Genomic DNA, 55,214 nt, shown 5'->3' with positions numbered 1-55,214 from the left:
GCACACGACCACCGGTGCTGATACCGGCATAGTCATCATCACAGATTTCAATAACATCGCCCGGTACATGGCGAAGCCCTTCTGCGCCGACGCTGAAATCCACGGTCTGCGTTTCCAGCAGTTCTGTTTTAATCAGCCACAGCCCGGCGCGGTGTGCCTGCCCCCGGCTGGTACAGCCAAAGGCATCCATCTTCGTGACGTTACGACCGTAACGGGCAATGGCCTGCGTGTCCTCCACAAGCTCTGTCGCCGTCTCCTGGCCGTTATCCGGGTCAATCCAGTTCACCTCAACGGCATTATGGCGGTCCTTCAGGGCGCTGAAGCTGTAGCGGAACGGCGCGCCATCATCCGGCATCACCACATTACTGCGGTTATAGGTCCACACCTTATCCGACGGTCGGTCCTGCACGAACGTCAGCGTCTGCCCGTTCCATACCGGCATACAGCGCATCGCCGAGCAGAAATCACTGAGCACATCCCAGGCCTTGCGCTGTGTGGTCAGGTACGCATTACAGGCGATGCGCGGCTCCGTGCCGCCAAAGCCGTCCGGCACCGACTGGTCGCAATTCTGGCCGATGACATACAGCGCCCATTTATCCACATCTGCCGCACCAAGACGTTTCCCCATGCCGTAGCGCGGGTGGGTCAGCATATCCCACAGACACCAGGCCATGTTGTTGCTGTATGCCGGTTTTAACGTTCCGTCCCAGATACCGCTGTATTGCCGCGTCTGCGGGTTATAATTCGACGGCACCTGCAGAATGCGCCCGCGAAGATGATAATTACGGCTCACCTGCTGGCTGCCGAACTGCTCCGAATCCACCTGCACGCCGACCAGTGCCGTGTTCGGGTAGCACTGTTTCACATCGATGATTTCGGTGTATGACGACCAGAGCGTTTTGTTCTGCAGCTGGTCTGTGGTGCTGTCCGGCGTCATTCTGCGCATCCGGATATTAAACGGGCGCGGCGGCAGGTTATCCACCACCACCGAGGCCAGATACTGCGAGGTGGTTTTGCCCTTAATGGTGATGTCTTTTTCCGTCACCCAGCCACCATTACGCTGTATCTGAACCAGCAGGCGAACTTCCGACGGATTCCGGTCCCCCTTTGAGGTGGTTTCCACCAGTGCCTGCACACCGAAGGTAAAGCGCAGTCGGTCGATGTTTGCCGACGTGATGGTGCGGGTGATCGGCGTGTCGTATTTCACTTCCGTACCCAGCACCGTCTCGGAGCCGGAGGATTCAAATCCCTCCGGCGGAGTCTGCTCCTGCTCACCAGCCCGGAACACCACCGTGACACCGACGATGTTGGTATTCCCCTCACTGTCCAGCACCGGCGTACTGTTCAGCAGCACGCTTTTTAATCCATCCACCGGACCTTCAACCGGCCCTTCACTGATGGCATCAATCACACTCAGCAACTGCGTGGATTTCAGGTTGTCCTTCGCTTCGCGCGGGGTATGCCCCTTACTGCTGCCTTTACCCATTCGTCACGCTCCATAAACGACAAAACCGCCCGCAGGCGGTTTCACATAAAATGTTTTGCATCAGCGACCAATCACCACAACCTGACCACCATCCCCTTCGTCTGCCGTGCTGATCTCCTGAGAGACCACCCGCGACCCCACGCGCATTTCACCGTACAGAACGGGCAGAACATTGCCCTGGGCAACCATGTTATCCAGTGACGAGAAATAGGTGTTCTGTTTGCCGTTATCTGTACTTGCTGCCGTGGGCGTCCTGGCTTTCGGTGCCAGCATCTGCGCCACTCCGCCCAGGATCATACTGGCCCCTGCCGCATACATGCCCGATACAGCCGCGGCACCCAGCCAGCCCACAGGGTTCCACCATGCCACCGCAATCAGCGCCGCCCCCAGCACCACCTGAAACACACCGCCACTTTTAGCTCCCGCCAGACGCGGCACGATGTGGATCACGGCACCATTTGCCAGCGGCTCATTAAGACGGGCAGACAATTCGGTTTCACCTGCATCACGCCCGGCAATGCGTACCTGGTACCAGCCGTCGCTCAGTTTCTGACGAAACGCCGGGTTCTGCATGGCCAGCGCCCGGATGGCTTCGGACCCCGTTTTCACTCGAAGGTCGATGCGGCGGCCAAATCGTTGTAAATCCCCGTAAAGGCAGATGCGTGCCATGCCCGGTGACGCCAGAGGGAGTGTGTGCGTCGCTGCCATTTGTCGGTGTACCTCTCTCGTTTGCTCAGTTGTTCAGGAATATGGTGCAGCAGCTCGCTGTCACCACAGTAAATGGCGGCATGATTCGGCACCGATGAACCAAAACAGCACAGCAGCACATCGCCCGGCTGCGCCGCTGACAACGGCACCTGATACAGCCCTGTGGCCTCCAGATTATCCAGATAGAGATTCTGACCGTTACGCCACCAGTCATCCTCGCGATGAAAATCCGGCATCTCAATCCCCGCCAGATGGTAAGCATCCCGGAACAGCGTGTAACAGTCCGTCACCCCGTGCTCAAAGCGCCGCCCGGAAAGATGTGGCACACAGCGGAACTTGTGAATCGCCCCCCGGCAGACCAGCCACCACGGCAAATCACTCTGCACCTGCAGCCGCCGGTCGGCCTCACTCAGCCAGGGCAGACCACCGGGGTGGCTGTGGACCAGCGCCACAATCTCACCCTGCATTTCTGCCTGCAGCCAGTCTTCCGGCGACATACGGAAATACGCCTCCGGCTCACCGGAGATATTCACGCAGGGGAAATATCTTTCCCCCTCCGGCGTGCTTACCACGAAGCCGCACGACTCCGCTGGCGCACATCGCCGGGCGTGCGCCAGAATCTCTGATTCTGTCTGTGTCATGGGATTTACTGCGAAAGTTTGTTAATGGAAAGGAAGCCGCCAAAGTTGCCGACGTTATTGCGGAACTTACAACCGCTCAGGCATTTGCTGCATTTATCCTTCGTGATATCGGACGTTGGCTGGTCATATTCATCCGCGACAGCCGGACCGCTATAACCGCACTCGTCACCGCGATAGGTCCAGGTGCAGGTGTTGGCCAGCATGATACGTCCCGGAAAAACAGCGCCATCCGTTTCCGTCGGCGTGGACAGTACAAAGGAGGCACTCACCGCGCTCAGTTCGCTGCACTGCTCAATGCGCCAGCGGCTGATCACCTCCTGCTCCGGATCGGCGTCACTGTTTCCGTTGACGAAGTTCACCGCATCCAGAAAACGGGCGTAAACCTTACGCCGGACCACCGTTCCGCCGACCAGACTCTGCAGGTCTTCCGCCATCCCGGTGACCATGCCGTGCAGGTTAGAAACCGTCAGTGTCGGACGGGCAGCACTGCCCTTGCCGTTCAGTTCAAATCCCGTCCCCTGAATGGGATACGCCTGATACTGTCGCCCCTGCCAGGTGACCGGCTCACCTTTTTCGTTCTGCTCATTACAGAAAAAATAACGTTCTCCACCGACCACTGTCAGATCGATTTCCCAGAGCACCACCTGGGCTGACTGAGTGAGGCGTGTCGTCTCATGATGTGTTTCCTGTGGAATATCCTGCATCAGAGACTCCTATGCCACGACCTGTTCAAAATCTGCCGTTATGGTTACCCACAACGCCCCCACGCTTGCCGACCATTTACGACAAACCACCCTGATCGGCTTCCAGTCATAAGGTGGCGTCCACTGAAATGCGCGGACGCCACCGTGCCGTTCCAGAAAGGCTTTTAAAGATGGGTGTTCACATTTACGAACACGTATCGTCACGCTGTAAGTCGACAACTGGTTATTCAGTCCCGCCGCACGACGCTGTTCATAACCATCGCCCAGCTTCACTGTCACCACTTTCGGCTCTGATACCACATTCATATCCGGGCGCACTTTCCAGTGAAACGTCTCCATTACCGATATGCTCCACTTAACCGACCACCATCACGGGCCTGCTGTTGCATAAAGTCCGCTGCCGCTTTTTTCCCAAGGTCATAAACCACCTTCAGGGCAGCCGGACCTATCTGCCCGTTCGTGCCATCGTTATTGATCTCGATGTTGTACTGCGGGGCAAACATCGCCATACCTGAACCACCAATATCCGCCACAACCCCCAGCTTACCGTCAGCACCACGACGCAGTGGCAGAATGGCTTCAGGTCCAGCTTCCCCCATCACACCCGCGCCTTTTGCAAAAGCAAAAAACGTCGGACGGTTAACCACCGTGCCACTGTAACGACTCAAATCAGCAGACTGATAAATCCCCCCATTGGCATTCAGGGAAAGGCTGCTGAGATCAAATCCCAGTACACTGCCAATCCCTTTTATCGATTTCATCATGGTTGCCTGCGCCAGGATTTTCGCCATATCTGACAGCACCGAAGAGGTGAAGGATTTGAAGTTGAGTTTGCCGGTAGTGACAAAAGTTGCCAGGCCATTTCCCATGTTGCTGAAGGCTGACGAGAACACCTGTTCTGCTGTTCCTGCCGTATTGTCTGCATCCACGGTAAAATCCTGAAATGCACGCAGGACTCCGTTTTTCCAGTTACCCTGCACAACTTCAAGCTGTTGCCAGTAACGGCGATTCTCATTCAGTTGTCGGTTCAGGCTCTCCGTCAGCGCCTGCTCGGCCTTTCTGTAGTCATCCGTGTTATATGTCCCTTTCTGCTCACTATCCCGCCTCAACTGCTCCAGCTGTTGCTGGTATTTCTGGCGAAGACTCAGTTGTACCTGATATCGCTGCCGCTGCTGATCACCCATACCCACCGTGGCGATATCCAGGTCATGTTGCTGACGCTGAGCGCGCTCTTCTTCAGCCAGTTGACTGGTCAGCTGAATTGTTTTTTTCTTCAGATCGTTGAGTGCCGTCTGTTTCTGAAGCTCCTGCTGTTTTACATCCAGCAGCGTCAGTGCCTGAATCAGTTCATCTTTACGGGCCAGCACACTCTTTTCATCTGCCGTCAGTTTTTTCCCGTCCAGATCGCTGATGCGCTGCTGCAGAGCCAGAAGCTGTTTATGCGCTTCTGTCATCTTTTCAGTGGCAATGCCTGCTGACTGTCTTGCAGCAGCAATCTGTCCTTCCACCTGTGCCTGTTGCTGACTGTACTGCAGCAATAACCGGGTGGCCTCATCATTACGGGTTTCGCGTGTTTTTTTCTTACCGGATGCCAGGGCTTTCTCGTAACGTTCATTTTCACGTTGTATCGCTGCATCCCTGACAGCCTGATCGGCGTACTGCATGGAATTAATACGCGCAATTTCACGCTGATGTCGTGCTGCTTCCGTTTCATTCATCCGGTTCAGTGCAGCATTTTCAGCATTACGTCGTTTCTGTTGCTCCTGATAATTCCGCTCTGCCTGCTCTTTTGCATCCTGCAAATCCTTCTGGCGTTTTTTCTCCTGAAGATCGTTAAGACGCTGCTGATCGTATTCAACCTGAGAAGATGATGCCGTCCAGGGGAGTCTTTTCGCCCGCGACACTTTCTCCTGTAAAGCGGCAATCTGTTCATCCAGCGAGTCTTCACGACCAATATTCATGGCCGCATCCCAGAAACGACTCCACAAATCAGACAGATACTTCAGCGTACTGCCAAGCGCATTGAGGTTATTATCAATATCCGCAGTACGCCGACCGGTTTCCTCTGCCAGTGCAGACATGGCTATCCGTGCAGCATCACTGGACCGTCCCTGATCCCCAAGGACACGTATCTGCTCAAGCTGAGTGGCAGTAAGAAAATGCAGCTCATTGTCCAGAGCCTTCGCGGCATTTACAGGATCATCCTTCAGCCGCTTAAACTGATTTATGGTATCGCTGACCGACTGGCCAACCGATCGCTCCATCTGTGCGGCAGCTCTCGCCACCATACCGATATCGTTTCCACGAAATGCACCACTCCCCACCACCTGAGCCAGCGCACCGGCTGCAGCATGTTGCGTGATACCATTCCCGGAAATAGCACGACTGAGCGTCCACAGCTGCCCGGCAGTGACTCCGGCATAATGCCCCGTCAGCGACAACTGGCGGTTAAATTCTTCCCCCTCCTTCTGACCGTCATACCAGGCTTTACCCAGACCATAGACGGACGCGGCAATACCGCCAATAACCCCGCCAAGCATCATGCCTTTCGGTGACATCAGAGTGTCTATCCATCCGGCACGGTTAGCCAGCGTTATCCCGGATCCCCTCAGCGCCCCTAAATTGCCGCGGGCCAGTTCACCTATCAGAACGCCTATCTCCTGGCGGGCCGCTGCACTTTTCAGACCCAGCGAATGCGTGGCTTTTCCTGCCTGCTCCATTTTGCGGATATACACTTCTGCAGCACTGCTTACCCCCAGCTGGGCAGCCTTAGCACGAAGCAACTCAGAAGAAGAAAGATTCTGGCGGGTTGCCTGCTCTTTAAGCTGACGGATAAACGCCACTTTCTGTCGGGTAGCCTCTTCCTCAGCCTGCGTAAGAACACGGGTTTTCGCCGTAACCTCAGAAATCAGCGCCAGATAATCCTGCTGACCAATCCCGCCACTGTTTCTGGCCTGTCGGATCTGCTGCTGAATACGCTGTAATTCCTGCAGCCCCGCACTGGCCTGTTTCACACTGTCAATCTGACGATAAAACGCAGCAGCTGCTTTATCCTGAGCCTCCGCCAGAGCCATGGCCTGCGCCTGTTCCTCGCGCATTTTCTGGCTCAGTGCCTCCATACGCTGGCGGGTTTTCTCCACCTCGCGGGCCATGCGTTCATGAGCCTGTGCGTTCTTCTCCACCGTCTGCGCATGGACGGATGCGGCTGTTGCAGCCGAAGACGCCGCCTGCGTTGTCTGCCGGGCGGCCTGAGTCTGACGCTCCATAAAACGCTGCATACGGGCAGAAGACCGTTCTGCATCGCTGGCTGCACCATTCAGAAGGTTTTTGATACGGGGAATTTCATTTTTAAACTCTGCCGCATCAATCCCCAAATCAATGACCAGGTTGGCTATCTGGTCCATAACGCACACCTCCGGAAATACCTTCCCCAAGATGCATCAGTTCTTCGTCCGTTCGCTCCGGTATCCCGTTCTCTTCCGGTAAAAGGCTGAAATCAGCCACCGCAGCATCACTGCTGCCGGACACCATTCTCACGATCAATGCCTTCAGCGAGGCAAACTGCGCATCCATCCACACATCACTGAAGCTCTGCATCCGGAAATAATCGCCCCACTCACCAAGCTCAGTGGCCGACATTTCCGACAGCATCCGCCGCCAGTCTGCCCGCCGGAACTCCCGGGCAAGCCGCATGACAAACTGCATTTCCCGCGTCAGGACTTTTCCGGCGTCAGCACCTCATGCTCCAAATCCCCGGCATTATCAATGGCCCCCATACCGCTCAGCGACAGAACCATCTCCGCCCCCGCACCCAGGGCATCATACGACCATGTTGTAATAACGGATGCGTAAAGCGTCTCAACATCCTGAGACTGTTCCGCATTCCACAGTGAGCGGGAAACCAGCCAGGCATTGATATCCATCCCCATCCGCAGAAAAGCAATCTGTCGTTCAGCCTCCGGCAGTTCTCCCTCCCCGGCATCAAACTTTGCCGTTCGCTGCTGAACAAACGTCAGATATTCAATTCTCTGCAGCCCGGACAGCTCACTGAGCACCACGGACTGTTTTTCATAATTAAACGTGTCCTGTTTCAGAAACATCATGTTCTCCACCTGCAAAAAAGCCCCGAATAACCGGGGCAAATGATGAGTATCGTCCTGTTAACCTGCTGCGCTGACAGTCACCGCAGCCACAGCCACAAAATTCCCGTCAGCGGTCATGCCCACAATGCTGACACTGCCCTGCTTCACGCCTTTTACCGTGGCCACAAGTCCGTTCAGGGTAACCGTGGCAGTCTGTGGATCTGACGAATGCACACTGATCGCTTTGTCACTGGCTCCGTCAGGTTTTACTGTAAAGGTCAGCGTGGTGGTTGCTCCCACTTTTACACTGGCAGATGCCGGTGATACTGTCAGCCCGGTAACGCTCACGGTTTCAGTGCCTTCCTCTGCCAGATACGGACGCCCCACACCGCTGATTTTCACAGTGCGGGTCATCACGTCTTTTGAGGCAATGGTTTTACCCAGTGAGCTCAGCCAGCCACGGAAAACATCAACAGTGCTGTTGGGATATTTGATACGAAACGCGCAGACTTCACCGGAGTCGAACAACTGAACCAGTTTTTTCTGCCCGCTGTCACCCGGACGCCAGGCCAGCGTCGCCGAAGTATCACCAACGGATTTCTGCCCCTGGGTTGTCGTTTTCCAGTCTGCATCTTCATCATCGAGATAAGTGTCATCTTCTGCATCAGCGGTCATTTCGCCAGGTTGCAGATCCTTCACCATCGCAAGACGCAGCCAGTCAGTGTCCGATAAAGGGTTCGCAAACGCATCGCCCTTGCCGGTATACATCCAGAACGTCGTTCCCGCACCTTTCGTTTTTGCCAGTGGATTTGGTGTGGTCATTACCACCTCCTTAATTCGTGTACGTGATCTGGTACGTGATTTCCGCCATCGCCCAGGTGGCCATCTCATTATCACGTTGATAGTTAAAACCGAGTGGGATCAGGGTGTCGATGAGTCCGGAAAGTGCTGGTACATCATTCAGGGCCGGGAAAATGGTGCTCTCCATCCACATATCCAGCTCTGAATCCGGTGCCTGTGCCCGGATGAAGACAGCAATATGCAGAACAGCCTGCCAGTCATCTTCATCCGTCATTTTTCCGGTGTACTGAGCATCACTCAGCCACACCGCCACGGCAGGCAGTTCCTGCGCATCAACAAATGCCGGAAGCCCGTCAAAAAACGTGGCGCTGTCTCCACACTGTTCTCGAAGGCGTGCCAGTACGACCTGGCGGATTTGTGTATGTCGGTTCATCGGGCCAGCCATAACCTCAGTTGTTGTTTCAGTGCATACCCCAGCTGTTTCGGCATTTCCGCAGCAATGATGCGGTCGCGGGCATCTTCAAATGCCTGTGTCAGCTGTCCGGACAGCGGGATTTTCACCACATCAATGGGGTAACGATTTTTGCCATCAATACGCCGCATCACATGCCAGCGACCATTCGCCAGTTGCTGAATAAACGCATCCCGGAAAAGATATTTACCCACCTTCAGCACACTGCCACGGTACTGCAGTTTTCCACCACGCCGGGCCAGTCTGACCCGGGCTGTCCCCAGCTTAATGGCAGGCAGATTGCCCCGGTTAACGCGGATCCTGGCCGTCATTTTTCCTGACGGACTGGCTTTAAACACCCGGACACGCTGACGTACCAGTTTCAGGGGGATCCCTTTCACCTGGTTATCTCCCGCAACGGTATTCCCGGCAACCTGCCGGGTGGTAACCGAGACCGCTTTCTGTGCCACACGGTTTATCGCCCATGCGCTGGCCTGTGGCACCATACGGGTATCAAGGCTGTTCAGATTGCGGATGGCATTCTCAAGCCCCTTCATCCCACACCTCTTTACTCAATAAAGATCATTGGCTTACCGTTAAAGCGTTCATTCCGTGTGACCGTCCATTGTTGTCCGTCATAAACAACGCGATCCCCGCGCCGTGGGCGGTATCCCGAAGAAAACACCACCAGAGAGACCGCAGGTCCGGACAGAGCATTCAGCTCTGCCAGTGTTTCTCCCGGGATCACAGTCATATCGACATCATTAATCGAGGCTGTCTTTCCCATCTTTCTAACCGTGATAGCATCCATACGCGCTGCCAGCCGGGAAAAGGGATCAGACATTGAGTTTTACCGGCACTTCTTCTGCACTGGTTCCGGCATCTGCCCAGACAACCCCGACCAGCGGATCAGAGCCGCTGTTAGTCAGCTGAACTTTTCCGGACTTCAGATAAACCTTCTTACCCGTTTTCATGTCATCCGTTTTCAGCTTAGGCAGCATAAACACACCTTCGGTCATGCCGTCGCCTGTTTCACCCTGTGGAATATCGGTCAGCGCCACCGCAAAAACATCGCCCACCTGCACCAGATCTCCGCTGCTGATGGCTGCACTGGCAACAATCGCCACCGTTTTTCCTTCTTCTACAAAATTCTTTGCCATAACTGTCTCCGCACAGCCCCGTTCAGGGGCTGATTTCAGGTACAAAAAAAGCCCTTACGGGCCATCAGAGTTGTTGTCTGCGACGTTTACGCCGTACATTTCACCAGACCGCGGTGATCAACTGGCGCGACACCGGCGTCAATACGCACTTTCGTTGTCACGCCATCCACACTGAAGCCCTCCATCTGATCAATATATAGCGTATCCACACCGTTGAGATAAGCCACTTCAATCGTATCGGAGCCTTTTGACGCAGCCAGGTAGAAGGTGGTCTGGCTGTTATCATCAAGACGAGGCTCTGCAATAACGGTCGCAAAATCTTTCACCGGGTTAATAATACCGGCGTTAATGTCAGCCCCCTTGACACTTGAGGAGCGAATGACCTGGTTAGCAACAGACTCCATCGCCGTCGGTACCAGTACGAACGCAGGACGAATATTCAGATGACGCTCCCCCTCTTTCTGAACGCGCATCAACTGGCGGGCTTTATCCAGCGATGCCACGTCCATTGCAGCGCTCTCCAGTACGTTTGCATGTTTCGCTTTATCGAACAGACTTACATTATCTGTGGAGATTTTCGGGTTAGACGTCAGAATGGCATAAACCAGATCGGCAATAGTGGATTTCGCCGCACGGCCCAGTTTCATCGGGACATCGGTCAGCATATTCAGATCATCATTGATAATGGCCTGACGGGTGATACTGAACAGCTCGCCATAGGTCGCCAGTGCAATAGTGGCCTGTTTATCTCCGGTGGTGACGTATTTATATTCCGCCCCTTCACGCACCTGACGCAGAGCACTGAAGCCCCCCATACCCACACGATGGGCAATTTTAAAATCAGACAACTGACCTTTCCGCGTCCACTGTTCATAGGTTTCAGGGGCATCTTCCCAGCCCTGCAGAATGGCTTTGTTCGCAACATCCAGCAGAATATTACCGAAGTCAGACGTACTGTGTGTGAACGCCGCACCGACCATCTGCATCGGGTTATAACCGGAAACCCCAATACCCCGTTCAGTTAGTGACATACGGGCATATTCACGCAGGGTCATCCCGTTGTAGACATTATCACGTTCGGTTTTTTCAAATCCGGCACGCGCCATCAGCGCCTGGCGAATCCCGTCCCCCACAAAATTACCGTTACCGGCATAAATATGAGCCGGGGTATTTTTATTGGATGGCGTGGACTCGCGCCCCATCTCGTTCAACAGCTTTTCACGGGCCTGCTCCAGCGAACATTCAGGATCGGCAAGACACTGGGCCTGCAGCGTCTGATAACGCCCGCCAAACATGGCAAACAGATCATTAATACCGTTTACACGCGCTTTTTGCTCTGCCAGTACCTGCGCACGGATACTGTTTTCATCCACCACGGGTGCTGCTGCCTGCACTGGCGTCCGGGAGGCTGCAGGTTCATCATCCTGTACGCGTGGAGCACTGTTGCGTGGCGGAGTAATCATGTTTCGAATGGATTCCGGCATCTTTTTAAATTCCTCTGTACGTTTTGACTGAATACATGCCATTGCCTTAACGGCTGGTGTCACCTGATCAGCAAATCCCTGTGCCAGACATTCGGCACCGGACATCCAGGTCTCATCCGCCAGCATGGCAGCAATTTCATCGGTGGTTTTCCCGGTTTTCTGTGCATAAGCGGGTAACAGAACCGCCTCAACTTTATCGAGCAGGTCGGCATAGGTGCGCATGTCCTCCGCATCACCGCCCGTAAATCCAAATGGTTTATGAATCATCATGAAGGAGTTTTCCGGCATAATGACCGGGTTTCCCACCATCGCAATGACCGACGCCATTGACGCCGCCACACCGTCGACATAAACGGTAATGGACGCACCATGTGTTTTCAGTGCATTAAAAATGGCGATGCCTTCAAAGACATCGCCACCCGGTGAATTAATATGGAGATTAATGTGGGTGATATCGCCCAGTGCATTCAGATCACTGATAAACTGCTTCGCCGTAACACCCCAGAAACCAATCTCGTCATAAATATAAATATCCGCGTCACTCTGGTGACCTGCCTGCATCCTGAACCAGGAATTATTCTTCGGACTGGTCGTCGGTGTGCTGCGGCTCCTGTCGTTTCGTTGCGGCACTGCTGCCTCCTTTATCACTGGCCGGATCGGTATCAAATACCAGATCCAGCTTGCGGTTTTCATCAATTTCGGCCTTGCGCCGACGTTTGACATCATCTGGATTACGACCACCTGCACGTACCCAGTCTGATTCTGTCGCCGCTCCACCACGAATCTGAATTTTCCAGGCCTCAGCCTCCTTAACAGGGTCAATCCACGGCATCACCGGTCTTTTCCCCACCACCCGTTCTTCCAGCTTGTCAAATACACCAATGACCAGATCGTGGTTGTTATCAAGGTAACGGGCCTGCTCACGTAACGACACGGCCCCGTACTGGCTTAACTGGTCGGCAGTTCGGTTCTCCCGTCGGGCTTTGTGTGTCCGCGTCGTTTTTACGGCCTCATAAGCCTGGATCACCGCACGGGAACGCAGCCTTGCCGCTTTCCATCCTGGTGAAAAAACGCCAATCACATCATCAAGAATTGCCATCAGAACCTCGCCAGCCGGTACCCGGGATGCCCCCGTCGTCGTGTAATCAGAGCCGCAAGGCGGCGCTCCCACTCCTGCCGCCCCTGCCGGATCTCAGATAAGTTTTCCATGGTCATCTGCTGACCATTAAAAGTGACGGATTTTCCGTCCAGCACCGCCATTTCAGCTTCCGTATAACGCTGAATCATGGCTTCGATATCATTCTGGTTCATAACCATCCTCCGGAAGTCAGCCAGGGGTTAACATCGTCAGTTACTGTTTTCTTCCGTTTTTGTTTTTTAATAGGCGTGGATACCGGTTCCGGTGAGGATGACGGTTCGGTACTGTCCTGGACACACTCCAGCCAGGTTTCCCGGCTCGCCCACTCCGGTGCATCCGGCCAGCGGATCTTTTCGTATCCATGCAGAATGACCAGAGCCTCGGCATACACCATCAGGTCAAAAGCTTCGTTGGCACCGCGACCCGGCTTACTCCATTTCCCGTCACTGCTCCGCTCTTCATACGTCAGTTCGTCGTAAAACCAGCTCCCCAGCCAGTCAGGGAAATGCACATAGCCTGGACCTGGCGAGTCACGCCATAACGCGTTATTCACCCGGTCTTTCAGGGCATCCGTCTGAAGAAGCCAGAGCGGCACATCACCTGCGGCCTGCGCCCGGCGGCCCGTTCGTCCGGTGTTATCAGGGAATGTACGGCTGATCAGTTTTGCGCGCCGGATGCTGTCACCCTTAAACAGGTAAATACGTTTACCAAGGCCATCACGACGGCAACGACGCCAGAATTTATAGGCATTATCAGTGACCCCGTCTTCACCGCCGGAGTCCACCGCCATTGCCATCAGTCGCATTTGTTGAGAAGGATCGGAGGCCAGCGGCCAGCTTTTATGAAAAACATCCGTCAGCAGGACATCCCAGTCTTCTGGATAGCTGGCCGGATCAATTCGCTGGCTCTCCCCGTCGCAGTCACTGCGCAATGACTGCGTGATGTTGTAACGATCAATAATCCAGCGTTCGCCACGACTGCCATAGCCCGTTACCTGAACCACAAAACGGCGATGACGTCCCGCCTGCACATCCACTGTCGCCACAAGGAAATTAATGCCATCCGGCACACTGCGGGAAGGAACTGGCTCTGCCCGCTGCTCAAGCAGTTCACTTTTTCGTTGCTCCATGCTGGCACGAGGAAGATAAGGCAATCCCCAGTCGGTGTTGATAACCGCCCTGAGTGTTTCTTCGCTTCCTGTCGCTTCATACTCCTGTTCTGCAGTCAGTAATTTGTAAACCAGTTGCGCCCAGGTCTGATACGCAGCAGCTGGCCCTTCCATCCAGAAACTGGCGATACGGGAGCGGCGCGGTTCACCGGAAACGTTGCCGTTACGATCAATGACCTGACCTTCACGCAACCAGACTCCTGCACTATTGAGCTCACGCTTTTTCTCCGCAGTGATAATGCCGCTGCAGTGCGGGCAAAGTAGATACGCCGCCTCACTGGCTTTAAAGGGATCCGGTTCATTACGGTAGCCGGTCATGGCATCCATGGCTGGCTGAAAATATTCACCGCAGTGCGGACATGACCAGTACCAGCGGCGGCGGTCACCACGATTGTAAAGGGAAAGAATACCAGTCGTCGGTGGCGCTTCATGAGGCGACTTACGTCGCCATTTGCTGTCGCAGATGTCACGTCCCGGCGAGCTCTCCACCAGAGTCATCCCGGCGGACATAAATGTGGTGGTACGTTTTGAGGCCAGGGAGAAACCATCACCCTCGCTGTCGATATTCTCCGGAAAACGGTCGTAATCGGTTAAGGCGACAAACCGGTAATCCGACGACGACATAATGTTGACCGAGGGCCAACCAATTTTAAGGAACGAGCCATCCCTGAACGTCTTATCATGGACATTATTGTCGTTACGACGTGGACTCATTCTTTTCTTTACCGCCGCACTGCTTCTGAACGTTCTGTCGAGGCGCTTTTTAGAATGCTCGCGGGCCTTATCTTCGGTCATCTGCACAACGAGCATGTCCGAAGGATCGCAAACGATGGTATAGACAATCCATCCATCGATCAGACCAATGGTCTTCCCTGTTCGCGCAGGACCAACAAAAATCACCGCATCGTATTCACGCGATGCCAGGCAGTTCATGGGCTCAATGATGTAGGGTGTCAGTTCAGGATCCCATGGCACCGAGTTACCAGCCCCCTTGGGAACACGCATGAATTTTTTTACAGCCTCCGAAATCGGCATGCGACGTGGTGGGGAAAATCCTGCCGATATGTCCCTTCCCAAATTTCGGGCTGATGAAAAACCCATTATTCCTCCTAGAGACTCTCTCCTTCCTCATCAGGAATTAATTCAGCAGCACAAGCCTCGTAGGATTTTTCCTGAAGAGTGTATCGCAGGTCATCAATTGCCTGCTGTACAACGCCGACGGCCTGAGGAGTCAGGGCGCAATCGCGTTCAAGAACATCCGGAATTGTCTCCAGAACCTGGACGACAGCCTTTCTCATGGACGAATAGACGATGACTACTTCATCAACGGGGATGAGTTTTCGCTGCTCCTTTTCCAGCTTGATCCTTTCATTTTCAGACTGGTACCAGTCCTTTCTCTCTTTCGGCTCCATACGGGATGGATCATGAACAGAGTCTGCTGCCTCATGCTTCACACTAAACAGGGCTGGCCCGACATGCTGCAGGGCGTAAACGGGGTTCCCCCTGACAGTCGCAGCCACAGGAGTGTTGGCCGCGAGAAGCCGTTTTTTTACTGTGTCCCGGTGAAGCCCAAAGGCCTCAGCGATTTTAAAAACACTCCAGTAATAAGCATCACCGATCCCGCTCACATTTGACATAAGCAACTCCATCTGGCAGGTGAAAATCATGTTTATTTATATATTTCAATTAATTGTAAACTGGTCTAATGACAGGGAGAAAAAAATATTGTACAGGTGAAAAGAGAAATAACTTTTAATTATCAATAAATTACCAAACATGCTGCCGCCGCCATGGAAATGCAAAAACTAGCCTTTTTCCGCGACGCTCCCGCCCCGTGGCAGGGCCCCCCACTGGGAGGACCCGACAGCCTGACAACCGTGACGAGCATCTGTAACAGAGCTTTACATAATGGCATGGGGATAATTCAGAAGGACATCACAGCATGCCCACACAAATTAGTGTGAGTGTCCTGTTTCTTACTACGCGCAGGACTGACGAGCATGAGGGGAAAATACGAGAACCGAAATGCCTTATCTTCAGAAATGCAGCCGGCATCCGAACTGGACGATATTGTAAATTCACCTAAATACGAGGCATTGCTGTAGTTGAATTGCAGTACTGTATTAGCCTGACAGTGACAGAATACGATATTGACTCTGTCACTTGTGAAATGGTCAGAATGGTTAGCAGTTATGGTGATCAGTCAACCACCAGGGAATAATCCTTCGTATTCTTATCGTGCTTTACTAACGCGGCCTCAATTGCCCTGAATGCTTCCAGAGACACTTGATGTTCTATACATGCAATTACAACATCCGGGTAACCCATCGAAATGGTGCTATTAAGCATAGTTTTTACACGAACCTGCTCCTGGGAGGGGGCATCAGTGTATTGATCTTTATGCATTTTGTCGCTCCATGCGTTTGCTCTTCACTTGCGGCTAAAAATATAACGTCAAATCACTCAGCATGAAAGAGTGAAAGTTTCAGCGCGTTTCCCTTACATAATCTGTCGTTTGTATTCTCTTCAGGCATACCGGAAAGACTAGGTATTGTCACACAACCAATACCATCGACAATCGAGATTTATACCTATTCGGTAATGTTTAAATATAACAAAACCCCGTAAAAACGAGGTTTATGGGTAATTTGTATTGTTGAATAGCATCTGATGAGAAATTGATGCTAATACTATAAACATACTAGATTAAATCAATCTTGATATCATAGCTTTCAAGACCAGTCATTTTTTCCCGTGCAGTAAACTGGATACTGGTAACTTCTTTCCCGGTCTTTTTCTTAAGCTCAATGATTTTTTTGTTATATATTCAGAAATATCTGCTTCTGTTTTTGTTTTTAACTCTTCAATGTTCATCATTTCCTCTTTTAGTCTGTTATGACTTTCCTGGTACACAGTAGTGTCAATTATATGGAGCAAACGTATAAAAGATAAGATGAAACATCGCAATAATCAACATACGACGGTCTAAATTTCACACAAACAGATAAAGATGACTATCATTTATTATCAATGCATTAGAATCAAATCAATTCAAGAGTCTCATTGCTGCTTCCAGAATTTCTTCTGAAGTTACATGTCGATCCGCTGCTACATAAATGACTTTATGATCTCCGGTCAGAGATGGAAACCCTGCAGCCATTACAGTGAGGTGTGTTGTTTCGCCATTTGGATATTCACGCATGATGGTGTTAACTCCGGTCATCACTGGCACTACCATTGCTGGTTCAGAGTTAAAAAAAACTATTATTTTTTTCATAATGTTACCGTAATATGTGAGTATCCATCGACTAGACACTAAGCAAAAAAGCTCCCGAAGGAGCCTTCATTTTCACTTTCTTAAATCTAACGACAGACGGCTAACATTTAAGTATTGTGAAATATTATCAAATGTAATCATCATTGATTTACAAAAGATACATTTTGCCCCGAAAGGATTCCTGTCAGAAACATCAAAAGATGATGTTCTATACTGAGAACCATGGCAACACGGGCATCTAAAGTGAATATGGTTTGTAATATTTTCTACCTCAAAGTGCCACAACATGAACAGCCGCGGGGCCTTTAGGTCCGTTCTCAATACCAAATTCGACTTCCTGATTCTCAGTTAACGTTTTGAAATCGTTGCTCTGAATAGCTGAGAAATGGACAAACACATCTTTGCTACCATCTTTCGGCGTGATGAAACCAAAACCTTTTTCAGGGTTAAACCATTTCACTAAACCAGTCATTTTGTTAGACATCATTATTACCTTTTGAAGAAGTTAGCCCTTGGGCAGAATGGTCCGAAAAAAAATATCAGAGAGAAAAACCAACAAGGAAATCTCAAGAGGTACAAATAATAAAATTATAACAATGACTGCTTCAGATAATTTTGTAACAAACCAGAACACCATTAACGCATGATTAACCAACCATAGCAAGGATTACTTTTGTAAAGAAAAACACACGAATGAAACAATAGCTTTATTTATTAATAAAACGTGTCATTCTGTCTAATGACCTTTTATCTTACCCTTAAGATTTCAAGGATTTTGACTCATGGAAGAGTCCTTTTTATTTAAATTTCACATTCAGCGCTAAAAATAATCCGATTTAATATTAATCTACATCTGATATTTTTTATCTCTTAAAGATTCATAAATCCGTTGACAAGTCACTCCTGCGATGTAGCGTTTGTCAGCAATTTCAGCATAAAGCTGAGCTTCTGCTGCAATATCTCCGAGCATGTTGGTGAGCATTCCTTCGGCGGCTTTGGTTGTTTTGCCTCTGACGGCAGCGGCAAGATTTGCGGTATGCTGCGCTGCGTCAAGGCGTATGGCATATTTTGTTGCTTCGGCACGCAGCTGGTTAACACTATCAGACAGATCAGCAGCCCTGGCAGAAATTTCAGCGGCTTTCTGTTGTGCATCTTTAACAGCCTCATCACGGGATATAGTTCGCCCCTGTTCAATTATTCGAGCAGCAAATTGGACATTTACCTCTTGAGATAATTCGGCAGCATCACGCTCCGCCCATTTTTTTTGCCATCCTCTGTCGCTCCAGACATTACCTACGACAAATCCTACCAACACGAGCAAAATCACCGTGAATATCTGATTCACTGTTCTATCCCCCAGCAGGTTAATGCACTCTCCTGGTCACGACGAATAACCTGACCGTAACAATTATTTGAACGAATGCGGCAATCACGTCCACCGTCCTTTATCCACCAGCGAATCGCCTCGCATGCGCCTTTACGATCACCGGCATTAAGCCGCTTATAAAACGTCGACGGAAAACACTTACCAGGGCCAATGTTATAGGGACAGAATGACGCGATACCGGCTTTCTGTGGCTCGGTCAGTGGAACTTTTATATTGCGCTCCACCCATGCCAGCGCCTTATCCCGCTCAATGGCGTTAACCTGGGCGCATTTTTCCTTCGACAGTTTCATTCCCGGAATAACAGGTTTACCGTCCACCATCGTTGCTCCCCGACAGATGGTCCATATGCCGGAGCCATCGCGGTATGCAGTGGTGTGATTCCCCTCTTTTTCATCCAGAAACTGATCGAGAATGTCAGGGGCAGGAGCACTGGCGGCAATCAGTGCCAGAACAGCAGCCGACAGGCTGTATCTGATTTTTACGTTCATGGATATTTATCAGGATTTATCGGCTTCAAATCCCCGGATATGTTAAATCTTACCTCGCCAGTGATGGGCACTGGCGGGAGGAGGATGTCAATCTGATAAACACAGAGGTGACTATGGATTACACAAATCTACCAAAACAAACTTTTGCTGATTTAATCGCACTCAGGCAAGCAGTCGTAGCTCTAATCAACTTGTTGCCGGAGAAGGAAAAGGAATTAGTTAAAGCGCTTCTTAACAGAACTGCCGCCGATTTTTCATCATATCCACTGACAGATGACCTTGCGGACCTTCCTGAATTAATTGCAGCGTCTGCCATTAAGCTTACTGAAGAGATTTACCCTCCTCAAAAATCTTCACAAAATTCCTGCGAGTAACTTCAATGCAATAATCGTAAAACGCCGCAAACTGCTCATCGCGGCGTTTTTTTTCATCTTCAGAAGGAATCAGCACCGACAATTTTTTATTCAGATCAGCGACGCTGCCCTCCAGTTTTTCAATGGGCGATTCAATATCATCTTTTTCTGACCGCAATGCCGTCGGTGGCGTCTTCAGAGAACCAGTAATTCTTCCCGGTAGCTTTCCTTTGTAGGTTATCCACACATTCTGCGCCTCTAAAATTATGGGGCGCTTTTCCGGCGACTGCTCATCCCCTTCACATAACCCGGCAGCAACATCCAGGAAGAACTGTCTAATGCTCCTTCTCGCTGCTGCCTCATAAAACTCCAGCGCGGCACCTTCAACACGGTCCAGCGAGATGTCCAGGTCAAAAATTTCACCGTCAAAGCGTTTTTTGTCCCGTAAGGCTACAGTTACCGCCACTTTATTCTCAAAATTGCGGACTCCTTTCACAACCAGTTCATAGACTTGTGTCATTGGATTACTCTCTTCTCGCAACCTTACGCCTGTCTTCTTTAATCTTGAAATAAAGGTTTGTCAGATATGTCAGCAGGCCAAAAACCAGACTACCCAGCACACCGATTGCAGCCCACTGTGACGGAGTTACTTTATCGAGTAACTGCAATGCCCAGAAACCAGCATTACCAGCCGATGTGCCATAGGCGATACCTGTTGTTAACTTATCCATTGATTTCATATCCTCACCCCGATGTACACAGATGGTGCAATATGTTTGAAAAGATCGGAGTCTATGGGTTAGTTTTTATAGCAAACGTTGTTCTCAACGGCGCTAAAAAACAGACACATTAAAAATGTGGGTAATTATTTTAAAAGAAAATCATATATTAAATAATAATACGAGATATGTTTTCATATTTAGTGTACTGTATACGGCCATTTATACAGGAAAAGCCTATGTCAGAACGTAAAGACTCAAAATCACGCCGTAATTATCTCGTTAAATGTTCCTGCCCAAACTGCACCCAAGAGTCAGAACACAGTTTTTCAAGAGTACAAAAAGGTGCTCTTTTGATCTGCCCTCATTGCAACAAAGTATTCCAGACAAATCTTAAAGCTGTAGCTTGATTGATTTTATTCGTAACAAGTATTTTTTATATTTTAATAACATATTTAAAGCAGACAATAAAAAACCCGCCTGAGCGGGTTTAATATTGTGGTGCTTTTTGTGGGAGTCATCCACTTACGCACTTTGTTTTGCTATGCTAGCAGTTAGCTTCTGCTGTAAAACTATTCATGCAGCAAACCTGCACTTCACCACAATGGTTAGCATACTTTTCCTGATTAAGTTATTGCCAAATATGCTGGTCATTGTTTCATGTATTGGATCTCCTTACTATTTATTAAAGAGATCCAATATTCACCACTCTGTCTGTATCTCCACTCAGGCATCAGCCTTCTTCGTTATCGTATACAGACAAACTATTAATTTTAATCAGTAATTATGACATTTGCTGCTGCAGGACCTTTAGCACCACTCTCTACAGAGAAGGTAACCTTTTGACCTTCAAATAAGGTTCGAAAATTATCATTCTGAATCGCAGAAAAATGCACAAACACATCTTTACTACCATCAACAGGAGAAATAAAGCCAAAACCTTTATCAGCGTTAAACCATTTTACTAAACCAGTCATTTTATTTGACATTCTACATTCCTTAACTTGAGCCTTTCGGCATAAATGGCTTGTATAACAGAAACGACTTCGTACTTAATTGGAGAGACTCAAAGAAGGAATAAGTGAATAACACCTGAAATGAGAACTGCTTTAGTAAACTACTTCGTATATCGTCTGTTCTTCAAACCGACGCAATCATTAACGCATAGTTGAACATATGAAGCAATGTTTATTTTAGACATCCAGCCATCTTCAACCCCATCAAAAAACTATAGCTTTCTTCAGGAACGTGTGTATAGTGCGCCAAGTTATCAGTATTAAGGAATTTTTTTGTCCCGTAAAATGACAGGAATTGTCAAAACCTTTGACGGCAAAAGCGGCAAGGGTCTTATCACCCCATCCGATGGTCGTATCGATGTCCAGCTTCATGTTTCAGCGCTCAATCTCCGCGATGCAGAAGAAATTACCACCGGATTACGCGTGGAATTTTGCCGGATAAATGGTCTGCGTGGCCCTTCAGCTGCCAATGTTTACCTTTCATGAGCTATATTAAAGCTTTAATTTCAGGCCCCATCGGATCACACATGGAGAGTTTTTATGAATAACCCCGTCTGTCTTGATGACTGGTTGATTGGCTTTAAAAGCTTATGCTGTACTTTGGCCGTAATAGCTCTGCTAATAATATAATAAGCAGACTCATTGTGTTTAGGGACATTGTACTGGAAGAAAACATTTTAAACATCAGGCAAATAACCAAGTCACCAGCTAAATAATAAGTTAACAGACATGAGTCCCGGGATGAGATTCAACATTACCATTGCCCCATTTAAAGCACAAAACCCGCTCATCAGCGGGTTTTCTACTTTTTCTTAACGTCGGGTATACAAAGCCCATCGTTGAAAAAATTTTATCCATATTTTTTGAAAAATGCAAGCATCAGGTTACCATCTTCATTGAAAAACCTTTATCGTGTTACTTTTATCAATTGCACTTCAGCATAGAGTTATCCCAGACAGCACTTTAAAGACTTCTACATTACACACACCTTGTCTCCCCTTCTCGTCATATCTGCAAGACCGATATGCATGACGCAGTACATACGCTGAACTGCTTTATCCATCTGCATATTCTAGTGCTAAAGCGACTTCAGTAGCAGAAGCAAAATTCTGCTACTGTGCCAAACAGGAGTAAACGTCATTTTATGTAATGTTGATTGAGTGGTCATAGTATCACCTCAATAACAACTCTCCGCCCTATCATTGAAAGCATATCTGCTATAATTAAAAAGCCACTTAACATCAGGACTTCAAACATGACTTCAAATCAATCTGAAAACGAAATAGTTAATACTGTCAAAAAATATGCATCATGTGCTGACGATGCTTTGCAGGGAGACAAAGAAAACGTTAAAGATAAATTTAGAAATTATCCACTGACTAGCGTGGTGGTTGCTCTAAGCATAGGGTTAACGCTTGGTTTTATTATTGGCAGAAAATAATCTTAAGCCTCCCATAAGTCGTACACAATCACATCTGCCAATTAATGTTCCATTAGTAAAAAACCACCTCCTGTGGAGGTGGTTTAAGGATAGCAACAAAACACAACCTACTTTAAACGGCTATATTCTGCTATATCTAAATAATAGGATCTCTTTTATCATCCGGTGAAAAAGGGTTCAATGGTTGCCCCTCATCAGGACGCTCAACGGGCTCATCATCAGGCTTACGGTCATCAAAATCTGGATGTTCTGACATATTCCACCCTAGTATTTTTATGCAGGAAAGATTATTTACTCTTTCCGGTTGTCTTTTTTATTATCCTTACCCTTACTATCCTCATTGTTTTTATTCCTGTCATGAGATTTTTCATTTGAATCACTTACATATAATGTATTCATGGGGACTCCAGTTTTTTAACAGCACAATGCTGTATCTGTAATTATAGATGCAATTAATCATTATGATATGTATGTTTCATGCACAAATCAGAAACGCATCTAGTGCTTTAATTAATATGGATTTTATTGCTGTAGATTTACAAAAATTTTCATAATTAACCAGCAATATAAGACAAATATCTCATAACATGAGGAAAATCAAGCTCATTTAAAGCAATTTATAATTTTCATCCTACTGTTTTCCCTGCACTGCCAACACAAGTTTCATCGCAACACTCTGACAAGACACCAATAAAATCAGTTTCGTTATCACCTTAATTTTCTTCATGGGTAACAAACCGGTAATACATCGATAGCCAGATTTCCGGCGTAAGCCATTTATTTGCAGCCTGATTGATGCGCGTTACTGTTACCTCTTCCCTGCATCAGGATGGCTTCTCCAGATGATATGGTTAATCACACTGGAACATTCACGCATAACCGTTTCCTTCATATCCTGCCGTTTTAGCATGTCTTTTCCCCTTCTTGTTAATATCAATAACTAACACAAATCTAAAAAAGCCAGCAATGTAAAAAAACTGCATTCACGGCAACCATAATGGTTACCGTTCTGCACAAAGTTTATGTCCACAAAAAAACCACTCTGCGCGGCTTATTGATATTTTCCACCGGTATGCATATAAGGCTCATCATTGGAAAACTCTTTGCACGTTTCCTTAGAAAATACAATCGTTATGTCGCCATCGTTCGGTGAAAATCATTTATCTCGTCACTTTTCTTAATTGCACCTCAGCATATGCTTCTTCCTGCCAGCACTTTGTAACCAGTTTATCAATGACATCTGCATATCCTTTGTACCACTGATAATCCGTCAGGTCTGGTACCAGCTTCTGGACATGACACCGCGCCAGTGTCGTTGGTAAACGACTAAACCGGTTTCCATTGCAACGCCCACAAACCTTATAAACAGGCGTGCTATGAAGCTGGGTTCTTTTTTCATCCAGGACAATACCTTTCCCCTTACACCCTCTGCACGCTGTGCTGACTTCTCCCTTACCATGGCAATGCTGACATAGTTCCTTCACCCACTCTTCCTTGATAACAGATTCCCCACTTCTGGAGTGTTTCACCACTTCGCGCAATACATTATGAAATCCAGTACCAGCACAATACTCACAGCGAGCCTTACTTGCCGCAGACCTGGAATAATCAGCAAAGGCAAAATTCACAAGGTAAGGGATGATCTGTAACCGGATTTCTTCACTCAATTTGTTCAATGTCGGATTATCCATTGCCATCGCGTAATTGAGCAGACCTTCAATCGCAAACTGAGGATCCTGAACACCAACTTTTGCCAGGAATAAGGCAAAACCAAGCGGAGCTTTCGACTGCACCATCCCCTGCGCAGCCATCACATCTGTTATTGTTAAACCACCCGAGCCTGTCGCCGGTGCGTCATCACTCAATTTTGGAGATTTTGGGGAGTAATATTTTGGTAAAGCTTCAAGGTTCATGCTCGTTCTCCACTTACGCCAGTACGCCTATTGCCAGCGCACGATCGATAAAACGAAATATCAGCTCCAGCTGGGAGCCATACTTCTCTTCAAATGCCACGGTATTCGCATGCAGCTCGTCGTGATGCTTTCTGCACAAAGGCAACACAAAGAGATCATGTGCTTTGGTTCCCATTCCGCCCTGCCCGTGACCAATCAGATGATGCGGATCGTCGGCTGGCATACCGCAGCAAGCACACGGCTGTGTCTTAACCCAGCGTGTGTATTTCTCCTTAACCCAACGGTGACGTTTAGGCAGCTTCATGAAAGATTCCGGAGACTCTGGATCAACGGTGATGCTTACCACCGTCTTTTCCTGTGATGGGTTTTGTTGCTGGTGGGCGTGAGGCAACGGTGCAAGATTTTTTGTGCGCTGTTTCAATATGCTGGTGGCGGTCTGCTCTCCCGGTACGATGTCGCTTTCGCGGTACACCGAGCAGTTTTTTTCCGCTGGTAATCCCAGCGAGCGACGTAATACCGCTTCCGGTAGCGCGTCCGCCACCTGATTGCGGACCGCCCACCAGGATAATTCAGCCAGAGATAATTCACGCTCCTGCGTACCGCTTATTGCGTGACCGATGACGTCAATCATCCATGCTGACAGGTTTTGATGAGCAAGTTGCTCGAGTGATTCGGATGTCTGGTCACGCAGCTGGTTGTCGCAGTGCCAGCACAACACCATTGCGCCGGTACCATAACGGTGAATAACGGTTTCGCTGTGATGATAATCGCCGTGTGGCCACTGGCAGGATTTAATATGGCGCAACAGCCAGTCAGACAATGCACCAGCACCACCAGCAGCACGAATTACCCGTGCGTTACTGAAAAACGGCAGCAATGTTTTGTCTTCCACCAGCGGCTGGCGAACGGCAGGAACGACCCCGGACGGCAGATTACGCATGCTTTTCGGTTCCGGCTCCACCAGTACCCGGGTATTGTGGAATACCGGCATGGATTCACGGCCCGGCTTAACGACCACCAGCCCGAGTTCCGGTACCAGAACAGGTCGAAGTAATACCCGCACGTTACCTCCAGATGCGTTGCTGGAATGTACGGGACGGACGCGGTGGGCGTTCGGAGTAAGGCAATCTGACTGAGATTATCCAGTGACGGTAGTCGAGACTAAGGGCTTTCTTAACCTCGTATCCGCGCCTGCGGTAACACTGAATTATCCATTCAGCCTGCTCTTCAGTGCATGGAGGGTGCTGGAACCATTCAGACTTGAATGCGTGAGAATACCGCTCGTGCGTGCAGGCAAGAACGGGCGAATTATCAGAATTGTAATATTTTACGTTGCGTGCCATCGGTTTTCTCCGGTGGCACGGTGTTACTCAGCGGGAGTTCAGCCCCGCGCAAGATTGTAGATGAGTTTATTCTTCTGCAAAAGCTGAAAAGCCGTAAGCGGCTCGTCAGAACCGTATTGATATTTACTGAGAGCTCAGATCAACTTTCCAGGGCAACAGATCGCGTACCCGGTTTGCCGGCCAGTCCTGGATATGTTCAATGACGTAACGCAGCCACTTTTCTGGCTCCACATTGTTCAGACGGCATGTGCCGATCAGCGAGTACAACACCGCCGCATGTTCACCACCGCTGTCGGAACCCGCGAACATCCAGTTTTTCCGGCCTACGGCCACTCCCCGTAAGGCGTTCTCTGCGATGTTGTTGTCGATTTCCACCCAGCCATTACTGCAGTACACGTTCAGTGCATCCCACTGTTTCAGCAGGTATGCGAACGCTTTTGCCGTATCTGAGTGACGCGACAGTGTTTTCATCTGTTGCTGTATCCAGTCATACAGTGACTGCATCAGTGGCGCGGCTCTGGCTTTTCTTGCCGCCAGACGCTGTTCTGCTGAACAGCCCCGGACCTCTGCCTCGATAGCATACAGTTCACCGATACGCTGCAGGGCTTCCGTGGTGATGTCGGTGGGCGCTCTTGCATGCACATCGTGGATTTTTCTCCGGGCATGAGCCATACACGCGGCTTCCGTTATTCTGCCGGATTCGTATAACGCCCGGTAACCACCGTAAGCATCGGCCTGAAGCACACCGCTGTAACCGGCCAGGTGATTTTGTGGATGGATACCTTTCCGGTCCGGACTGTACGCGAACCAGACCGCCGGGGGCATCTGTGAACCGGCGTTGCGGTCATCACGGACGTAGACCCACAGCCGGGCTGTCCGGGTTTTACCGCTGCCCGGCTCCTGGACCGGGACGGGGATATCATCGGCATGGACTTTACCGGGCATCAGCACATACTGGCGCAGGACGTCATACAGCGGCTCCAGCAGTTCAGCAACGGCACCGGTCCAGCGCCCCAGTGTGGCACGGCTCAGCTCCACTCCCTGACGACGGTATATTTCTGACTGGCGGTATAACGGCAGATGGTCTGCATATTTCCCGGTGACAACATGGGCCAGAAGCCCCGCTCCGGCATAACTGCGTGCAATGGGTTTTGAAGGTACTGGTGCCTGCACGATATGGTCGCACCGGCAACAGGCCAGTTTCGGACGTTGTGTTTCGATAACCTTAAAGGCGCTGCTGATAAGCTCCAGTTGCTCTGACACATCACATCCCAGAGAACTGAGTTCACCACCACAGGCAGGACAGCATTCCTCTTCCGGCCGGATAACCCGGGTTTCACGGGGAAGTGAGGCCGGTAACGGTTTACGGGCTGAAGACTGGCGCAGGGCGGATGGCAGTACCGGGTCATATTGCTCACCCAGCGTTTCCGCCATTTCTTCCTGAAGTGCGCTGATTCGCTCCTGAGCTTCCTGTATCTGCCGTTCGGTTTTTGCACGAAGTTTTTCTGAGCTTTTACCGAACTGCATACGTTGCAGTTTCGCAACCAGCGCCTTCAGCCGGTTGATTTCGGAAGCATAAGCCGCCACCCGCTGTGAGAGCAGGCGGTTGTATTCAGCCATCTGGCGGATGGTGTCCTGTTGCGTCTGCAACAGTGCCCGCAGGCGGGCGTTCTCATGAGCAAGTGAGGTGTCCATATCCTCACTTTACAACGGGTTATATGCGGATTCCAGCGCGTTCCGTTCGTTTCGGGTGCTTCCAGTTGATACCTTCAGGAAGCATGGATAACTGAGCCGGAGTAAGGTGCACCTTGCCGTCACGGGTGACTGGCCAGACGAAGCGGCCCCGCTCCAGGCGTTTGGTGAAGAGGCACAGTCCGTCACTGTCAGCCCACAACACTTTTATCTGGTCACCCCGGCGTCCGCGGAAGATGAACAGGTGTCCGGAGAACGGGTCATCCTTCAGGACGTTCTGAACTTTTGATGCCAGGCCGTTAAAGCCATTTCGCATATCGGTGATACCTGCAACCAGCCAGATACGCGAACCGGCAGGGAGAGATATCATCAGTGGCTGCTCCCTTTTATTTCGCGGATAAGTGTCTGTAATAACGCCGGCGTCAGTTTACCTTTAAGCCTGAGAGTTCCGGCCGGCAGAACCAGCTCACAACACAGACTGTCGGACGGTGTATTTATCTGCTCTGGTTCCTGTGCGGGGGCCGGGATTTTATTATCCGGCTCCGGCGTTAACGTCACGGGAAGCAGTGCCGGCATATTTTTTCCGGAAGGCAGCAGGCCACCTTTCCGGTATTGATGGCGCCAGTTGAAGAGCAGGTTATCGTTGATTCCGTTTTCCCGGGCGATCTGCGCCACACAGGCTCCGGGCTGCAGTGACTGCTCCACTAAGGCGATTTTAAACTCATAAGGGAAGTTGGGCCGCCGGGGTAATGCCGATCAGTTAAGGATCAGTTGACCGATCCAGTGGCTGTGTAAGAATCCGGAAACGCTCACTCGTTTCCGGATTTTTTTATGCTCATTGGACAGGCCCTTGATTTGGTATCCCGTTACGATTCTCTGCGTAACCCACTGACTTCTCTGGGGGATTACCTCGACCCCGAACTCATCTCTCGTTGCCTTGCCGAATCAGGTACTGTAACGCTACGCAAGCGCCGTCTTCCCCTCGAAATGATGGTCTGGTGTATTGTTGGCATGGCGCTTGAGCGTAAAGAACCTCTTCACCAGATTGTGAATCGCCTGGACATCATGCTGCCGGGCAATCGCCCCTTCGTTGCCCCCAGTGCCGTTATTCAGGCCCGCCAGCGTCTGGGAAGTGAGGCTGTCCGCCGCGTGTTCACGAAAACAGCGCAGCTCTGGCATAACGCCACGCCGCATCCGCACTGGTGCGGCCTGACCCTGCTGGCCATCGATGGTGTGTTCTGGCGCACACCGGATACACCAGAGAACGATGCAGCCTTCCCCCGCCAGACACATGCCGGGAACCCGGCGCTCTACCCGCAGGTCAAAATGGTCTGCCAGATGGAACTGACCAGCCATCTGCTGACGGCTGCAGCCTTCGGCACGATGAAGAACAGCGAAAATGAGCTTGCTGAGCAACTTATAGAACAAACCGGCGATAACACCCTGACGTTAATGGATAAAGGTTATTACTCACTGGGACTGTTAAATGCCTGGAGCCAGGCGGGAGAACACCGCCACTGGATGATCCCTCTCAGAAAGGGAGCGCAATATGAAGAGATCAGAAAACTGGGTAAAGGCGATCATCTGGTGAAGCTGAAAACCAGCCCGCAGGCACGAAAAAAGTGGCCGGGGCTGGGAAATGAGGTGACAGCCCGCCTGCTGACCGTGACGCGCAAAGGAAAAGTCTGCCATCTGCTGACGTCGATGACGGACGCCATGCGCTTCCCCGGAGGAGAAATGGCGGATCTGTACAGTCATCGCTGGGAAATCGAACTGGGATACAGGGAGATAAAACAGACGATGCAACTGAGCAGGCTGACGCTGAGAAGTAAAAAGCCGGAGCTTGTGGAGCAAGAGCTGTGGGGTGTCTTACTGGCTTATAATCTGGTGAGATATCAGATGATTAAAATGGCAGAACATCTGAAAGGTTACTGGCCGAATCAACTGAGTTTCTCAGAATCATGCGGAATGGTGATGAGAATGCTGATGACATTGCAGGGCGCTTCACCGGGACGTATACCGGAGCTGATGCGCGATCTTGCAAGTATGGGACAACTTGTGAAATTACCGACAAGAAGGGAAAGGGCCTTCCCGAGAGTGGTAAAGGAGAGGCCCTGGAAATACCCCACAGCCCCGAAAAAGAGCCAGTCAGTTGCTTAACTGACTGGCATTAGGGCCGCCGGGGACGTTTTTTTACCACGGGGGCTTCGGATATAACGGTGCTTTCAGGACGTACGACTGGTACCGTGGAAAATTGTCCGTAAAGGCAGGCATCAAGTTCCTGCTCCGACATGCCTGCGGGCAAAGGCCACGAAAGGCCAGCTCTCCGAAAGCGCACGAACATACTACAAACTGTTGATTTTGGTACACCCAGGCGACGCCCGGCCACAACCCGGGGTAAATGTTCTTCAAAGTGAAGACGTAAAGCTTCAGTGATCCAGGTCCGGTGTTTCATACGATAGTGTCCATTAAAAATGATGGACATTATTTTTGTAGAGCCGGAGGAAACAGACCAGACGGTTTAAATGAGCCGGTTACGAAAAGCCTGCTTTTATTCCGATCTCTTTCAGTGCCTGTAATGAAGTGACAAACTCACCTTCGCGCAAGATAAATCCGTCTGTCACTCGACCATCCACAAAATTAATTAACGCAGCCCCATTCTTTCGCAAACACATAATGCGGTAATGACTAACAAGATTTCCATTTTCAACGCACACAGCATAGAGGCCATCTTCACAAAAAATTTTACGCAGTTCTTCGATGTTCATCATCAGAATCCTTCCGGATAATTAGCTCTCCCCTTTAAGGGACCATCCCTCTTATCCCTGCGCGCTACTTAAGTATTTTTGATTCTATTCCGGCACCGTCCAGAACTTCAAACGCGTTGAAAATAAAAACAAAAACCCGCCGAAGCGGGTTAAGTGCGGGTGCGTTGAGGATGCCTGCCACATCAGAGGTGGCGAGGGATTTCTCCCTCGCCGGGTCTCTTACTCCTCAGGTTCGTAAGCTGTGAAGACAGCGACCTCCGTCTGGCCGGTTCGGATTCGTACCTCGCAGAGGTCTTTCCTCGTTACCAGTGCCGTCACTATGACGGTTAAACAGATGACGATCAGGGCGATTAACATCGCCTTTTGCTGCTTCATAGCCTGCTTCTCCTTGCCTTTCGGCACGTAAGAGGCTAACCTACATGTGTCTAGCATGAAATTGGCCTCAGATTAATGTTAAGCGTCTTGCAGGACGCGTAATGTTAACTGGGGCTTTTCTCTATCTGCCGTTGGTGTTCATGCCCGAGGCAGATAGCCTCAAGCACCCGCAGCCATTCTACTTAACTACCGTTACCTCGCCAATATGAAATCAATCAGAAAGGTGATCCATAAGAACAATAACAAGACAATAAATTGCCATTACAGCCACAATAGCCAGCGTGCATTTGAGAACCAGCACATAAATCTCCTGCTCTTGACGTATACAGGCACTGATAAATATGTGTCTTCGTGCTCGTTACTTCAATACGTAAGCGTCAGTTGCGCGTAATCAAATCAGACAACCGACTTTAAACCAGGGACAAACAGCAGGTAAAATAATCAAACGTTATTTTAAGCCATATCATGGCTGCAAGATTTCCTCTAATTTCAACAAGATGAGCAGGTCATTGCTTGCACTGATGACCTGCTCATTAATCATGATTATTTGAAAATTAAGGTAGGCGTACTATATATAGAAACACTGCTACGCTCCGTTGGCATAATATAAAATCATTCCTGTCCTTCTTTACCGTAGTGCAGTTGACCAATTTTGATTAGAGGGCGTCCCTGAGATTTGCGGTGTAGATTGGTATCGCGCAGTGAATACACGCAGCCACAATATTCCTGCTGATAGAATTGTTCGCGCTTGCTGATTTCAATCATGCGGGAAGAGCCGCCCTGTTTTCGCCAGTTATAATCCCAGTACACCATGCCCGGATAATGCGCGACGGCTCGCCGTCCACAGTCGTTAACCTGCTGCATATTTTTCCAGCGTGAAATGCCCAGTGAGCTACTGATCACACTGAAACCATTTTCAGCGGCATACAGTGCAGTCCGCTCAAAACGCATGTCAAAACACATGGTACAACGGATCCCTCGTTCAGGCTCCCATTCCATTCCTTTGGCTCGCTCAAACCAGTTGTCTGTGTCGTAATCAGCATCAATAAATGGCACGCCGTGTTGTTTAGCAAAGCGAATATTCTCATCCTTACGAATTAAATACTCTTTCTGAGGATGAATGTTCGGGTTGTAGAAAAAGATGGTGTAGTCGATTCCCGAGGCCTGAAGCGCCTCCATCACTTCACCGGAACATGGAGCACAGCAAGAGTGCAGTAATAGTTTTTTTGCCCCGTTTGGGAGCTCCAATTTGGGGCGTTTGAAATCAGCAACAGTCATAAATGTGTTTATGAGGTTCATGAAAATAGCAAAAAGTGTAGCATCAGAACGGGCTATCGGAAACAGATGTCTAAATCTGGTAATGTCTGCTTTTGATGCAAAGCAGACAACCACGGCAGCGCACGAAAATCAGCGATAATGTCGGGATTAATAATCGGGTGACGTCCATCACATAGCGAATGTTCCTCTTTCCTGATATCGCTAAATATCGACCATTCGTCATTCTTATCGAACCAGAGCATGCGACTGCCACAGCACATGTCGAGAATGGTAGCCGATGTACTCACAGCATCACCTCCCGATAATTCCCCTGATAAAACGTCAGAACACGCTGCATAACTTCGCTCTTCCGGCACTCGCGACAGATTATGTTTAGACGACTGTCGTAGCGGCGTATTTCTCCGTCAGGTAATGACCAGATAAGGTCCGGATCAACCACAGCAGGTTTCTTCACCTTTGCCCTCGAGAGTTTTTTGCGGGCGTTTTGCCAGTCCTTACGCGCCTGTTCAGACGGGAATAACCCGTAGCCGGAGTTGTATACATCGCCACTGGCTACCAGCTCTCTGGCAAGAACGCTCATCAGATATCTAGTCGCACCTGTTTTAGCTTCCAGTTGCCGTAACGTCTCACGACCGCTCTGGCGCACGAGTTCCACCACCTGCCCTTTAATTTTTTCCCGCTCTTCTTGTGTAAAAACTTTTGCCACAAGTCCCCCTTAAAATTACCTCATGACCTGAAATCAACACTTATCCTCTGAAACCAGGCGGAATTTCTGTATCCGGTTCAGAAATATGATTAACACAACGCTGTACAGGTGAACGTCCCAGGCGGATGACCAGTTCGTCCCATTTTTCGCGGAGCTTTGACGGGCTCATGATGTTTTTTACCCAGAATGGATCTCGCTGAACCCGACCAAACATTTCGCAAATTTGTCTGTGGCTTCTGCCATCCAGCATCCGCATTGTGCGCACGTCATTGGCCCAGGCAGTCCAGTTAGGCTCTTTTGGTCGCATGATCTCGCCATCATCACTGGCTGCCTGTTCGTAGAGACCCACGATCCGCCCCCAGATCCACTGCGCACACGCCAAATCCTCCCTGCTACCCCACTGGCGTTTTTTCGCACTAAACACAACCGCGTCGGAGTTCCGGGTTAAAAAATCCTGTTCAGTCGTCTGCGGGTCCGGTTGCGAAGCTTCCGGACGAAAAGTGTTTTTATTCTCTGTAGTAATCTCTGTTGTATTCTCTGTAAGATCATCAGGCCATTTTGACCCGATGACATTGGGTCGTTTTGAACCAATGGAGCGTTTCATTTTGACCTCTTCCATCGTATCATTTAGACCTGATGGAGCAGCGCATTTTGAACCGATGGATACGCTCAATTTACCACCATCTAAAAGCTCGCACCCATAGTTGATCGTGTAGAAATTGGTCATGTCGCGCTTTGATTTATTGAGCTTTTCGCAACGCAAAAGCCCCAGCGTTTTCAGACTTGCAAACGCGCGCTTTAACGTTGACTCTGACCAGAATGGGAACTGTTCCAGCCATTGTTCCGTTGTGTTATAAATCCAGCGGACACCATCACATTCCATACCGGAATTAGTATCTCTCAACCAGTAATGCAACTGCTGCAACACAATGGCCTCGTTTAAGCCAATCTTCATCGCAAGCTGTGTGTTTATAACCAGTGGGCGTTCAGCAAAAAGAAGACTCATAATTCCATCCAGCTTTTTGTTGGTATTGCTGTCGATACGCAAGCTTGAAAGCAATTGCTTTTTCTATAAGTTCGTCAGTTTCACGATCCACTACGGCAGGATCAGCAAAAAGCAGTCCGGACTCCACCACATCGCCATATTCTTTGTTTAACCCGGCGATCATATACGTGATGCTTTTTCCGTCACTAATTTCACGATATAACCTGAAATCATTAATCCGGATAGCCTCCATAATTGCAGGCACTAGCGCCATGAACTTTTCACGCTTATCCCTGGTGTCGATAGCCTTCCAGCGTTCGAATATCTTCACTCGATTAACGCCAAGCGCTCGCTGATCAACCGCGCCACCTTCATCTGTGACACGCTTAACATCGATGTTCGGGCGCTCTTTCAAAGCCCAGAATGCTTCAGTGATTAATATCGTCGCCTGCTCCTGTGTCATTCCTGGTCGACATATCCAGGCATCCAGAGCCTCACGAGCCTGTTCAGGAGTGATTTTCATTGTTCAACCGCCCCGCCCGCTTCGTCTTACGATATTCGTCATAAACTTTGGGGTCATACTGAAGCTCCCCGCCAGATGCCTCCTGTAGACGCATCGCGCGACCTTCGGGAACTAAATCCCCTTTCCAGCTATAAAGCGAAGCCAAACGAATACCAGCTGCTTGTGCAAGTTTTGTTTTTGAACCGAAATACAAAAGAGCGTCAGTTTTAAGCATTTAAAACACCTTGATTGTTAGTTATAACTAACAAAATAGATGTTAACAAAAACATAGTCAATACGATTTAGCATTAGCTAACTATGGATACAAAAAATTTAACTATCGGCGAACGCATTAGGTATCGTCGGAAAAACCTCAAACACACCCAAAGGTCTCTTGCTAAAGCCCTGAAAATCTCCCATGTGTCTGTATCACAATGGGAACGGGATGATAGTGAACCTACAGGGAAGAACCTTTTTGCCCTCAGCAAAGTATTGCAATGCTCACCAACATGGATTCTATTTGGCGATGAAGACAAGCAACCAACACCACCTGTTGAGAAGCCAGTTGCCTTATCTCCCAAAGAACTAGAGCTCCTTGAGCTGTTTAATGCACTGCCAGAATCAGAACAGGATACCCAGCTCGCCGAAATGCGAGCTCGAGTAAAAAACTTCAATAAACTCTTTGAAGAATTACTAAAAGCCCGTCAGCGGACAAATAAAAGATAACATCATCAATGAGTTATCTTTTACTACATTAATTATGTTAGTCATAACATACAAAATCACTTGACCAATATGTTAGTCATAGCTAATCTTGTTTGCATCAACACACCGCACGGTGTTCTCAGCAAACAGTTCCGCTACCCCGGCGTTAAGGGGAAATGAGGTCAGCATGGATACTATCGATCTTGGCAACAGCGAATCTCTGGTATGTGGCGTGTTCCCCAACCAGGACGGTACGTTCACCGCGATGACATATACCAAAAGCAAAACGTTTAAAACCGAATCTGGCGCGCGTTGCTGGTTAGCCAGAAACACTGACTGATGAGGCTGACGATGGAATTTAAAGATTTACCGTCTGATGTACAGAAAACAGCAGCTCATACATTGCATTCTGTGCTGCGAGAAATCGGGAAAGATATTGCAAGCGAGCCAGCAAAAGATCTGGCCCGGAAAATCAAGACCGCTTTCGTTGAGCTTTATAATGTTGGCACTGACTCTGAAACTGTCGAGACCAAGAGCGTAAGTTCACCAATATTCTCACTTGAGCCAGGCGTATTATCAGGTGAAATATCACCGAGATTTCCAGCGAACTGCTTCCGGTAATACGAGAAGCAATTTGCCGTCGCGGTTTGGATGGAAGTTACGATCATGACGTCCTGCAAGTTCTCAGGACAATGGTGACTTCACTGGGGATTTGATCCCTGCGTCCTCTAACCTTTTGATATAGCGGTCCTCCAAGAAGCGGTAAATTTTGTCGAAATCATCTTTCCCCTCTGGTTTATTCAGAGGATTACAGGACCCGTAAGTAGCGGCATACATTTCAACCGTTTTATCAAAAATATAAGAGACAAATTCTTCTTTAGTCATATAGATTTCCTTCTTGGTTATTCGGGATAAGAAGGATACCACCTCGCCTGACGTGGTTAAAAGCAGGCACACAACACGAAAGCGCACGGCGAAGTTCGTCTCACTGTACGGTGTCGTTAAATTTAATTCGACCGTGCGCTTCCGGTTGTGGCAACCCGCGAAATGGCGCGGCGGTAAGTATGGCGGGGTTATTCCTTCCCCGTTGAGGACACCGAGTTGTCAGGTTGACCATACGCTTAAGTGACAACCCCGCTGCAACGCCCTCTGTTATCAATTTTCTGGTGACGTTTGGCGGTATCAGTTTTACTCCGTGACTGCTCTGCCGCCGTTTTTAAAGTGAATTTTGTGATGCGGTGAATGCGGCTAAGCGCACGCGGAACAGTTAAAACCAAAAACAGTGTTATGGGTGGATTCTCTGTATCCGGCGTTAATTGTTAACTGGTTAACGTCACCTGGAGGCACCAGGCACTGCATCACAAAATTCATTGTTGAGGACGCGATAATGAAAACGTTATTACCAAACGTTAATACGTCTGAAGGTTGTTTTGAAATTGGTGTCACTATCAGTAACCCTGTATTTACTGAAGATGCCATTAACAAGAGAAAACAAGAACGGGAGCTATTAAATAAAATATGCATTGTTTCAATGCTGGCTCGTTTACGTCTGATGCCAAAAGGATGTGCACAATGAATTCAGCATTTGCGCTTGTTCTGACAGTTTTTCTTGTTTCCGGAGAGCCAGTTGATATTGCAGTCAGTGTTCACAGGACAATGCAGGAGTGTATGACTGCAGCAACCGAACAGAAAATTCCCGGTAACTGTTACCCGGTCGATAAAGTTATTCACCTGGATAATATCGAAATCCCGGCAGGTCTTTAAAACAGTTCCGTAATAAATATCCGGTTTCATTCTTATATGCCAGCAATGGCAGGGATTTGTTCATCCTTAAATCTGTCATGAGGTTAAAACAAAATGAGTAAAGTCTTTATTTGCGCCGCTATTCCTGACGAACTGGCAACAAGGGAAGAAGGCGCTGTGGCTGTAGCCACAGCCATTGAAGCTGGCGACGAACGCCGTGCTCGAGCAAAATTTCACTGGCAGTTCCTGGAACATTATCCGGCTGCTCAGGACTGCGCTTATAAATTTATTGTCTGCGAGGATAAACCTGGCATACCCCGCCCTGCCCTCGATTCATGGGATGCTGAATATATGCAGGAAAACCGCTGGGATGAGGAGTCTGCTTCTTTTGTCCCGGTTGAGACTGAATCCGATCCGATGAACGTCACTTTTGACAAGCTGGCCCCTGAAGTACAGAACGCTGTCATGGTTAAGTTCGACACATGTGAAAACATCACCGTTGATATGGTTATTAGCGCACAGGAATTGTTGCAGGAAGACATGGCAACATTCGACGGACATATCGTTGAAGCGTTGATGAAAATGCCAGAAGTTAACGCCATGTATCCGGAGCTTAAGTTGCACGCCATTGGGTGGGTTAAGCATAAATGTATTCCTGGTGCTAAATGGCCCGAAATTCAGGCAGAGATGCGCATCTGGAAAAAACGTCGCGAAGGTGAACGCAAGGAAACCGGAAAATACACGTCTGTTGTTGATCTCGCCCGCGCCAGAGCCAATCAACAGTACACTGAAAATTCAACAGGAAAAATCAGCCCGGTCATTGCTGCCATTCATCGCGAATACAAGCAGACATGGAAAACACTGGATGACGAACTGGCCTACGCTCTCTGGCCTGGTGATGTGGATGCCGGAAACATTGACGGCAGCATCCATCGCTGGGCAAAAAAAGAAGTTATCGACAACGACCGCGAAGACTGGAAGCGTATCTCGGCATCAATGCGCAAACAGCCTGATGCCCTTCGCTACGACCGCCAAACTATTTTTGGCCTTGTCCGTGAGCGTCCGATCGACATTCACAAAGATCCCGTAGCACTGAACAAATATATCTGCGAATACCTGACGACAAAGGGCGTGTTTGAGAATGAAGAAACAGACCTAGGCACTGTTGATGTTCTCCAGTCATCAGAAACACAAACTGATGCAGTGGAAACTGAGGTATCTGATATCCCAAAAAATGAAACCGCGCCGGAAGCTGAACCATCTGTAGAGCGTGAGGGGCCGTTCTATTTCCTCTTCGCAGATAAGGACGGAGAAAAATACGGTCGCGCAAACAAACTTTCTGGTCTGGATAAGGCACTGGCTGCTGGCGCCACTGAAATCACAAAAGAAGAATATTTTGCCCGAAAAAATGGCACATACACGGGCTTACCGCAAAATGTAGATACCGCTGAAGATTCAGAACAACCAGAGCCGATAAAAGTTACCGCTGACGAAGTAAACAAAATTATGCAGGCAGCCAATATCAGCCAGCCTGACGCCGATAAGTTGCTTGCTGCATCACGTGGTGAATTTGTTGAAGGGATTAGTGACCCGAATGATCCGAAATGGGTTAAGGGGATCCAGACCCGCGATTCTGTGAACCAGAACCAGCATGAATCGGAACGGAACTACCAAAAAGCGGAACAAAACAGCCCAAATGCGTTACAAAACGAGCCAGAAACGAAACAGCCTGAACCAGTGGCGCAACAGGAAGTGGAAAAAGTCTGCACCGCCTGCGGTCAGACCGGCGGCGGCAACTGCCCTGATTGTGGCGCGGTGATGGGCGACGCAACATACCAAGAAACATTCGATGAAGAGTATCAGGTTGAAGTTCAGGAAGATGATCCGGAGGAAATGGAAGGCGCTGAACATCCACACAAGGAGAACACTGGCGGCAATCAGCATCACAATAGCGATAATGAAACTGGCGAGACGGCAGATCACTCAATTAAGGTGAACGGTCATCACGAAATCACATCCACCAGCAGGACGTGTGACCATCTAATGATCGACCTTGAAACCATGGGAAAAAATCCTGATGCCCCGATCATCTCAATAGGTGCAATATTTTTCGATCCGCAAACCGGAGATATGGGACCCGAATTTAGTAAGACTATCGATCTGGAAACTGCTGGCGGAGTCATTGATCGGGACACCATTAAATGGTGGCTTAAGCAATCACGCGAAGCGCAATCTGCCATTATGACCGATGAAATCCCGTTAGATGATGCACTGTTACAATTGCGGGAATTTATCGACGAAAACTCCGGTGAATTTTTTGTTCAGGTCTGGGGAAATGGAGCCAACTTCGACAACACGATTTTGCGCCGTTCATACGAACGGCAGGGGATCCCCTGCCCGTGGCGTTACTACAACGATCGCGATGTACGCACAATCGTTGAGCTGGGGAAAGCCATAGACTTCGATGCCAGAACGGCTATTCCATTCGAAGGTGAGCGCCATAATGCACTTGATGACGCCCGTTACCAGGCAAAATACGTTTCAGTTATCTGGCAAAAACTGATCCCGAGTCAGGCTGATTCTTAATGTTCAACTGTCGCCGGTTGTGACTGGTATTCTGCAACCGGCGCTCGTCTGATGTAAGAGATAAAGAAATCGATGAGCGAAGTAATCATGATTGTCTCTCCCGGCAAATGGGTATCCGAAGAGCAGTTAATTGCGCTGAAAGGAATAAAAAAAGGTACGTTAAAAAAGGCCCGGGAAAAATCGTTTATGGAAGGAAGGGAATATAAGCATGTCGCTCATGACGGTATGCCATGGGATAACAGTCCATGCTTTTACAACCTGGAAGAAATTGATCGCTGGATTGAGCGCCAGGCATCAGCAAGACCAAGACGTCATCTTACTTGACTAAAAGCCACACTAACTAATGAGAGAAGTTGAAATGAAATATCCGACAGGCGTGGAAAACCATGGAGGGAAATTACGTATCTGGTTTGTTTATAAAGGCGTAAGAGTCAGGGAAAACCTGGGGGTTCCTGACACAGCAAAAAACAGGCGCGTTGCAGGTGAGCTACGCGCCTCTGTTTGTTACGCAATAAAAACTGGTGTTTTCGACTATGCAAAACAGTTTCCCTCCTCACGCAATCTGGAAAAATTTGGTGAGACCCGACAAGATTTAACCATAAAAGAACTGGCTGAAAAATTTCTGGCACTGAAAGAAACTGAAGTCGCAAAAACATCACTCAACACATACCGTGCCGTCATCAAAAATATCCTGAGCATAATCGGTGAAAAAAATCTTGCCTCATCGATTAATAAAGAAAAATTACTGGAGGTTCGTAAAGAGCTACTGACTGGATACCAGATCCCCAAAAGTAACTATATTGTTACACAACCAGGGAGATCGGCTGTAACTGTAAATAATTACATGACAAATCTTAACGCCGTGTTCCAGTTTGGTGTTGATAACGGTTACCTGGCAGATAACCCGTTTAAGGGGATCTCGCCATTAAAGGAATCAAGAACCATTCCGGATCCTCTTTCGCGGGAGGAATTCATCCGTCTTATCGATGCGTGCAGAAATCAGCAAGCCAAAAATTTATGGTGTGTTTCTGTTTATACTGGCGTTCGCCCTGGTGAGCTGTGTGCACTTGGATGGGAGGACATAGATCTGAAAAATGGAACAATGATGATCAGGAGAAATTTAGCAAAAGACCGTTTCACGGTACCAAAAACACAGGCGGGAACCAATCGGGTCATTCATCTTATTAAGCCAGCAATCGACGCTCTCCGGAGTCAGATGACATTAACGAGACTGAGCAAAGAGCATATCATTGATGTTCACCTCAGAGAGTATGGCAGAACAGAAAAACATAAATGCACCTTTGTTTTTCAACCTGAAGTGTCAGCGAGAGTAAAAAATTATGGTGACCATTTTACCGTTGACTCAATAAGGCAGATGTGGGACGCAGCGATAAAACGTGCCGGACTCCGCCATCGAAAATCATATCAGTCGAGACATACTTATGCCTGCTGGTCGCTGACAGCTGGTGCTAACCCGGCATTTATAGCAAACCAGATGGGCCATGCAGATGCGCAAATGGTATTTCAGGTATACGGAAAATGGATGTCTGAAAACAATAATGCACAGGTAGCTTTGTTAAATACACAGTTAAGCGAGTTTGCCCCAACCATGCCCCATAACGAAGCAATGAAAAATTAATTTAATATTTATCAAATAGTTAACACGCATGGCTCTTGAAATCCATAAATTCAAGTGCCGTACCTAACCATCCTGATACCGCTGCCTTCACTAAATCCTTAGTGCTTCTTTCATGTTTTTCTATTGTCATAATTATTATCTCTAAATAAGAGGTAAGATGCGTACTGCTTATCCGCTGTTATTGATATTATTCAGAAAAAGTGAGTAAAACTTTGCAGCAATGCTTTTGATCATTTTCAAATAATGAAATAGCATCAGCGACATGTTGATAATCAAAGGTATGAATAATTAATTTATCAGGGTTAATTAAACCTTTGCTTAGCCAGTCGATAACCACCGGAAATTTATTGGCATTTAACCGAGAAGAAAAAATAGAGAGTTCCTTGCCGGTAATTCCCTGTTGAATAACTTCAGACGGCTCACTGGAGAATCCCATTAACACAATTCGTGCCGCAGGAGATGCCAGCATAACCGCTTCTTTCAGAATTGATGGATGACAAGCGGCATCAATAATTAATGTTGGTTTAATACCCTTTTCAGCGAATATTTCGCCAAGCGGTGTCTGGCTGTTATTAATCGCCCAATCTGCTCCGCTCTCTTTCGCTTTGTCCAGTCGTTCATCAATGCGATCGGCAACAATCACATTTTTAACGTTATAGACCCCCTTTAATACCTGAACAATAGTCAGACCAATTGGACCTGCGCCATAAACCAGCACGGTGTCATCTTCAGTCGGTTGACCGTGTCCGGTAACGTTCGCCGCAATGGTAAAGGGTTCGATCATTACCGCGAATTTATCAGCCACTGCATCGGGAATTTTCCACGCGTTTTTTGCCGGAACTACCGCATATTCGCTAAAACCGCCGTCGGTGTGAACACCTAATACTGCTAGCGTTGTGCAGACGTTCGGCTTACCAATTGAACACGGATAACAATGTCCGCAACTGACTACCGGATCTACCGCAACACGTTCGCCAACTCTGGTGTTCACTACGCCTTCACCTACGGCATCAATCACGCCAAAAAACTCGTGCCCAATGACGCGCGGATATTTCGCAAATGGATTATGACCGCGATAAATATGACTATCCGATCCACAAATCCCGGCGAGTTTCACTTTTACTCGCACTTCACCCGCTGATGGGGTAGGTATTTCCCGTTCGATAATCGCCAGTTGATTCGGTTTTTCAATTAAGATGCTTTTCATTATTTTACTCCTTACCAGTTCCATAACGTGCCATCTTCCAGACGTGCGACTGGCAGATAAGCAGGTTCGTAGGGATATTTCGCCGCCAGCTTTTCATCGAACTCGATGCCAATACCTGGCTTGTCACCCGGATGCATATAGCCGTTATCGAAGCTCCAGTTGTGCGGGAACACTTCGAGCATTTGTTCTGAGTAGCCCATGTATTCTTGTACGCCAAAATTCGGCACCCACAGGTCAAAGTGCAAAGCCGCAGCCATGCAGACTGGTGACAAATCGGAAGGGCCGTGTGAGCATGTGCGCACCTGATAAAGCGAAGCAAAATCCGCAATCCGACGCATACCGGTAATGCCGCCTGCATGGGTCAGCGTGGTACGGATATAGTCGATAAGTTGCTCTTCAATGAGCTGTTTACAGTCCCAAATGCTATTGAAGACTTCACCCACCGCAATTGGCGTGACGGTATGTTGGCGAATCAGACGGAAACACTCCTGGTTTTCTGCGGGGGTCGGATCTTCCATCCAGAACATGCGAAAATCTTCAATGCTTTTACCAAAGCGCGCCGCTTCAATAGGCGTTAAGCGATGATGCATGTCATGCAGCAAATGTTCATCAAAACCAAACTTGTTACGTACCGCGTCGAACAGTTTTGGCATGAAGTCGAGATATTTTTCCGTTGACCACAACTGCTCTTCTGGCCACTGCCCTTTGGTCGCAGGTTCATAGGCCTGCCCTTTTCCTTTGGACATACCGTAAGTCGTTTTCATGCCAGGAATACCGCACTGCACGCGGATGGCCTTGAATCCCAGTTCCTGATGACGGGCATAATCATCCAGTGCCTCATCAATACTGTGACCGGTGGTATGGCAATAGACCATCACCCCTTCGCGAGACGCGCCGCCGAGTAACTGGTAAAGCGGCATGTTGGCAGCTTTGGCTTTAATGTCCCATAGCGCCATATCAACGGCTGAAATGGCCGACATAGTCACCGGGCCGCGACGCCAGTAAGCACCTTTATAGAAAAACTGCCAGATATCTTCGATACGGTGGGCATCGCGGCCTATAAGTTGCGGACACAGGTGATCCTGCAAATAGGACGCAACGGAAAGCTCGCGTCCGTTGAGAGTGGCATCACCAAGACCGGTAATACCGTCCTCGGTGGTGATTTTTAAGGTGACGAAATTACGCCCCGGACAGGTAACAAAAACTTCAGCCCCTACAATCTTCATGTTCTATTCCTTGCATCGCTTATCGTGATGCATGAAATCTACGCAACTGAGCTACTACCATACAAGTATGAAGATCAAAAAAAGCCAGAACGATCACAAAAAAAAGCGCATATTTGCGCCATGAATAGTTCTAAAAATAGTCAAAGCTTATTGTTTTTCAGTGCCCTGAAAACGCGTATGTCATTGATAATAAAATATCTTATAGACCAGAAAAATCAGGCACGTCCCCAGCCAGCAACAATAATCAACATACCGCAAAGCGCAATTATCGCGCCTGTCCAGTCGTAGAGACTGAGCTTCACCCCATCCACCACACGCAGCCAAATCAACGCCGTACAGACATAAACGCCACCATAAGCCGCATAAACTCGCCCACTTGCTGCGGGATGTAACGTTAACAGCCAGACAAACAGCGCCAGGGAAATCCCCGCCGGAACCAACAGCCAGACGCTGGCATTTCGTTTCAGCCATAACCAGGGTAAAAAGCAACCCATGATTTCACACAGGGCAGTAACAAAAAACAGTAATGTTGTTTTAATCATCTTTGTCACTTATTGACATCATGTATATTTATAGGGCGACATAATATCATCAACATATACATCCTTCTGTTACGTTTCGTGTTCACAGTGGATCGTGTAAAATCGCCTTTAATCATTCATACAAGGAATGAATCATGAATATCACTCTCTGCAAAAAACTCAGCCTGCTCGCTTTTCTGCTGCCTTGCGCACTGGCATTTAGCGCAACTACTCATGCAGAAACTAACAAACTGGTGATTGAATCTGGCGACAGCGCACAGAGTCGCCAGCAGGCGGCGATGGAAAAAGAGCAATGGAATGACACGCGTAATCTGCGTCAGAAAGTCAACAAACGCACCGAGAAAGAATGGGATAAAGCTGACGCCGCATTCGATAACCGCGATAAATGTGAGCAGAGTGCCAACATTAATGCCTACTGGGAGCCGAATACTTTACGCTGTCTGGACCGTCGTACTGGCCGCGTAATCATCCCCTAACCTGTTATTGATATAAGGAATGTAAGGACACGTTATGACAAGCGCCCACAGTGTTAAGCTACGTCCGCTGGAGCGTGAAGATTTACGCTATGTGCATCAACTCGACAATAACGCCAGCGTAATGCGTTACTGGTTTGAGGAACCCTACGAAGCCTTCGTTGAACTCTCTGATCTGTACGATAAACATATTCACGATCAGAGTGAACGCCGTTTCGTCGTGGAATGTGATGGCGAAAAAGCCGGTCTGGTAGAGCTGGTGGAAATTAACCACGTCCATCGCCGCGCTGAATTTCAGATAATCATCTCCCCGGAATACCAGGGTAAAGGTCTGGCAACCCGCGCCGCGACATTAGCGATGGATTATGGCTTCACTGTTCTTAATCTCTATAAACTTTATCTGATCGTCGATAAAGAGAATGAAAAAGCGATTCATATTTACCGTAAGCTCGGTTTTACGGTCGAAGGTGAACTGATGCATGAATTCTTTATTAACGGTCAATATCGCAATGCCATTCGCATGTGCATATTCCAGCATCAGTATCTGGCGGAACATAAAACGCAGGGGCAGACTCTACTGAAACCGACCGCGCAATAGCATTAATAATAATCAATGGTATTTTTGAGAGCCTGTTTAAGATTCTGTGTAAATGCCTTTTCTCAGAAGTGACCGTCCAGGCGGTCACCGAACTCGATAATAAAGCGGCTCATTGCCATTCGCCAGTCCTTCAACGGCATCGTCCATTTCTGGGACGCAGACTGGATTGCCAGCCACACCACTTTTTTCACCGAGTCGTCTGTCGGGAACACTTTACGCTTTTTGAGCGCATGGCGGATCACGCTGTTTAGCGACTCGATGGCATTCGTCGTATAGATCACTTTGCGGATGTCCGTTGGATAAGCGAAGAACGTGGCAAGATTCGGCCAGTTAGCCTGCCAGCTTCGGCTTATCTGAGGATAGCGACAGTCCCAGGCCGCAGCGAACGCTTCCAGTGCCTGCTGGCCTGCCTCTTCCGTGGGAGCCTGATAAATCGCTTTCAGGTCGCGAGTGACGGCTTTGTAGTCCTTCCATGACACGAAGCGCAGGCTGTTGCGCACCATATGCACGATGCATAACTGGATGCGGGCCTTCGGATATACTGTGTTGATGGCATCCGGGAAGCCTTTCAGGCCATCCACACAGGCGATGAGGATATCGTTCAGACCGCGGTTTTTCAGTTCAGTCAGCACATTGAGCCAGAACTTCGCCCCTTCATTTTCGGCCAGCCACATACCCAGCAGTTCTTTCTGACCTTCGATATTGATGCCCAGTGCCAGGAACACCGATTTGTTGATGACGCGACTGTCCTGCCGAACTTTCAGGACGATACAGTCAAGATAAACAATGGGGTAAACAGCATCCAGTGGTCGGTTTTGCCATTCTACAACCTGCTCCATCACGGCATCGGTAACCTTTGATATCAGTGCCGGTGAAACATCTGCGTCATACAGTTCTTTGAACGCAGCAGCTATCTCACGGGTGGTCATCCCTTTGGCATACAACGAGAGGATCTGGTTATCCATCCCGGTAATACGGGTCTGATTTTTCTTTACCAGTTGTGGTTCGAAGGTACCGTCACGATCGCGCGGAGTACGCAGTTCCAGTGGACCGTCGCCTGTGATAACGGTCTTTGTGGAAAAACCGTTGCGGGAGTTAGCTCCTGGTCTGGACTGATTTTTCTCATACCCAGGATGGTGTGTCATCTCTGCATTGAGAGCGGCTTCAACGCTGAGCTTTTTCAGCAGCCGATCAAACTGACTGAGGTCTTCAGGGGTTTTGAGGTTTTTGGCCAGTTCGTTAGCCAGAGCCTGTAACTGTTTTTCGTCCATAAATTAACCTTCATTTGATGCTGGATTGAACATATCAAAATCAGGCAATTACACAAATCTATGTACAGGCTCTGGTGTAAACCCGTTCGACAGCGGGTTTTTCCCCCTCATCCACAATGATTAATTGGCAGTCCACCGGATTGGCGTGGCTGTCATATTCACAGGTCTGCCTGATATTACCAACCTGTTGATTATTCAGCAAAGTAATGGCCGTATAATCGAGTTTTTTGATCGGATCCTTTGACGGTGTCGCGGTGACAGATAACGTTTTGTCGTTGCTTATTGTCGTTTTACCCAGCGGATACCCCTGGCCATCATACCGATACTCCATCTTCATCTGTTTACTGCTGGCTTTAACCACGAAGCCATTATCATCGGTTTCCCAACTCACCCCTGCGGAAGGTAATTCCGCTAACTGACATTTCCCCTGTAAACGTACTCGCTTCTCCAGCGTCTGTGCATCACGGTAATAATTTGCGTCTAACACCAGGGCAACTACAGTATTATTCTCCAGATCCAGCAATTCGAGAGAATCAAAACAGCCTTCTTCCGATAAAGTACCTGAAACGCGCTTCGTTACTTCCCCTTGCTCATTTATTAATGTCTGAGTGAAATCCTTAACCGGACCACGCAGCGGATCAAAATCGAATTCATTAGAGAAACTGGCCATCTCTGGCGTAAAAGAGAGCGTTACTTCTGTGCGGTCACATCCTGTAAGCGTTATCGCGAGCAAACATGGCAGTAATTTGGCATTCACATCAGTCACCTGACAGTAAAGATGATTCTCAATCATAGTAGCAAATACAGTAATTTACACGTGAAATGCTATGCTTAGGTAGTAATATTCATGTAAGGAGCCAATGATGAAAAACGTCGCCTGTAGTGCCGCACTTCTGCTCGCCCTGGCCTCATCCACAGTGCTCGCCGCGTCGGATTCTTGTGAGCGTATAAAAAGCGATATTTCACAGCGCATTATCAATAACGGCGTCCCGGAAAGCAGCTTCACTTTAAGTATTGTGCCGAATGATCAGGTTGATCAGCCTGATTCACAGGTCGTCGGGCATTGTGCCAACGACACGCATAAAATTCTCTATACCCGCACCACCAGCGGTAATGTTTCTGCCCACTCTCAACCAACCCATGATAGTGGCCCTGCCGAACCGCAGCAATAAACCTGTGGCTGCCTGATGTGATCAGACAGCCACAAAAATCTGCTTCTAAAGCGACATTAGCTCACCTTCTGACATCCTTTTCTATTGATATGGATTAATAACTCTTAACTCCAAATGGGTAGACTTCATCTATTGTTAGCACGCTAAATATTCAATATATAAGCAAATATATAACGATAGATATCAGGGAGTGAGTTATGTCCAAAAAAGAACAACCGGTGGGCATTAGCCGCAGAACATTAGTTAAATCTACCGCTATTGGTTCGTTGGCATTGGCAGCAGGCGGTTTTTCATTACCTTTTACGATGCGTAGTGCGGCGGCGGCAGTGCAACAGACCAGCGAAAAAGTAGTCTGGGGGGCCTGTTCCGTCAACTGTGGTAGCCGCTGCGCACTTCGGCTACATGTTAAAGATAATGAAGTTACCTGGGTGGAAACCGATAACACCGGCGACGACGAATATGGCAATCATCAGGTGCGCGCCTGTTTACGCGGTCGCTCTATCCGTCGACGCATTAATCATCCCGATCGATTGAATTATCCGATGAAACGCGTAGGCAAACGCGGCGAAGGAAAATTTGAAAAAGATTAGCTGGGATGAGGCGCTTGACACTATCGCCACTAGCCTGAAAAAAACCGTCGAGCAATATGGCAACGAAGCTGTTTATATTCAGTACTCTTCGGGGATCGTCGGCGGCAATATAACCCGCTCTTCCCCATCAGCTTCTGCGGTCAAACGCCTGATGAACTGTTACGGTGGTTCGCTTAACCAGTATGGCTCTTACAGTACTGCACAAATTTCCTGCGCTATGCCCTATACCTACGGCAGTAACGATGGCAACAGTACCTCAGATATCGAAAACAGTAAGCTGGTGGTGATGTTTGGTAATAACCCGGCGGAAACGCGAATGAGCGGCGGCGGAATCACTTACTTTCTTGAAAAAGCGCGTGAGAAATCAAACGCCAAAATGATTGTTATCGATCCGCGTTATACCGATACCGCCGCCGGTCGTGAAGACGAATGGATACCTATTCGTCCAGGAACTGATGCTGCGCTGGTGGCGGGTATCGCCTGGGTATTGATTAACGAAAATCTCGTTGACCAGCCATTCCTCGATAAATACTGCGTAGGTTATGACGAAAAAACCTTACCCGCAGATGCGCCGAGAAATGGTCACTACAAAGCGTATATTCTCGGCGAAGGTGACGATAAAACAGCGAAAACGCCGCAGTGGGCTTCGCAAATCACCGGCATCCCTGTAGACCGTATCATCAAACTGGCGCGTGAGATCGGCACAGCAAAACCAGCCTATATCTGTCAGGGCTGGGGGCCGCAACGCCAGGCCAACGGCGAGTTGACCGCACGCGCTATTGCTATGTTACCTATTCTGACGGGCAATATTGGCATCAACGGCGGGAATAGTGGCGCGCGTGAATCAACCTACACTATTACCATTGAACGTCTGCCGGTACTGGATAACCCGGTCAAGACGTCAATCTCCTGCTTTAGCTGGACGGATGCTATTAATCATGGTCCGCAAATGACGGCTACACGTGACGGCGTTCGCGGTAAAGAGAAGCTGGATGTGCCTATTAAGTTCATCTGGAACTATGCGGGCAATACCCTGGTAAATCAGCATTCGGACATCAACAAAACGCATGAAATTCTTCAGGACGAATCGAAATGCGAAATGATTGTGGTCATCGAAAACTTTATGACCTCTTCGGCAAAATACGCCGACATTCTGCTGCCAGACCTGATGACCGTTGAGCAGGAAGATATTATTCCTAACGATTACGCCGGTAACATGGGATACCTCATTTTCCTCCAGCCAGCCACCAGCGAAAAATTCGAGCGCAAACCGATTTACTGGATCCTGAGCGAAGTCGCAAAACGGCTTGGGCCTGATGTCTATCAGAAGTTCACTGAAGGACGTACTCAGGAACAATGGTTACAACATCTGTACGCCAAAATGCTTGCCAAAGATCCGGCGTTACCGCCTTACGACGAACTGAAAAAAATGGGTATCTATAAGCGTAAAGATCCCAATGGTCATTTTGTCGCCTACAAAGCATTTCGTGACGACCCCGAAGCGAATCCACTAAAAACACCATCCGGTAAGATTGAAATATATTCCAGCCAATTGGCGGAAATTGCCCGTACCTGGGAGCTGGAAAACGATGAAGTGATAAGCCCACTGCCGGTTTACGCCTCAACCTTTGAAGGATGGGATTCCCCTGAACGCAGCACCTTCCCACTACAACTGTTTGGTTTCCATTATAAATCCCGTACTCACTCCACCTACGGCAACATTGATGTGCTGAAGGCGGCCTGCCGTCAGGAAGTATGGATCAACCCTATCGATGCGCAGAAGCGAGGTATTGCCAACGGCGATATGGTACGGGTGTTTAACCATCGTGGCGAAGTCCGTCTGCCAGCGAAAGTGACACCTCGTATTATCCCCGGCGTTAGCGCTATGGGTCAGGGGGCATGGCACGAAGCCGATATGTCTGGTGATAAAATCGATCACGGCGGTTGTATTAATACCCTGACCACTCTGCGCCCTTCACCACTGGCGAAAGGCAACCCGCAGCACACCAATCTGGTTGAGATCGAGAAGGTTTAAGGAGTAGCCCATGACAACGCAATATGGATTTTTTATTGATTCCAGTCGCTGCACCGGTTGTAAAACCTGCGAACTGGCGTGCAAAGACTTTAAAGATCTTGGCACCGAGGTAAGTTTCCGCCGTATTTATGAATACGCGGGTGGCGACTGGCAGGAAGATAACGGTGTCTGGCATCAGAACGTGTTCGCCTATTATCTCTCGATTTCCTGTAACCATTGCGATGATCCTGCCTGTACAAAAGTATGCCCCAGCGGCGCAATGCATAAGCGTGAAGATGGCTTTGTGGTGGTTGATGAGGATATTTGTATCGGCTGTCGCTACTGCCATATGGCCTGCCCCTACGGCGCGCCACAGTACAATGCGGAAAAAGGACACATGACTAAGTGCGATGGTTGTTATTCACGCGTCGCCGAAGGGAAACAGCCAATATGCGTCGAATCATGCCCGCTGCGCGCCCTTGAGTTCGGTTCGATTGAAGAGCTACGCCGGAAGCACGGCACTCTGGCTGCCGTCGCGCCACTGCCGCGCGCACATTTCACAAAACCCAATATCGTTATCAAACCTAACGCCAACAGCCGCCCAACCGGCGATACCACTGGTTATCTGGCTAATCCGGAGGAAGTTTAAAATGGGAAATGGATGGCATGAATGGCCACTAATGGTCTTTACCGTATTGGGCCAATGTGTTGTGGGCGCGCTGATTGTTAGCGGAATTGGCTGGTACGCTGCCAAAAATGACGCAGACCGTCAGCGTATTGTCCGTGGCATGTTTTTCCTCTGGTTGCTGATGAGCATCGGTTTTATCGCCTCTGTCATGCACCTGGGATCGCCACTACGTGCGTTTAACTCACTGAATCGAATCGGATCTTCGGGCTTGAGTAACGAGATTGCTGCCGGTTCATTGTTCTTTGCCGTTGGCGGGTTATGGTGGCTGGTGGCGGTCATCGGTAAGATGCCGCAAGCGTTGGGAAAACTCTGGTTACTTGCCAGTATGGTGCTCGGCGTTGTTTTCATTTGGATGATGACCTGTGTTTATCAAATCGACACCATACCAACCTGGTATAACGGTTACACTACACTGGCTTTTTTCCTGACGGTCTTGCTGAGTGGACCGATACTTGCGGCCGCTATTCTGCGGGCCGCCCGCGTTACGTTTAATACCACGCCGTTTGCCATCATTAACGTTCTGGCGCTGATCGCCTGTGTCGGAGTGATTGTGCTGCAAGGTTTGTCTCTGGCATCCATTCACTCATCTGTACAACAAGCCAGCACGTTGGTGCCAGATTACGCCTCATTACAGGTCTGGCGTGTGGTATTGTTATGCGCTGGTCTGGGATGCTGGCTGTGTCCGTTAATCCGTCGCCATGAACCTCACGTTATCGGGCTTGTGCTGGGGTTAATCCTCATACTTAGCGGCGAGATGATCGGGCGTGCGCTCTTTTATGGCCTGCATATGACCGTCGGAATGGCCGTCGCAGGTTAACAAATTAGTGCGGGTGACCCCGCACGTTTCAGGATGATAAGAATGACGCATTTTTCACAACAAGATAATTTTTCTGTCGCGGCGCGCGTGCTGGGCGCGCTGTTTTATTACGCTCCAGAGAGTGCAGAAGCCTCTCCGTTGGTTTCTGCGTTAACCGGCGACGGCTGGGATACCCAGTGGCCCTTGTCACAAACGTCATTAGCACCGCTGGTAACGACTTTTAAGGAAGAGTGTGAAGAGTCGCGTAATCAGGCCTGGCAACGGCTGTTTGTCGGCCCGTATGCGCTACCGTCACCGCCGTGGGGATCTGTCTGGCTGGATCGCGAATCGGTGCTGTTTGGCGATTCTACATTGGCGCTCCGTCAATGGATGCGCGAAAAAGGCATTCAGTTTGAAATGAAACAAAACGAACCGGAAGATCATTTTGGTTCACTGCTATTGATGGCGGCATGGCTGGCAGAGAACGGTCGCCAGACCGAGTGCGAAGAATTGCTGGCGTGGCACCTTTTACCGTGGTCGACACGTTTTCTTGAGGTGTTTATCGAAAAAGCAGAACACCCTTTTTATCGCTCACTCGGTGAGCTGGCCCGTTTAACACTGGCACAATGGCAGTCACAATTGTTAATTCCTGTCGCGGTTAAGCCTCTGTTTCGTTGAATAATCGTTAGTATGACCGAAAGGCGGTAACTGCACGCCTTTCGGATAAAATAAGTGACAACGTCACGATTAATTTCTCATAAAGCACATACAGCTTTTGCTCCAGACCCCTTTTCCCGCAAAATAGATGCCTGTGTTTAATTTGCCATTTCTGCTCATGCATCATCTACACATCTACCCGGATCTACGCACCATGTTCCGCCGTCTGTTTATTGCGACGGTGATCGGTATTCTCGCGGCTCTTGCCGTCGCAGGGTTTCATCATGCGATGCTGTTGCTGGAGTGGTTGTTCCTGAACAATGATTCCGGAAGTCTGGTTAATGCTGCCATGAACCTTTCGCCGTGGCGTCGCCTGCTAACTCCGGCACTTGGCGGACTGGCAGCAGGTCTATTGCTGATGGGATGGCAGAAATTCACGCAACAACGCCCTCACGCGCCTACCGATTATATGGAGGCATTACAAACCGATGGGCAGTTTGATTATGCCACCAGTCTGGTCAAATCTTTCGTGTCTTTGCTGGTGGTGACGAGCGGCAGTGCCATTGGACGTGAAGGTGCGATGATCCTGTTGGCAGCGCTTGCCGCCTCCTGGTTTGCACAACGTCTTACACCGCGTGAAGAGTGGAAATTGTGGATTGCCTGTGGCGCTGCTGCGGGGATGGCTGCGGCCTATCGCGCCCCGCTTGCCGGAAGTTTGTTTATTGCTGAAGTGCTGTTTGGCACCATGATGCTGGCCTCTCTCGGTCCGGTGGTAATTTCCGCCGTAGTGGCACTGCTTGTCAGCCATCTTCTTAATAATAGCGATGCTTTGCTCTACAGCGTGCAACTCTCAGTAATAGTTAAGACCCGTGACTATGCGCTGATTATTAGTACTGGTGTACTGATGGGACTGTGCGGTCCACTGTTTTTAAAGCTAATGAACGCCAGTCATCGGGGCTTTGTTAATCTCAAACTTGCGCCCCCCTGGCAACTGGCATTGGGAGGTTTGATCGTGGGACTGCTTTCCCTGCTCACACCGGCTGTGTGGGGCAACGGCTATAGTACGGTACAATCCTTTTTAACTGCCCCGCCACTGCTTACGGTCATTGCAGGGATCTTTCTTTGCAAACTTTTTGCCGTGCTGGCCAGCAGTGGTTCCGGCGCGCCAGGCGGTGTGTTTACGCCAACACTATTTATCGGACTGGCTATTGGTATGCTGTATGGTCGTAGCCTGGGGTTATGGCTTCCTGGCGGAGAAGAAATTACGCTGTTACTCGGGCTAACCGGGATGGCAACACTACTGGCTGCAACCACGCATGCGCCAATTATGTCGACATTGATGATATGCGAAATGACCGGGGAGTATCAGCTACTCCCCGGTTTATTAATTGCTTGTGTGATTGCGTCAGTAACGTCGCGGACGTTACACCGTGACTCTATCTACCGCCAACACACTGCGCAGCATGGGTAAGCGGATGTATTGCCCCAGTTCACGCTGTTCTGCGCGCGGCAAATAAGGCAGTTCGCCAATGAGCGGTGCCGGGAGTTTTTTACCCAATACATCTATGATTTCAGCGTAATGTGCTAACCCTGGGTTGATACGGTTAGCCACCCAGCCAATGAGCGGAAGACCATCGTTCGCAATCGCCTGTGCGGTCAGAAGCGCATGGTTAATACAGCCTTCCTGAATGCCCACCACCATCAACACCGGTAGCTGCTCCTGAACCACCCATTCAGAGAGCGGACGCAGGTCATTCATCAGACTACGCCAGCCGCCAGTGCCTTCGACCACCACATGGTCGACTTTATTCGTCAGGTTAGCCAGACCATTTGAAATGAGGGTGTAATTGATCGGGCAACTGTGCGCCACACTACTTTCTTCTTCGCTTAACGCAATGGGATTGACTGCTTCATAAGGCAGTTCAATAGATGAAACACTCTGCAACACCAGAGCATCTTTATTACGTAGCCCATCGGGTGTCTCTTTGCTCCCCTTCGCTACGGGTTTATACCCCGCAACCGTTTTTCCCTGGGAGGCTAACGCTTGTAGCAATGCGCGGGAAACCACCGTTTTCCCTACAGAAGTGTCTGTACCTGTTATAAAGAAACGCTTCAGCATCACTAACTCCACCGTTATGCTTCACAAATATAAGCCAGGAAAATAATTCAACTTTGGAAGTCTAAGTTATGCTTTCCTGCCCCAATTTGAGATAGCGCAAATTTTGGTAGAACAGTTAAAAAATGTTAACCCTGCAACAGACGAATCAACAAAGAACCGTTATACATAGCGTCTTTTACCAATGCGGCTCCCGCCATCGTCCCCTGATTAGAAAACTGAGTGCTTTCGACGCTAATGTGCTGGCTGTAGGCAGGAAGCGCCTGCTGACGGATGCTGTCAGAAATGACAGGGAACAGGATTTCTGCCGCTTTGCTTAACGGCGAACCAATCAGTATTTTTTGTGGGTTAAATAAATTCACCATGATGGCAAGAATGCGCCCAACATGCGCCCCCACACCGGTAATAATATCTTTTGCCAGCAGATCGCCCCGCAGTGCCGCCTGGCACAATGAGTCCACGGTTAACGGCTGTCCGTGTAACATCGAACTCATGGATTGATTCAAACGTAATTGCGCCAGTTCAAGAATGCTGTCAACACTGGCGATGGTTTCCAGGCAGCCGTGGTTACCGCAATAACAGCGTTTTCCATAGGGGTCGACCTGAGTGTGGCCTATCTCCACAAGGCTACTGCTTCCTGCGTGTAACAGATGACCATCGGTAATCACACCCGCTCCCACATTGTGATCGATAACCACCTGAATCACATCGCGCGCTCCGCGGGATGCGCCGAACAAGGCCTCGGCCATCGTCCACGCGCTGATATCATGCTGAATATAAACCGGTACACCGGTATGCTGCTCAAGCGCTTCACCGAGCGGCATCTCTTTTACGTCCTCGTAGAACGGCATACGATGTACAATACCATTTTCCGTATCAATAATTCCCGGCATGGTAATGGCAATAGAAGTCAGGCGCTCGAGTTTTTTCTGATGGCGAATAAAAAACTGATCAATATGAGTAATGATGCGATCCAACAGCGGTAATTCATCCTGCAGCGCCAACTCCAGCGAGTCTTCCACCACCAACTTGCTGCTTAAATCACGCAGTGCAAGAAAAATCTCGCCACGACTAATACGCAAAGAAAGATAGTGCCAGGCTTCCGTTTCTACTACCAACCCCACC

Annotated in this window: 67 protein-coding genes and 7 pseudogenes (2 of these 74 cut by a window edge); 22 read left to right on the top strand and 52 right to left on the bottom strand. The window is 49.1% G+C overall.

Annotation, left to right across the window (positions count from 1 at the left end; translation table 11 throughout):
- The 26 genes and pseudogenes from gpJ to C1192_RS04550 form a co-directional block, all read right to left on the bottom strand.
- On the bottom strand, positions 1–1,486 hold the start of the coding sequence (gene gpJ, locus C1192_RS04675) for a phage attachment tail tip protein J (RefSeq protein ID WP_038355907.1). It extends 1,928 nt beyond the left edge of the window; the window shows 1,486 of its 3,414 coding nt (coding positions 1–1,486); its start codon is at positions 1,484–1,486; its stop codon lies beyond the left edge, outside the window.
- Positions 1,487–1,546: 60 nt separating this feature from the next.
- Positions 1,547–2,194, bottom strand: coding sequence for a tail assembly protein (locus C1192_RS04670; protein WP_001399694.1), 648 nt, complete (start codon positions 2,192–2,194; stop codon positions 1,547–1,549).
- The gene (locus tag C1192_RS04665; RefSeq protein WP_038355906.1) at positions 2,092–2,835 is read right to left on the bottom strand and encodes a C40 family peptidase; all 744 of its coding nucleotides are present in this window, start codon (positions 2,833–2,835) and stop codon (positions 2,092–2,094) included. Before C1192_RS04665 ends, C1192_RS04670 begins: the two co-directional genes overlap by 103 nt.
- A gap of 5 nt (positions 2,836–2,840) precedes the next feature.
- Positions 2,841–3,539 (bottom strand): phage minor tail protein L, encoded by a 699-nt coding sequence (locus C1192_RS04660; protein ID WP_032215552.1) that lies wholly within the window; start codon positions 3,537–3,539, stop codon positions 2,841–2,843.
- 9 nt (positions 3,540–3,548) lie between these two features.
- Complete coding sequence (locus tag C1192_RS04655) at positions 3,549–3,878, bottom strand: phage tail protein (RefSeq protein ID WP_000447253.1); 330 nt, start codon at positions 3,876–3,878, stop codon at positions 3,549–3,551.
- Entirely contained in the window at positions 3,878–6,943 is a 3,066-nt protein-coding gene (locus tag C1192_RS04650; protein WP_038355905.1) for a phage tail tape measure protein, read from the bottom strand. Before C1192_RS04650 ends, C1192_RS04655 begins: the two co-directional genes overlap by 1 nt.
- On the bottom strand, positions 6,915–7,244 hold the full coding sequence (locus tag C1192_RS04645) for a phage tail assembly protein T (RefSeq protein WP_001161009.1): 330 nt from the start codon (positions 7,242–7,244) through the stop codon (positions 6,915–6,917). Before C1192_RS04645 ends, C1192_RS04650 begins: the two co-directional genes overlap by 29 nt.
- 8 nt (positions 7,245–7,252) lie before the next feature.
- Positions 7,253–7,639, bottom strand: a complete 387-nt coding sequence (gene gpG / locus C1192_RS04640) for a phage tail assembly chaperone G (protein WP_001370402.1) — start codon at positions 7,637–7,639, stop codon at positions 7,253–7,255.
- Between the two features lie 60 nt (positions 7,640–7,699).
- Positions 7,700–8,443, bottom strand: a complete 744-nt coding sequence (locus tag C1192_RS04635; RefSeq protein WP_038355904.1) for a phage tail protein — start codon at positions 8,441–8,443, stop codon at positions 7,700–7,702.
- A 10-nt stretch (positions 8,444–8,453) separates the two neighbouring features.
- Positions 8,454–8,855, bottom strand: a complete 402-nt coding sequence (locus C1192_RS04630) for a phage minor tail U family protein (RefSeq protein WP_001079419.1) — start codon at positions 8,853–8,855, stop codon at positions 8,454–8,456.
- Positions 8,852–9,430, bottom strand: a complete 579-nt coding sequence (locus C1192_RS04625; protein WP_038355903.1) for a phage tail protein — start codon at positions 9,428–9,430, stop codon at positions 8,852–8,854. The genes C1192_RS04630 and C1192_RS04625 overlap by 4 nt, the downstream gene beginning before the upstream one ends.
- An 11-nt stretch (positions 9,431–9,441) precedes the next feature.
- Positions 9,442–9,717, bottom strand: coding sequence for a DNA breaking-rejoining protein (locus tag C1192_RS04620; RefSeq protein ID WP_038355902.1), 276 nt, complete (start codon positions 9,715–9,717; stop codon positions 9,442–9,444).
- On the bottom strand, positions 9,710–10,033 hold the full coding sequence (locus tag C1192_RS04615; RefSeq protein WP_001097050.1) for a DUF2190 family protein: 324 nt from the start codon (positions 10,031–10,033) through the stop codon (positions 9,710–9,712). The genes C1192_RS04620 and C1192_RS04615 overlap by 8 nt, the downstream gene beginning before the upstream one ends.
- Before the next feature lie 86 nt (positions 10,034–10,119).
- Positions 10,120–12,147: a ClpP-like prohead protease/major capsid protein fusion protein gene (locus C1192_RS04610; RefSeq protein WP_154663975.1), complete on the bottom strand. Its 2,028-nt coding sequence runs from the start codon at positions 12,145–12,147 to the stop codon at positions 10,120–10,122.
- The gene (locus tag C1192_RS25065) at positions 12,092–12,616 is read right to left on the bottom strand and encodes a hypothetical protein (protein ID WP_241482983.1); all 525 of its coding nucleotides are present in this window, start codon (positions 12,614–12,616) and stop codon (positions 12,092–12,094) included. The genes C1192_RS04610 and C1192_RS25065 overlap by 56 nt, the downstream gene beginning before the upstream one ends.
- The gene (locus C1192_RS04600) at positions 12,616–12,828 is read right to left on the bottom strand and encodes a DUF6148 family protein (protein WP_001072975.1); all 213 of its coding nucleotides are present in this window, start codon (positions 12,826–12,828) and stop codon (positions 12,616–12,618) included. The genes C1192_RS25065 and C1192_RS04600 overlap by 1 nt, the downstream gene beginning before the upstream one ends.
- Entirely contained in the window at positions 12,825–14,924 is a 2,100-nt protein-coding gene (locus C1192_RS04595; protein WP_052463074.1) for a phage terminase large subunit family protein, read from the bottom strand. The genes C1192_RS04600 and C1192_RS04595 overlap by 4 nt, the downstream gene beginning before the upstream one ends.
- Before the next feature lie 8 nt (positions 14,925–14,932).
- Positions 14,933–15,460 (bottom strand): DUF1441 family protein, encoded by a 528-nt coding sequence (locus C1192_RS04590; RefSeq protein ID WP_001389340.1) that lies wholly within the window; start codon positions 15,458–15,460, stop codon positions 14,933–14,935.
- 562 nt (positions 15,461–16,022) lie between these two features.
- Entirely contained in the window at positions 16,023–16,229 is a 207-nt protein-coding gene (locus tag C1192_RS04580) for a hypothetical protein (protein ID WP_000548593.1), read from the bottom strand.
- 295 nt (positions 16,230–16,524) lie between these two features.
- A pseudogene (locus tag C1192_RS04575) lies at positions 16,525–16,697 on the bottom strand (GnsA/GnsB family addiction module toxin).
- Between the two features lie 172 nt (positions 16,698–16,869).
- Positions 16,870–17,100, bottom strand: a complete 231-nt coding sequence (gene ynfN / locus C1192_RS04570) for a protein YnfN (RefSeq protein WP_000720960.1) — start codon at positions 17,098–17,100, stop codon at positions 16,870–16,872.
- Positions 17,101–17,131: 31 nt separating this feature from the next.
- Positions 17,132–17,170, bottom strand: a pseudogene (locus C1192_RS25615) (hypothetical protein).
- Between the two features lie 2 nt (positions 17,171–17,172).
- On the bottom strand, positions 17,173–17,361 hold the full coding sequence (gene ymcF, locus C1192_RS04565; protein ID WP_071528545.1) for a cold shock small protein YmcF: 189 nt from the start codon (positions 17,359–17,361) through the stop codon (positions 17,173–17,175).
- Between the two features lie 10 nt (positions 17,362–17,371).
- Complete coding sequence (gene cspI, locus C1192_RS04560) at positions 17,372–17,584, bottom strand: cold shock protein CspI (protein WP_000066495.1); 213 nt, start codon at positions 17,582–17,584, stop codon at positions 17,372–17,374.
- Between the two features lie 363 nt (positions 17,585–17,947).
- Positions 17,948–18,445, bottom strand: a complete 498-nt coding sequence (locus C1192_RS04555; RefSeq protein WP_001071778.1) for a DUF2514 domain-containing protein — start codon at positions 18,443–18,445, stop codon at positions 17,948–17,950.
- Positions 18,442–18,975, bottom strand: a complete 534-nt coding sequence (locus tag C1192_RS04550) for a lysozyme (protein ID WP_001101173.1) — start codon at positions 18,973–18,975, stop codon at positions 18,442–18,444. Before C1192_RS04550 ends, C1192_RS04555 begins: the two co-directional genes overlap by 4 nt.
- A 113-nt stretch (positions 18,976–19,088) precedes the next feature.
- Here C1192_RS04550 and C1192_RS04545 point away from each other — a divergent pair, with 113 nt between their 5' ends.
- Entirely contained in the window at positions 19,089–19,349 is a 261-nt protein-coding gene (locus C1192_RS04545; protein ID WP_001306174.1) for a hypothetical protein, read from the top strand.
- Positions 19,350–19,512: 163 nt separating this feature from the next.
- Here C1192_RS04545 and C1192_RS25610 read toward each other — a convergent pair.
- A pseudogene (locus C1192_RS25610) lies at positions 19,513–19,848 on the bottom strand (YdfR family protein); the annotation flags it as partial.
- A 4-nt stretch (positions 19,849–19,852) separates the two neighbouring features.
- The gene (locus C1192_RS04535; protein WP_000839581.1) at positions 19,853–20,068 is read right to left on the bottom strand and encodes a class II holin family protein; all 216 of its coding nucleotides are present in this window, start codon (positions 20,066–20,068) and stop codon (positions 19,853–19,855) included.
- Between the two features lie 218 nt (positions 20,069–20,286).
- Between C1192_RS04535 and ynfU the strand changes: the two genes are divergently transcribed.
- A complete protein-coding gene (ynfU, locus tag C1192_RS25455) occupies positions 20,287–20,457 on the top strand; it encodes a putative zinc-binding protein YnfU (RefSeq protein WP_001405948.1) in 171 nt (56 codons plus the stop codon).
- A 363-nt stretch (positions 20,458–20,820) separates the two neighbouring features.
- Here ynfU and cspB read toward each other — a convergent pair whose 3' ends face one another.
- A complete protein-coding gene (gene cspB, locus C1192_RS04530; RefSeq protein ID WP_000066482.1) occupies positions 20,821–21,036 on the bottom strand; it encodes a cold shock-like protein CspB in 216 nt (71 codons plus the stop codon).
- 300 nt (positions 21,037–21,336) lie between these two features.
- On the opposite strand from cspB, the gene cspF reads away from it, so the two are divergent.
- From cspF to C1192_RS04520, 3 genes are all read left to right on the top strand, one after another.
- On the top strand, positions 21,337–21,549 hold the full coding sequence (cspF, locus tag C1192_RS04525; RefSeq protein ID WP_000087756.1) for a cold shock-like protein CspF: 213 nt from the start codon (positions 21,337–21,339) through the stop codon (positions 21,547–21,549).
- 54 nt (positions 21,550–21,603) lie between these two features.
- The gene (locus C1192_RS25060; RefSeq protein ID WP_120795389.1) at positions 21,604–21,693 is read left to right on the top strand and encodes a hypothetical protein; all 90 of its coding nucleotides are present in this window, start codon (positions 21,604–21,606) and stop codon (positions 21,691–21,693) included.
- A 625-nt stretch (positions 21,694–22,318) separates the two neighbouring features.
- Complete coding sequence (locus C1192_RS04520; RefSeq protein WP_038355900.1) at positions 22,319–22,504, top strand: hypothetical protein; 186 nt, start codon at positions 22,319–22,321, stop codon at positions 22,502–22,504.
- A 1,160-nt stretch (positions 22,505–23,664) separates the two neighbouring features.
- Here the strand turns inward: C1192_RS04520 and C1192_RS04515 are convergent.
- From C1192_RS04515 to tnpA, 6 genes and pseudogenes are all read right to left on the bottom strand, one after another.
- Positions 23,665–24,417 carry an antitermination protein gene (locus C1192_RS04515; RefSeq protein WP_038355899.1) on the bottom strand — a complete coding sequence of 251 codons (753 nt, stop codon included), beginning with the start codon at positions 24,415–24,417 and terminating at the stop codon, positions 23,665–23,667.
- Between the two features lie 13 nt (positions 24,418–24,430).
- Positions 24,431–25,480 carry a DUF968 domain-containing protein gene (locus C1192_RS04510; protein WP_001265275.1) on the bottom strand — a complete coding sequence of 350 codons (1,050 nt, stop codon included), beginning with the start codon at positions 25,478–25,480 and terminating at the stop codon, positions 24,431–24,433.
- A 1-nt stretch (position 25,481) separates the two neighbouring features.
- A complete protein-coding gene (locus tag C1192_RS04505) occupies positions 25,482–25,760 on the bottom strand; it encodes a hypothetical protein (protein WP_023147795.1) in 279 nt (92 codons plus the stop codon).
- Between the two features lie 123 nt (positions 25,761–25,883).
- Entirely contained in the window at positions 25,884–27,455 is a 1,572-nt protein-coding gene (locus C1192_RS04495) for an IS66-like element ISCro1 family transposase (RefSeq protein WP_001756948.1), read from the bottom strand.
- 19 nt (positions 27,456–27,474) lie between these two features.
- On the bottom strand, positions 27,475–27,822 hold the full coding sequence (tnpB, locus tag C1192_RS04490; RefSeq protein ID WP_069906977.1) for an IS66 family insertion sequence element accessory protein TnpB: 348 nt from the start codon (positions 27,820–27,822) through the stop codon (positions 27,475–27,477).
- A pseudogene (tnpA, locus tag C1192_RS04485) lies at positions 27,822–28,199 on the bottom strand (IS66-like element accessory protein TnpA); the annotation flags it as partial. The gene tnpB and the pseudogene tnpA, both read right to left, overlap by 1 nt.
- A gap of 84 nt (positions 28,200–28,283) precedes the next feature.
- Here tnpA and C1192_RS04480 point away from each other — a divergent pair.
- Complete coding sequence (locus C1192_RS04480) at positions 28,284–29,612, top strand: IS4-like element IS4 family transposase (RefSeq protein ID WP_103194771.1); 1,329 nt, start codon at positions 28,284–28,286, stop codon at positions 29,610–29,612.
- Between the two features lie 13 nt (positions 29,613–29,625).
- On the opposite strand, the pseudogene C1192_RS04475 reads toward C1192_RS04480, so the two are convergent.
- From C1192_RS04475 to dicC, 9 genes and pseudogenes are all read right to left on the bottom strand, one after another.
- Positions 29,626–29,937: pseudogene (locus C1192_RS04475) on the bottom strand (IS66-like element accessory protein TnpA); the annotation flags it as partial.
- Positions 29,938–29,986: 49 nt separating this feature from the next.
- Positions 29,987–30,223, bottom strand: a complete 237-nt coding sequence (rem, locus tag C1192_RS04465) for a protein Rem (protein ID WP_000980998.1) — start codon at positions 30,221–30,223, stop codon at positions 29,987–29,989.
- A gap of 216 nt (positions 30,224–30,439) precedes the next feature.
- Entirely contained in the window at positions 30,440–30,595 is a 156-nt protein-coding gene (gene hokD / locus C1192_RS04460; RefSeq protein ID WP_000813254.1) for a type I toxin-antitoxin system toxin HokD, read from the bottom strand.
- A gap of 612 nt (positions 30,596–31,207) precedes the next feature.
- Positions 31,208–31,873, bottom strand: a complete 666-nt coding sequence (locus tag C1192_RS04455; protein ID WP_001595803.1) for an epoxyqueuosine reductase QueH — start codon at positions 31,871–31,873, stop codon at positions 31,208–31,210.
- A 101-nt stretch (positions 31,874–31,974) separates the two neighbouring features.
- Positions 31,975–32,160, bottom strand: a pseudogene (locus C1192_RS04450) (methyltransferase); the annotation flags it as partial.
- Positions 32,157–32,579 (bottom strand): DUF977 family protein, encoded by a 423-nt coding sequence (locus C1192_RS04445; protein WP_001151183.1) that lies wholly within the window; start codon positions 32,577–32,579, stop codon positions 32,157–32,159. The pseudogene C1192_RS04450 and the gene C1192_RS04445, both read right to left, overlap by 4 nt.
- A gap of 40 nt (positions 32,580–32,619) precedes the next feature.
- Positions 32,620–33,585, bottom strand: coding sequence for a phage replication protein O (locus tag C1192_RS04440; protein ID WP_038354781.1), 966 nt, complete (start codon positions 33,583–33,585; stop codon positions 32,620–32,622).
- A complete protein-coding gene (locus C1192_RS04435; protein WP_038354782.1) occupies positions 33,566–34,087 on the bottom strand; it encodes a toxin YdaT family protein in 522 nt (173 codons plus the stop codon). The genes C1192_RS04440 and C1192_RS04435 overlap by 20 nt, the downstream gene beginning before the upstream one ends.
- Positions 34,071–34,301, bottom strand: coding sequence for a dicB transcriptional regulator DicC (dicC, locus tag C1192_RS04430; RefSeq protein WP_000920568.1), 231 nt, complete (start codon positions 34,299–34,301; stop codon positions 34,071–34,073). Before dicC ends, C1192_RS04435 begins: the two co-directional genes overlap by 17 nt.
- Before the next feature lie 83 nt (positions 34,302–34,384).
- Between dicC and dicA the strand changes: the two genes are divergently transcribed.
- The 3 genes from dicA to C1192_RS04415 all read left to right on the top strand — a co-directional run bounded on the left by dicA (position 34,385) and on the right by C1192_RS04415 (position 35,392).
- Positions 34,385–34,792, top strand: coding sequence for a DNA-binding transcriptional dual regulator DicA (gene dicA / locus C1192_RS04425; RefSeq protein WP_038354783.1), 408 nt, complete (start codon positions 34,385–34,387; stop codon positions 34,790–34,792).
- Positions 34,793–34,958: 166 nt separating this feature from the next.
- A complete protein-coding gene (locus C1192_RS04420; protein WP_000379591.1) occupies positions 34,959–35,111 on the top strand; it encodes a DUF1391 family protein in 153 nt (50 codons plus the stop codon).
- Positions 35,112–35,122: 11 nt separating this feature from the next.
- The gene (locus C1192_RS04415) at positions 35,123–35,392 is read left to right on the top strand and encodes a hypothetical protein (RefSeq protein WP_241482947.1); all 270 of its coding nucleotides are present in this window, start codon (positions 35,123–35,125) and stop codon (positions 35,390–35,392) included.
- Positions 35,393–35,455: 63 nt separating this feature from the next.
- Here C1192_RS04415 and C1192_RS04410 read toward each other — a convergent pair whose 3' ends face one another.
- Complete coding sequence (locus tag C1192_RS04410) at positions 35,456–35,656, bottom strand: hypothetical protein (RefSeq protein WP_000159335.1); 201 nt, start codon at positions 35,654–35,656, stop codon at positions 35,456–35,458.
- 502 nt (positions 35,657–36,158) lie between these two features.
- Between C1192_RS04410 and dicB the strand changes: the two genes are divergently transcribed.
- The 5 genes from dicB (at position 36,159) to C1192_RS04385 (ending at position 40,739) form a co-directional block, all read left to right on the top strand.
- Positions 36,159–36,347 (top strand): cell division inhibition protein DicB, encoded by a 189-nt coding sequence (dicB, locus tag C1192_RS04405; protein ID WP_000854559.1) that lies wholly within the window; start codon positions 36,159–36,161, stop codon positions 36,345–36,347.
- Entirely contained in the window at positions 36,344–36,535 is a 192-nt protein-coding gene (ydfD, locus tag C1192_RS04400; protein WP_038354784.1) for a lysis protein YdfD, read from the top strand. The genes dicB and ydfD overlap by 4 nt, the downstream gene beginning before the upstream one ends.
- Before the next feature lie 93 nt (positions 36,536–36,628).
- Positions 36,629–39,100: a 3'-5' exonuclease gene (locus C1192_RS04395; RefSeq protein ID WP_038354785.1), complete on the top strand. Its 2,472-nt coding sequence runs from the start codon at positions 36,629–36,631 to the stop codon at positions 39,098–39,100.
- A gap of 72 nt (positions 39,101–39,172) precedes the next feature.
- On the top strand, positions 39,173–39,424 hold the full coding sequence (locus C1192_RS04390; RefSeq protein WP_000005552.1) for an excisionase family protein: 252 nt from the start codon (positions 39,173–39,175) through the stop codon (positions 39,422–39,424).
- Positions 39,425–39,458: 34 nt separating this feature from the next.
- On the top strand, positions 39,459–40,739 hold the full coding sequence (locus tag C1192_RS04385; RefSeq protein WP_000876986.1) for a tyrosine-type recombinase/integrase: 1,281 nt from the start codon (positions 39,459–39,461) through the stop codon (positions 40,737–40,739).
- A gap of 187 nt (positions 40,740–40,926) precedes the next feature.
- Here C1192_RS04385 and C1192_RS04375 read toward each other — a convergent pair whose 3' ends face one another.
- The 3 genes from C1192_RS04375 to C1192_RS04365 form a co-directional block, all read right to left on the bottom strand.
- On the bottom strand, positions 40,927–41,946 hold the full coding sequence (locus C1192_RS04375; protein ID WP_038354786.1) for a Zn-dependent oxidoreductase: 1,020 nt from the start codon (positions 41,944–41,946) through the stop codon (positions 40,927–40,929).
- An 11-nt stretch (positions 41,947–41,957) separates the two neighbouring features.
- Positions 41,958–43,172, bottom strand: coding sequence for a starvation-sensing protein RspA (rspA, locus tag C1192_RS04370; RefSeq protein ID WP_038354787.1), 1,215 nt, complete (start codon positions 43,170–43,172; stop codon positions 41,958–41,960).
- Positions 43,173–43,387: 215 nt separating this feature from the next.
- A complete protein-coding gene (locus C1192_RS04365; RefSeq protein WP_001516354.1) occupies positions 43,388–43,714 on the bottom strand; it encodes a YnfA family protein in 327 nt (108 codons plus the stop codon).
- Positions 43,715–43,848: 134 nt separating this feature from the next.
- On the opposite strand from C1192_RS04365, the gene C1192_RS04360 reads away from it, so the two are divergent.
- Entirely contained in the window at positions 43,849–44,190 is a 342-nt protein-coding gene (locus C1192_RS04360; protein WP_001027860.1) for a DUF1283 family protein, read from the top strand.
- A 34-nt stretch (positions 44,191–44,224) separates the two neighbouring features.
- Complete coding sequence (gene speG, locus C1192_RS04355) at positions 44,225–44,785, top strand: spermidine N1-acetyltransferase (RefSeq protein ID WP_000199502.1); 561 nt, start codon at positions 44,225–44,227, stop codon at positions 44,783–44,785.
- A gap of 62 nt (positions 44,786–44,847) precedes the next feature.
- Here the strand turns inward: speG and C1192_RS04350 are convergent, their stop codons facing one another.
- Both C1192_RS04350 and C1192_RS04345 read right to left on the bottom strand, forming a co-directional pair.
- Positions 44,848–46,056, bottom strand: a complete 1,209-nt coding sequence (locus tag C1192_RS04350; RefSeq protein ID WP_103194764.1) for an IS256-like element IS1414 family transposase — start codon at positions 46,054–46,056, stop codon at positions 44,848–44,850.
- Positions 46,057–46,114: 58 nt separating this feature from the next.
- A complete protein-coding gene (locus tag C1192_RS04345; RefSeq protein ID WP_101958027.1) occupies positions 46,115–46,813 on the bottom strand; it encodes a YnfC family lipoprotein in 699 nt (232 codons plus the stop codon).
- Positions 46,814–46,919: 106 nt separating this feature from the next.
- On the opposite strand from C1192_RS04345, the gene C1192_RS04340 reads away from it, so the two are divergent.
- The 6 genes and pseudogenes from C1192_RS04340 to clcB all read left to right on the top strand — a co-directional run bounded on the left by C1192_RS04340 (position 46,920) and on the right by clcB (position 53,444).
- Positions 46,920–47,228 carry a DUF1161 domain-containing protein gene (locus tag C1192_RS04340; RefSeq protein ID WP_000799836.1) on the top strand — a complete coding sequence of 103 codons (309 nt, stop codon included), beginning with the start codon at positions 46,920–46,922 and terminating at the stop codon, positions 47,226–47,228.
- 197 nt (positions 47,229–47,425) lie between these two features.
- Positions 47,426–49,853, top strand: a pseudogene (gene ynfE / locus C1192_RS04335) (selenate/tellurate reductase subunit YnfE).
- Positions 49,854–49,863: 10 nt separating this feature from the next.
- The gene (gene ynfG, locus C1192_RS04330) at positions 49,864–50,481 is read left to right on the top strand and encodes a DMSO reductase like molybdoenzyme iron-sulfur subunit YnfG (protein ID WP_038354333.1); all 618 of its coding nucleotides are present in this window, start codon (positions 49,864–49,866) and stop codon (positions 50,479–50,481) included.
- Between the two features lies 1 nt (position 50,482).
- On the top strand, positions 50,483–51,337 hold the full coding sequence (ynfH, locus tag C1192_RS04325) for a selenate reductase membrane anchor subunit YnfH (protein ID WP_038354332.1): 855 nt from the start codon (positions 50,483–50,485) through the stop codon (positions 51,335–51,337).
- 42 nt (positions 51,338–51,379) lie between these two features.
- Positions 51,380–51,994 carry a Tat proofreading chaperone DmsD gene (gene dmsD, locus C1192_RS04320; RefSeq protein ID WP_000148720.1) on the top strand — a complete coding sequence of 205 codons (615 nt, stop codon included), beginning with the start codon at positions 51,380–51,382 and terminating at the stop codon, positions 51,992–51,994.
- A gap of 157 nt (positions 51,995–52,151) precedes the next feature.
- Complete coding sequence (clcB, locus tag C1192_RS04315) at positions 52,152–53,444, top strand: voltage-gated ClC-type chloride channel ClcB (RefSeq protein ID WP_072041557.1); 1,293 nt, start codon at positions 52,152–52,154, stop codon at positions 53,442–53,444.
- On the opposite strand, the gene bioD is transcribed toward clcB, so the two are convergent.
- Positions 53,397–54,092: a dethiobiotin synthase gene (gene bioD / locus C1192_RS04310; RefSeq protein WP_000919218.1), complete on the bottom strand. Its 696-nt coding sequence runs from the start codon at positions 54,090–54,092 to the stop codon at positions 53,397–53,399. The two genes, clcB and bioD, sit on opposite strands and share 48 nt — an antisense overlap.
- 125 nt (positions 54,093–54,217) lie before the next feature.
- Positions 54,218–55,214 carry the 3' portion of a sugar metabolism global transcriptional regulator Mlc gene (gene mlc, locus C1192_RS04305; RefSeq protein WP_000225254.1) on the bottom strand. It continues 224 nt past the right edge of the window, so the window shows 997 of its 1,221 coding nt (coding positions 225–1,221); its start codon lies off the right edge, out of view; the stop codon is at positions 54,218–54,220.

It is taken from the genome of Escherichia marmotae, assembly GCF_002900365.1.
GTDB classification, from domain to species: domain Bacteria; phylum Pseudomonadota; class Gammaproteobacteria; order Enterobacterales; family Enterobacteriaceae; genus Escherichia; species Escherichia marmotae.
The sequence above is the reverse complement of the archived record's forward strand: the minus strand, read 5'-3'. Positions and strand labels throughout refer to the sequence as shown.

Excerpts from the sequence above, each read along its gene's own strand:
- C1192_RS04545 (WP_001306174.1), top strand. The coding sequence starts at position 19,089 with ATGGATTACACAAATCTACCAAAACAAACTTTTGCTGATTTAATCGCA.
- C1192_RS04455 (WP_001595803.1), bottom strand. The coding sequence starts at position 31,873 with ATGACTGTTGCTGATTTCAAACGCCCCAAATTGGAGCTCCCAAACGGG.
- C1192_RS04395 (WP_038354785.1), top strand. The coding sequence starts at position 36,629 with ATGAGTAAAGTCTTTATTTGCGCCGCTATTCCTGACGAACTGGCAACA.
- C1192_RS04665 (WP_038355906.1), bottom strand. The coding sequence starts at position 2,835 with ATGACACAGACAGAATCAGAGATTCTGGCGCACGCCCGGCGATGTGCG.
- C1192_RS04670 (WP_001399694.1), bottom strand. The coding sequence starts at position 2,194 with ATGGCAGCGACGCACACACTCCCTCTGGCGTCACCGGGCATGGCACGC.
- C1192_RS04350 (WP_103194764.1), bottom strand. The coding sequence starts at position 46,056 with ATGGACGAAAAACAGTTACAGGCTCTGGCTAACGAACTGGCCAAAAAC.
- ynfH (WP_038354332.1), top strand. The coding sequence starts at position 50,483 with ATGGGAAATGGATGGCATGAATGGCCACTAATGGTCTTTACCGTATTG.
- C1192_RS04630 (WP_001079419.1), bottom strand. The coding sequence starts at position 8,855 with ATGAACCGACATACACAAATCCGCCAGGTCGTACTGGCACGCCTTCGA.
- C1192_RS04420 (WP_000379591.1), top strand. The coding sequence starts at position 34,959 with ATGGATACTATCGATCTTGGCAACAGCGAATCTCTGGTATGTGGCGTG.
- C1192_RS04550 (WP_001101173.1), bottom strand. The coding sequence starts at position 18,975 with ATGAACGTAAAAATCAGATACAGCCTGTCGGCTGCTGTTCTGGCACTG.
- C1192_RS04535 (WP_000839581.1), bottom strand. The coding sequence starts at position 20,068 with ATGAAATCAATGGATAAGTTAACAACAGGTATCGCCTATGGCACATCG.
- C1192_RS25065 (WP_241482983.1), bottom strand. The coding sequence starts at position 12,616 with ATGGCAATTCTTGATGATGTGATTGGCGTTTTTTCACCAGGATGGAAA.
- ynfN (WP_000720960.1), bottom strand. The coding sequence starts at position 17,100 with ATGAAAAAAATAATAGTTTTTTTTAACTCTGAACCAGCAATGGTAGTG.
- C1192_RS25060 (WP_120795389.1), top strand. The coding sequence starts at position 21,604 with ATGAATAACCCCGTCTGTCTTGATGACTGGTTGATTGGCTTTAAAAGC.
- ynfG (WP_038354333.1), top strand. The coding sequence starts at position 49,864 with ATGACAACGCAATATGGATTTTTTATTGATTCCAGTCGCTGCACCGGT.
- speG (WP_000199502.1), top strand. The coding sequence starts at position 44,225 with ATGACAAGCGCCCACAGTGTTAAGCTACGTCCGCTGGAGCGTGAAGAT.
- C1192_RS04385 (WP_000876986.1), top strand. The coding sequence starts at position 39,459 with ATGAAATATCCGACAGGCGTGGAAAACCATGGAGGGAAATTACGTATC.
- hokD (WP_000813254.1), bottom strand. The coding sequence starts at position 30,595 with ATGAAGCAGCAAAAGGCGATGTTAATCGCCCTGATCGTCATCTGTTTA.
- rspA (WP_038354787.1), bottom strand. The coding sequence starts at position 43,172 with ATGAAGATTGTAGGGGCTGAAGTTTTTGTTACCTGTCCGGGGCGTAAT.
- clcB (WP_072041557.1), top strand. The coding sequence starts at position 52,152 with ATGCATCATCTACACATCTACCCGGATCTACGCACCATGTTCCGCCGT.
- bioD (WP_000919218.1), bottom strand. The coding sequence starts at position 54,092 with ATGCTGAAGCGTTTCTTTATAACAGGTACAGACACTTCTGTAGGGAAA.
- C1192_RS04515 (WP_038355899.1), bottom strand. The coding sequence starts at position 24,417 with ATGAACCTTGAAGCTTTACCAAAATATTACTCCCCAAAATCTCCAAAA.
- tnpB (WP_069906977.1), bottom strand. The coding sequence starts at position 27,822 with ATGATATCTCTCCCTGCCGGTTCGCGTATCTGGCTGGTTGCAGGTATC.
- C1192_RS04415 (WP_241482947.1), top strand. The coding sequence starts at position 35,123 with ATGGAATTTAAAGATTTACCGTCTGATGTACAGAAAACAGCAGCTCAT.
- C1192_RS04435 (WP_038354782.1), bottom strand. The coding sequence starts at position 34,087 with ATGAAAATCACTCCTGAACAGGCTCGTGAGGCTCTGGATGCCTGGATA.
- C1192_RS04410 (WP_000159335.1), bottom strand. The coding sequence starts at position 35,656 with ATGACTAAAGAAGAATTTGTCTCTTATATTTTTGATAAAACGGTTGAA.
- C1192_RS04620 (WP_038355902.1), bottom strand. The coding sequence starts at position 9,717 with ATGTCTGATCCCTTTTCCCGGCTGGCAGCGCGTATGGATGCTATCACG.
- C1192_RS04360 (WP_001027860.1), top strand. The coding sequence starts at position 43,849 with ATGAATATCACTCTCTGCAAAAAACTCAGCCTGCTCGCTTTTCTGCTG.
- dmsD (WP_000148720.1), top strand. The coding sequence starts at position 51,380 with ATGACGCATTTTTCACAACAAGATAATTTTTCTGTCGCGGCGCGCGTG.
- gpG (WP_001370402.1), bottom strand. The coding sequence starts at position 7,639 with ATGTTTCTGAAACAGGACACGTTTAATTATGAAAAACAGTCCGTGGTG.
- ynfU (WP_001405948.1), top strand. The coding sequence starts at position 20,287 with ATGTCAGAACGTAAAGACTCAAAATCACGCCGTAATTATCTCGTTAAA.
- C1192_RS04520 (WP_038355900.1), top strand. The coding sequence starts at position 22,319 with ATGACTTCAAATCAATCTGAAAACGAAATAGTTAATACTGTCAAAAAA.
- C1192_RS04615 (WP_001097050.1), bottom strand. The coding sequence starts at position 10,033 with ATGGCAAAGAATTTTGTAGAAGAAGGAAAAACGGTGGCGATTGTTGCC.
- C1192_RS04375 (WP_038354786.1), bottom strand. The coding sequence starts at position 41,946 with ATGAAAAGCATCTTAATTGAAAAACCGAATCAACTGGCGATTATCGAA.
- C1192_RS04340 (WP_000799836.1), top strand. The coding sequence starts at position 46,920 with ATGAAAAACGTCGCCTGTAGTGCCGCACTTCTGCTCGCCCTGGCCTCA.
- dicB (WP_000854559.1), top strand. The coding sequence starts at position 36,159 with ATGAAAACGTTATTACCAAACGTTAATACGTCTGAAGGTTGTTTTGAA.
- C1192_RS04595 (WP_052463074.1), bottom strand. The coding sequence starts at position 14,924 with ATGGGTTTTTCATCAGCCCGAAATTTGGGAAGGGACATATCGGCAGGA.
- ydfD (WP_038354784.1), top strand. The coding sequence starts at position 36,344 with ATGAATTCAGCATTTGCGCTTGTTCTGACAGTTTTTCTTGTTTCCGGA.
- C1192_RS04645 (WP_001161009.1), bottom strand. The coding sequence starts at position 7,244 with ATGCAGTTTGTCATGCGGCTTGCCCGGGAGTTCCGGCGGGCAGACTGG.
- C1192_RS04590 (WP_001389340.1), bottom strand. The coding sequence starts at position 15,460 with ATGTCAAATGTGAGCGGGATCGGTGATGCTTATTACTGGAGTGTTTTT.
- rem (WP_000980998.1), bottom strand. The coding sequence starts at position 30,223 with ATGATGAACATCGAAGAACTGCGTAAAATTTTTTGTGAAGATGGCCTC.
- C1192_RS04655 (WP_000447253.1), bottom strand. The coding sequence starts at position 3,878 with ATGGAGACGTTTCACTGGAAAGTGCGCCCGGATATGAATGTGGTATCA.
- cspI (WP_000066495.1), bottom strand. The coding sequence starts at position 17,584 with ATGTCTAACAAAATGACTGGTTTAGTGAAATGGTTTAACCCTGAAAAA.
- C1192_RS04365 (WP_001516354.1), bottom strand. The coding sequence starts at position 43,714 with ATGATTAAAACAACATTACTGTTTTTTGTTACTGCCCTGTGTGAAATC.
- C1192_RS04625 (WP_038355903.1), bottom strand. The coding sequence starts at position 9,430 with ATGAAGGGGCTTGAGAATGCCATCCGCAATCTGAACAGCCTTGATACC.
- C1192_RS04390 (WP_000005552.1), top strand. The coding sequence starts at position 39,173 with ATGAGCGAAGTAATCATGATTGTCTCTCCCGGCAAATGGGTATCCGAA.
- dicC (WP_000920568.1), bottom strand. The coding sequence starts at position 34,301 with ATGCTTAAAACTGACGCTCTTTTGTATTTCGGTTCAAAAACAAAACTT.
- C1192_RS04650 (WP_038355905.1), bottom strand. The coding sequence starts at position 6,943 with ATGGACCAGATAGCCAACCTGGTCATTGATTTGGGGATTGATGCGGCA.
- C1192_RS04635 (WP_038355904.1), bottom strand. The coding sequence starts at position 8,443 with ATGACCACACCAAATCCACTGGCAAAAACGAAAGGTGCGGGAACGACG.
- C1192_RS04495 (WP_001756948.1), bottom strand. The coding sequence starts at position 27,455 with ATGGACACCTCACTTGCTCATGAGAACGCCCGCCTGCGGGCACTGTTG.
- C1192_RS04660 (WP_032215552.1), bottom strand. The coding sequence starts at position 3,539 with ATGCAGGATATTCCACAGGAAACACATCATGAGACGACACGCCTCACT.
- C1192_RS04505 (WP_023147795.1), bottom strand. The coding sequence starts at position 25,760 with ATGGCACGCAACGTAAAATATTACAATTCTGATAATTCGCCCGTTCTT.
- dicA (WP_038354783.1), top strand. The coding sequence starts at position 34,385 with ATGGATACAAAAAATTTAACTATCGGCGAACGCATTAGGTATCGTCGG.
- C1192_RS04440 (WP_038354781.1), bottom strand. The coding sequence starts at position 33,585 with ATGAGTCTTCTTTTTGCTGAACGCCCACTGGTTATAAACACACAGCTT.
- C1192_RS04480 (WP_103194771.1), top strand. The coding sequence starts at position 28,284 with ATGCTCATTGGACAGGCCCTTGATTTGGTATCCCGTTACGATTCTCTG.
- C1192_RS04600 (WP_001072975.1), bottom strand. The coding sequence starts at position 12,828 with ATGAACCAGAATGATATCGAAGCCATGATTCAGCGTTATACGGAAGCT.
- cspB (WP_000066482.1), bottom strand. The coding sequence starts at position 21,036 with ATGTCAAATAAAATGACTGGTTTAGTAAAATGGTTTAACGCTGATAAA.
- C1192_RS04580 (WP_000548593.1), bottom strand. The coding sequence starts at position 16,229 with ATGCATAAAGATCAATACACTGATGCCCCCTCCCAGGAGCAGGTTCGT.